The sequence below is a fragment of the Bradyrhizobium sp. genome (assembly GCF_049519115.1).
In the GTDB taxonomy this organism is placed as follows: Bacteria; Pseudomonadota; Alphaproteobacteria; order Rhizobiales; family Xanthobacteraceae; genus Bradyrhizobium.
Genome location: NZ_JBEKRB010000041.1, coordinates 57,672 through 108,828, shown reverse-complemented (window position 1 = coordinate 108,828; position 51,157 = coordinate 57,672). Strand labels below are relative to the sequence as shown.

The following is a 51,157-nucleotide window of genomic DNA, read 5'->3' as shown; positions in this document are numbered from 1 at the left end:
ACGCTGGTGCCGTTGTAGAACAGCTGCACGTTGCCGACCGCCGACACCCGCGAGTTGTTGTAGTCGTAGTCGACCTCGTTGGCCTGCACCAGCATCTGCCCGTCATTCGCCGGACGCTGCGTGACCGGCTTGGGCGGTCGTGGATTGTAGGTGAAGCTTTGCGCGAACGCGTCCGTGGCGAGCCCGAAGGCGCCAGACAGCAGCAAGCCAAGAGCTACGGCCACCGCGCGCGCGCGACGACGCACGACAGCACCCTGGCGCAACGCGAGCAATCTTCCGCGGAGGGCGGCAATCACAGCCACTACCCGTCCTCCAAGTACAACAAGGCCAAAAAGCCGGTGAGGCCGCCAACGCATACCGGCAGCCACGCCGAAGCGATCGGATGCATCAACTCAGCCTTGCTCAAATCTTCAGTTACTTTGGACAAAACGTAGAGCAGAAAGCCGGCGCCCACGCCACTCAAAACCATCTTCTGAACACCGCCGAAACGGAAGAAACGCAGGCTTACACTGGCAGCCAACATGACCATCGCCGCCAGCAAAAAAGGCAGTGCAATCAGCTTGTGGTATTGCAACCGGTAGCCGGCCGTCGCGAAGCCGGAGCTTTCAGACGAGCGGATGTAGCCCGGTAGTTGCCAGAAAGACACAGTTTCGGGCGTGGAAAAGCTGTTCCGCACTTGGGCAGGCGTGAGGCTGGTGGCCAACGTGAAGTTGTCCTGGTCGACAGGCGGGTTATTCAGAGTGTATCGGCGCACCGATTTGAACAGCCAGTGCCCTTCCTCAAGGGTTGCCTGTTGCGCTTCGATTCGCTCCTGGAACTGATCGTTGTTGTCGAAGCGGAACACTGTGAGGCCGGTCAGCCGCACTCCCTGCTGTTCGCTGCGAGCGGCGTTGATGATGGCCTGTCCATCGCTATTGACCTGATTGATCCAGAAACCCGCCGCATCCTGCACGCCGCCGCCGCCGGGCGCGTTGCCGAACAGCTCCGCTTCCATCCGCTTGGAGAGTTCGCGCAGGTTGGCCGACATCGGATTGTAGGCCGTGGTGGCGAGGACCCCGAGCACCATCGCGCTGGCCAGTGCCGGCGCAATAAACTGCCACGCTGAAACGCCTGCCGCCCGCGCCACCACGAGTTCCAGCCGCCGGGAAAGCGCGAGGTAGCAGGTCATGGCTCCGATCAGGATGCAGAACGGCATCATCTTTTCGAGCAATTGGGGAACGCGGAACAGCGAGGTTTCCGCGACCGCAATCGCCGAGGCATCGACCAGCCCTGACGTCTTCCGCACCATTTCGATGTAGTCAACGAGCACCAGCAGTACGAAGATGGCGGCAAAGACGCCGATCGCCGCGACCACGAAGCGGCCGGCGAAGTAGCGTCCCAGCGTGTTGGTGACCATGCTCATGCGGCGGCCGGCCGTCCGAAGAGCCGCAGGATTCGTTCGTTCGACCGGTTGATGGCCTCGATCAGCCCTGCCGGCGGTTCGACGACGACGCCGTCGATGATGATCCAGAAGCTGACGCCGATGGCCGTCGCCAGCATCAGGTATTGGACGAGCGCTGCAAGCGGTGACTTCACCGTCAAGACCGAGCAGGCGAATCCGGCCATCCGCAATCCGAACACCGCGAGGATTGCGCCGCCCATCGAAAAGTTTCGGCTCTGTCGCGTCGTGCGCGGTGCGCCAAGAAAGGCAAAGGTAAGCGCGGCAAAGGCAAACGGATAGATCGGCGACATGAAGCGATCGTGCAGCTCGGCGCGAAATTGTCCGGACAGTTGCTGATAGATCGGGTCCGAATCTTCAGGAGTGAGCAATTCCCAGAGGTAGCGCTCGCGAATCCCCAGCGCGACATCATGGCCCTGGTTGGAGAACTTGGACATGTCGAAGCCATAGCGGCCGAACGCAACCAGTGCCGGATCGCGTTTGCCGACTTCGAAGCGTTCGAGATTTCCGTCCTCGAGAATCAGGAACGAACCACCCTCGTTCTTCACGACCGTGCCGTGATCGGCGACGATGCTGACGCGCTCCTTGGGATCGCGGCGGTCATCGATGAAAATGCCCTTGAGCAGGCCGCCCGGTTGCCGTTCGCGGATCCGGATCGTCAAATTCTGATCCAACTGGGCGAAGCGGCCCGGCTGCAAGACGTTGGTAAGAACGTCGGCCGTGATCTCCGCATCCCATTGCTTGATTCGGCGCAGGCCGTCGGGTGCCAGATAAGCGGCGATAAAGGCGACCAGCAACGCAACCACGCAGGTGGCAAAGATAAAGGGACGGAACAGGCGGATCGGGGAGAAACCGGCCGCGTTCATCACGATGATTTCCGAATCGGTCGCCAGCTTGTTCAGCGTGTGCGAGATCGAGATCATCAGTGCGATCGGGGAGATGATCAGAACCAGCGCCGGAATCACGAGGCTGGTGATGCCGAGGAAGGTCAGGATGGTCTGACCCTGGCTCGTCATGAGATCGATGCCGCGCAACGCCTGCGTAATCCAGATCACGCCCGTGAGGCTGATCAAGACCACCGCAAACGACGCTAGCGTCGTGCGGAAAATATACCTGTCGATCGACCCCATCGTTATCGCACGATCCCACCTTGGCGCGCCTTTAGAGCGGTTTCCGTCCAATCCCGGATGGGATCCCCTTTGGCCGGTCCGCTCTCGTTCAGGCTCGCATATAGTCTCACTACCATCCCTTTGATCCATCAACAAAATGGCTTGGCCGTGGCGGGCTTGGGATATGGTTAATAATTCTCGCAATGTGGCGCTGCCGCCACGCTTATGGTTGGCAGTTTGGCCGAAGGCGGGCCATATTGCGCCAAAGCACGCTCTTGACGGATGTTGGCTACAGCCGGGGAGAGAATTTCACGATCATCCGGCCGTTTTCGCCCCCCGGCAGCGGCCCTGATTCACAGCCCCTGATTCTTTGGAGGACTTACGTATGACCGACGCCGTCAAGGTCGGCTTTGTCTCGTTTTCTGGCGCCCCGAGCGAAGTTCTGGTGGTTTTTTGCGACGATGGGCTCGAGTTCGGTCCTGCGACCCGGAAGACGCTGGGAGCCGCGGCCGATTTGATCAAGCAGGCGGCCCAAACCAATCAATTTAAGGGAAAAAACGGCGCGACCCTCGATATTTTGGCGCCGCAGGGTCTTAAAGCGAAGCGCCTCATCGTGGTGGGCGCGGGCAAGCCTGCCGAACTCAAGGAGAAAGATTTTCTGAAGCTCGGCGGCACGGTGGCCGGCAAGCTCCGAGCCGGGACCAAGACGGTGACGATCGTCGCCGAGTTGCCCAAGGCCGCTATGTCTGCCGATCAGGCCGCCGCGATCGCCGCCGGCATCCGCCTGCGGGCCTATACGTTCGATCGCTACAAGACCAAGAAAAAGGACGGCGAGGAAACGGCGCTGCGGGCCAGCGTATCGATCGCGGTGGACGACGTCGCGGCCGCCCGCAAGGCCTTCGCGCCCAACGCCCACCTGGTAGAAGGCGTCATCACCGCGCGCGACCTCGTCAACGAACCGCCCAACGTGCTGTTTCCGGTCGAATTCGCGCGCCGTGCCGCTCAACTGCGCAAGCTTGGCGTGGTGGTCGATGTCCTCGACGTCAACGCCATGAAGAAGCTCGGCATGGGCGCGCTGCTCGGCGTGGCGCAAGGCTCAACCCAGCCCGGACGCACGGTCATCATGCGCTGGAACGGTGGCAAGAAGGGCGATCAGCCGGTGGCTTTTATCGGCAAAGGCGTCTGCTTCGATACTGGCGGCATTTCGATCAAACCCGCCGGCAGTATGGAAGACATGAAGGGCGACATGGGTGGCGCTGCCTGTGTCGTCGGACTGATGCAGGCATTGGCGGCGCGCAAAGCCAAAGCCAACGTGGTCGGCGCGATCGGCCTGGTCGAAAACATGCCCGACGGCAACGCCCAGCGTCCGGGCGACATTGTGACCTCGATGTCCGGCCAGACCATCGAGATCATCAACACTGACGCCGAGGGGCGGCTCGTGCTGGCGGACGTGCTCTGGTACGTGGCCAAAAAGTTCAAGCCGAAATTCATGGTCGATCTCGCCACGCTGACCGGCGCCATCATGGTTGCACTTGGCACCGAATATGCGGGCCTGTTCTCCAACAATGATGAATTGGCCGAACGTCTGATGAAGGTTGGACTTGCGACCGGCGAGCGCGTCTGGCGCATGCCGCTCGGCCCGGAATACGACAAGCAGATCGATTCGCAATTTGCCGACATGAAGAACACGGGCACCCGTAACGGCGGTTCGATCACCGCCGCGCAGTTCCTGCAACGCTTCGTTGACGGTACGCCCTGGGCTCATCTTGACATTGCCGGCACGGCGATGGGCGCGCCAAAAACCGAGATCAACCAGAGCTGGGGTTCGGGATTCGGCGTTCGCCTGCTCGACCGGCTGGTGGCGGAGCATTACGAAGCCAAGCGATGACGGAAGTCCTGTTCTATCATCTGCAAGACGTGACGCTGGAGAACGTGCTGCCGCCGTTGCTCGAAAAATCCCTCGAGCGCGGTTGGCGGGTTGTCGTGCAGTCGACCTCGGAAGAACGCACCGAGGCGCTGGATGCCCATCTGTGGACCTATCGGGAAGATTCCTTTCTGCCCCACGCGACCTCGCGCGTCGCCGATGTCGGGGATCATCCGATTGTCCTGGCAGTCGAGGACAGCAATCCTAATCGGGCCAATGTGAGATTTCTGGTCGACAACGCAGCTCTGCCGGCGGACTCGGACCTCTACGACCGCGTCGTTCTGCTTTTCAATGGCGACGACGCAGATGCACTTGCCGCAGCGCGTCAAGCCTGGACCGACTGCAAGGCACGGGGATTCGATGTAACCTATTGGCAAGCCGACGAACGCGGCCGGTGGCAGAAACGGGATTAACCGGTTCCGCTACTAATGATAAACTATGGTTTTGGCCCGTGAGCCTGTATAAGGCCACGGTCGTGCCGCAAAGTGATGCTCGGACAATCGCTTAGGGCGAAGGGTGAGTCTAGTTCATCGTGCGAAACAAATACCTTCACTGGAAATCAGTACCGGCATTGCTTCTGCTCGCCCCTGTATTGGCGGGTTGCGGAGCGACGGCCTCCGATATTTTTGCCCCCGATATGATATCGAAGGATGCCGAATGGTTTTCCCGCAGCGGCCGCCTCTTCATCAAGAACGTCTCGATTGATACGCCGCCGCTCACGCCCGACAAGCCGGTCACGGCCGAAGATCTTGTCAGCACCGACGGCGCCTGCCCGGGAATGGCGTCTGCAAATATCCCGACGAATGCCAATGCGTTGTCGGATGGCCCAGCCGCTCCTGCGCCCTTGGCCACCGGTACGGTGGCGCTGGGTCACACCGAGTGTGATGTCGTCCGCGGCATAGGCGCGCCCACCGCCGTCAACATCTCCAACAGCCCACGCGGCGAACGCGTCGCGGTGGTCAATTTTTCGCAAGGCACACGCGCCGGCATTTACACCTTCACCGCCGGGCGGCTCACCTCGATCGAGCGCGGCGCCGAGCCGGTAGCTGAGCCGAAAGCCGTCAAGCCGAAAAAGAAAAAGCCGGCGCCGGCACCGACCTGATCGCATCTCGCATTCAATCCCCTTTCGACCAGCGGGCCGCCTAGTGCCGCCCATTTGAAGTCCCTGCACAACAAGCCGCGACTTCGATCCAGGAACTTCAAACAGAAAAGCGGCACTAGAATCATAGATTTGCTAGTGCCCTAACTTTCCGAAGTTCGTGAAAGGTGCTCGCTGAGGTGGTGCACGAACTTCGGAAAGTGGGCACTAGTCGAATTCCGAACTTGCTGCTAGCCAGGCTTCCTCAGCGCGGGTGAGGGCGTCGGCCGCGCCAGCGCGTGCCTTGCTGAGCTGAGCCGCCTGCTTTGGATCGCGGGTGAACAGATCGGGCAAAGCGAGTGCCGCATCGATCTTTTCGATGATGCCGCTGATCCGCGCCATTTCGGCTTCGGCCTCCGAAATCCGCTGTTTGAGCGGGACGCGTTTTTCCTTTGCTCGCGTACTCGCATCGTTTCGCTCGTTGCGATTCGGCGGGCGCTCGCGCGTCGGGACCTTTGCGCCGCGCGTGGACAACACGGCACGACGGTAGTCATCAAGGTCGCCGTCATAGCTCGTTACCATGCCGTCCGCGACGACCCACAGCTGATCGGCACAGGCTTCGATCAGATACCGGTCATGGGAGACCATGATGACGGCGCCGGGAAATTCGTTGATGGCCTCGGCAAGCGCCGCGCGGCTGTCGATGTCTAGATGGTTGGTGGGCTCGTCCAGAATGATCATGTTGGGGCCGAAGAAGGTCGCAAGTCCGAGCAGCAGCCGGGCCTTTTCACCGCCCGACAGATTCTTCACCAGCGTGTCGCCGGCCTTGCCGGAGAAGCCGATGGCGCCGGCGCGCCCGCGCACTTTGCTTTCGGGGGCATCGGGCAGCAACCTGCGAATGTGATCGTAGGGCGAAGCGTCGAGATTGAGTTCATCGACCTGATGCTGGGCAAAGTAGCCGACTGAGAGCTTTTCGGCCCGGATGACTTTCCCCGAAAATGGCGGAAGCCGGCCCGCAAGCAGCTTGACCAGCGTCGACTTGCCGTTGCCGTTGGCCCCTAGCAGCGCAATGCGATCGTCTGTGTCGATCCGCAGCGTTACGCGGTTGAGGATGGGCTTGTTCGGGGCGTACCCTACCGATACGTCGTCGACGGCGATGATCGGCGGAGACAGCATTTTTTCGGGCCGCGGAAACGCGATCTCGCGCACGTCCTGCGTGACGAGCGCCGTCACCGGTTTCATTCGTTCCAGCATCTTGACGCGGGACTGGGCCTGACGGGCTTTCGAGGCCTTGGCCTTGAAGCGGTCGACGAAGGCCTGCAGGCGCTTGCGTTCGTCGGCCTGGCGTTTGGCATGCTTGGCATCCAGGAGTTCGCGCGTGGCACGCTGCTCCTCGAAAGATGAATAGCTGCCTTTGTAGAGGGTGAGCTTGCCGCGATCGAGATGCAGAATCTGGTCGACCGAGGTCTCAAGCAGATCGCGGTCGTGGCTGATGACGATGACGGTGCGCGAGTAGTTGGCGAGATGATCTTCCAGCCAAAGCGTGCCTTCGAGGTCGAGATAATTCGTGGGCTCGTCCAGTAGCAACAGGTCGGGCGCCGCAAACAGCGTTGCCGCAAGTGCCACACGCATCCGCCAGCCACCGGAGAATTCCGAGCAGGGTCTGTTCTGATCCTCGGCGGAAAATCCGAGGCCGCTCAGGATCGCGGCCGCGCGGGCCGGCGCCGAATGTGCCTCGATATCCACAAGCCTGGTCTGGATTTCGGCAATGCGGGTGGGATCGCTGGCAACTTCCGCTTCGCGCATCAGCGTCTCGCGCTCGCGGTCGGCCTTCAATACGACCTCGATCAGCTTTTCCGGGCCGTTTGGCGCCTCCTGCGCAAGGCTGCCAATCTGCCAGCGGGGCGGTATGGCAATGGTGCCGGATTCGGTCGGCAGGTCACCACGAATCGCGTGAAACAGCGTCGACTTGCCGACGCCATTGCGGCCGACGAAGCCCACGCGTGCGCCGGGTACGATTTGCACCGAACTCTGGTCGATTAGAAGCCGCCCGGCGATCCGGACCGAGATATCGTTGATGGCGAGCATGCGGGCTTTTCACCGCAGCCGCTGCAAAACGCAACCCCGTATATTGATCAGGCAGCCCGGAAAAAATACCAACCGATGCCGCACATCATCCTAATGAGACTTCTGATCGTCAGCCTCGTCGCGCTTTCGCAATTCATCCACGAGATGCTGTAGATAGGGCGTGATTCCTGAATCCGGGCGCAGCGCCTGCTGCAGGCGTTCGCCCACAGCGTCGCAGATCGATCGGCTGGACCGGTGATCGAGCGGTTCACTATTGTCTGCGTTTAGGCTTTTCATGACCGGTTCCGTGCCCTGACGATCTCAATCAGGTGACAGCGTACCAAGTCTTCGGATCGGAATTTGTTTCCGTTTATCGATGGGTTCTTGGCTGTTTTGGCTAATTCTATATAAATTATCTATGTCATTGGAAGGGAACACCGCAGGCCCCGACCGCGTGAAGTCGGGGCCCCTGATGCTGCTCTCACGCAGACTCAGTAGCAGCGGTTGATCAGACGCCAGCGGGGTCCGAAGGGAGTAGGCACCAGCCGCCGCACGTAGCAGCCGCCATATCCGTCATTGTAGCCGTAGCCGTAATAGACAGGGCCGCCGGCAAAGAAGCGCGGTCCGCCCCAGCCATGATGCCATCCGCCATGCCACCCACCGTGCCAGCCGCCCCAGGCCGAGGCGGAGGTGGGCGCCAGCGCAGCCGCACCGAGTGAAACGGTGGCAATTAAAGCGAGCGAAAGTTTGCGTAACATCGTCGTCTCCTCAAGCTTGGGCGCCTGAAAGCGCCGTCGGTGAAAAGGACTTTTCCCTGAACGCCTTTTCGAAGTGGAGCGGCGTCCAGATGATGCAAACCTACGCCCGGGCAGGTGAATGAGAGCCGGACGATCGTTTCAGAAAGGGTTCATTTAGGTGAAATCGTCGTAATCCTGACTCCCGTCACAGGCCGGCGCGGGCCATTCCAGTCCATTGCGTCGCTTGCCGTGTACCGGCCGCACCGATATAAGCCCGCAACTTCCATCGGCGCTTTTCAAGGATGAAATCATGGCGATCGAACGCACCTTTTCCATCATCAAGCCGGACGCGACGGCTCGCAACCTGACCGGCGCCGTCAATGCGCTGATCGAGAAAGCAGGACTTCGCATCGTCGCCCAGAAGCGAATCCGGATGACACGCGAACAGGCGGAAACCTTCTATGCCGTCCACAAGGCGCGTCCGTTCTTCGGCGAACTGGTGGATTTCATGACTTCGGGTCCTGTGGTCGTTCAGGTGCTCGAGGGCGAAAACGCCGTTCTCAAACACCGTGACGTCATGGGCGCGACCGACCCGTCGAAGGCCGCCGAAGGCACGATCCGCAAAGTTCATGCGAAATCGATCGGTGAGAACTCGGTGCACGGTTCGGATGCCGCGGAAACGGCGGCAATCGAAATCGCCCAGTTCTTTTCCGGCAACGAGATTGTCGGCTGAGTACCGCCAATATCGGCGCGTTCCTCGCGCAAGTTCAGGCCGACATGCAGACGCCCGCATTCTGGCTGGCGGTCGGCAAGATCATCTGGATCAACGTTCTGTTGTCCGGCGACAACGCGCTGGTGATCGCGATGGCCTGCCGCGGCCTGCATGGCCGGCACCGGCTGTGGGGCATGATCATCGGCGCCGGCATTGCGGTGGTGCTCCTGATTGCCTTCACCGGCGTCGTCGCCACGCTGATGGCGCTGCCCTATCTGAAGCTCGCCGGTGGTCTCGCACTGCTCGTGATCGCGGCCAAACTGCTGGTGCCGGAAGACGAAAACAATGAGATCGCCGCCGGCGCCACGCTCTGGCAAGCGATCCGCATTGTCGTCGTTGCCGACATCATCATGAGCCTCGACAATGTGATTGCGGTTGCCGCCGCCGCAAACGGTGAACTCCCGCTTCTCATCCTCGGCCTTGCCATCAGCATTCCCATGATCATCGCGGGCGCTGCTCTCATCATGATGGTGCTCGACCGTGTTCCGATCCTGGTATGGCTCGGTGCAATGCTGCTCGGTTGGATTGCGGGCGACGTCATCAAAACCGATCCTGCCGTGCAACCTTGGCTACACCGGCTGCTCGACGGCACGAGCGCACTTCGTCTTGATGCGAACTCGACTATCTTAGGTGTGTCGCCGAATGAATTCGTCGGATATCTGGCGTCGGTTCTCGGAGCCATCACGGTTTTGGCGGCTGGAACGATTTGGCGGCGACGCCGGCTGAAACAGCTTGAAAAGCCGGCTTAACGCCTCACGATGGATCCGGAACGGCCGGCGAGCCGCGCGAGCTGCTTGAACCGGCTGCCGACGCGGTCGGCGACGAGGTCGACGAGCTTGTGCTCGAACACCAGCGTCAGCTTGCGGCCATGGCTGCGAAAATGCGTTGCCGACAACACACCGGGGCGTGCTGCCGAAATCAGATGGGCGACACGGAACGCCGCCCCCAGCATGCGTGCACGTTCCAGCATCGCGGGCGGCACCAGCGCCCGCATGGTCTCCGGCGGTTCGTTCTGTTCGCTCAAGCCCGCATAGCGATAGAAAACCGACAGTGCGACAAAGACTCGGCCTTGATGGCTGATCGAACCGAAGTTTCCATTGGTGATGAGGTTGAGGGTCTCCTCGCCGCGATGATCGGGATGCACCCGCCATCCGATATCCGACAACAGGCAGGCGGCGTGGCGCAAGCGGCGATCCTCTTCCGTCTCGCGCAGCTTGACGATCCGCACGAAGCGGTCGGTCCACTCGATCAGCTCCTGGGCATGCCTGGCGGATCGCGACAGCAGTTCGTTGAGCGTCTGGGCGGCGCAGATGAAACCGTCTTTGGTGCGCTCAGTGTCGGGAAGCATTTCGTAGAGCAGGCCTTCGCGCACACCGAAGGTCGAGAACACGATGGTTTTCGGCCGGACGACGCGGATGATGTATTCGAGCACCAGCGCCGCATAGGCGAGCAATGGCCGCCGTGCGTCGGCGATGACCTCGATATTGGCCAGCATGTCGGCTGCGACCAGACGGCGCAGCCGCCGAGCGAAGTCGAGCGCTTCCTGGGCGGGAATGGAGTAACCGTGCATCACGCCGAGCGGGTATTCGCTCTGAATGATGTGGATGCGCGCCAAGGCACGCCACGTTCCGCCGACCGCATAAAACGTGCGGCCGCGGCCCCTTTTGATCTGCTCGACATCGGAAAGCTCGGTCTTGACGATGCGTTCGGCGCGCTTCAACGATTTGTGCGACAAATCCTGCAACGCGAGGCTTCCGAGCGGAAGCGTCAGCCCGCCGCGAACGCGGTTGCCATGCACGTCGATCAGCTCCAGCGAACCGCCGCCGAGATCTCCAACGATGCCGTCCGGCCGATGCACGCCCGACACGACGCCGAGTGCCGACAATTTCGCCTCGCGCGGACCAGACAGGATTTCGATTTTCGTCCCGCAAATGCGCTCGGCCTTGGCGATGAAGTCCGGGCCGTTGCTGGCGTCACGGCAGGCGGCAGTGGCAACCGCATGAACGCGGCCGACTTTCATGACCCTGCACAGCGCCCGGAAGCGCCGCAGCGAGGTGAGGGCCTTCGTGACAGCGTCAGGTGCAAGCAGCCCGGTCGATTGCACCTCGCGGCCGAGACCGCACAGGGCCTTTTCGTTGAAGATCGTGATCAGGCTGCGGGCCATGGTCTCGTAGACGACGAGACGTACCGAATTCGAGCCGATATCGATGACTGCAACGCTTGACGCGCGCTTGCGCGCCCGCGTCATAGGGAAATTCCCTTATGACGGTTGCTGACGCTCGGTGCGCCGTGTGAGGCGACGGGGTGATGATTCCTGAAGTGACTTTCCACGGCCAGACAAACTCGGATTCGTCATGAAATAGTTGTGCAGATTGAAAGGTTCCTCGCCCTTCGCGGCCTTCATACGCGTTGAAGAACCGTCCGGCAACAATTGCCAGCTTTGCTCGGTATCCTTGAGATTGGCGAGCATGATTTGCTCGAGAACCTGCTGATGCACCGTCGGATTCTGCAACGGACAGAGCACCTCGACGCGGCGATCGAGGTTGCGCGGCATCATGTCGGCAGAGGAGATATACACAGCCGCTTTCGCGCTCGGCAGGCCTTGTCCCATGCCGAAACAGTAGATTCGGCCGTGTTCGAGAAAGCGGCCGATGATCGATTTGACGCGAATGTTTTCGGAAAGCCCGGGAATGCCCGGCCGCAGGCAGCAGATGCCGCGTACGACAAGTTCGATCGAAACACCGGCTTGGGAAGCTTCATAAAGCGAATCGATGATGTCGGGATCGACCAGCGAATTCATTTTCAGCCAGATCGCGGCAGGCTTGCCGTGCCGGGCAAAATTGGTCTCGCCCTGAATGTGCTCGATCATCCGCTTGCGCAAGGTGAGGGGCGACACCGCCATCTTCTCGATGTCGCTCGGCTCGGCGTAGCCGGTGATGTAGTTGAACACCCGCGCCGCGTCGCGTCCGATGATCGGATCGGAGGTGAAGTAGGACAGGTCGGTGTAGATGCGCGCGGTGACGGGATGGTAGTTCCCGGTGCCGGTGTGGACATAGGTGGCGAGATTGCCGCCCTCGCGCCGGACGACCATCGAGAGCTTGGCGTGGGTCTTCAATTCGATGAATCCGTACACGACCTGCACGCCGGCACGTTCCAGGTCGCGTGCCCAGCGGATATTGGCTTCTTCGTCGAAGCGCGCTTTCAACTCGATCAGAGCAGTCACCGATTTTCCGGCTTCGGCGGCTTCTGCAAGCGCCCGCACGATCGGTGAATTGTTCGACGTGCGGTAGAGGGTTTGCTTGATGGCGACAACGTCGGGATCTCGCGCGGCCTGTTGCAGGAACTGGACGACCACGTCGAAGGATTCGTAAGGGTGGTGAACGATGAGGTCTTTCTGCCGGATCGCGGCGAAGATATCGCCGCCGTGATCGCGGACCCGTTCGGGGTGGCGCGGCACATAGGGCGTGAATTCGAGATCGGGCCGGTCAAGCCGCGTCAGTTGCGACAGCTCGTTCATGGCGAGCACGCCATCGACCAGAAGCACTTCATCGTCGGCGGTGGAAAGCGCGCGCTGAACAAAGGCGCGCAACTCTTCGGGCATCTTGGCTTCCATTTCGAGGCGGATCACCGACCCGCGGCGTCGCCGCTTCAACGCCGTCTCGAACAGGCGAACGAGATCTTCGGCTTCTTCCTCGATTTCGAGTTCGGAGTCGCGGATGATGCGGAACGCGCCCTGGCCCTTGACGGTGTAACCGGGAAACAGTCGGCCGATGAACAGGCCCGTGGCCTGCTCGAGCGTGATCAACCGCACCGCGCTATCCTTGCCGGAGGGCATGCGAATGAATCGATCGATCTTGCCGGGCATGCGAATGAGCGCATTCATCGGCCTGCCATCGGCAACCCTCGCCAGTTGCAGCGCGATCGTGAAGCCGAGGCTCGGAATGAACGGGAAAGGGTGGGCGGGATCGATCGCGAGCGGCGTCAGCAACGGAAAGATGTTGTGAAGGAAATGATCCTCGATCCAGGCCCGCTCTGATTTGGTAACTTCGCGGCCTTCGACGAGCACGATGCCGACGTCCGCGAGAATTTTGTGCAGGTCGCGCCAGATCGCCTGCTGGTCGCTGGCGAGCTGGGAGACCGCCTCGTTGATCAGCACGAGTTGCTCGGCCGGCGTCAGCCCGTCGGGGCTGCGTTCGGCGATGCCTTCTCGGACCTGGGCCTTGATACCGGCGACCCGGACCATGAAGAACTCATCAAGGTTATTGGCGGAAATCGACAGAAACCTGACCCGCTCCAGGGCCGGATGCCCCGGATTGACCGATTCCTCGAGCACCCGGCGGTTGAAATGCAGCCAGGAAAGTTCCCGGTTGATGAAGCGTTCCGGGCTGCTGCTGATCGCGGGCGGGCTGCTGGTGCCGGTATCTTTTTCTGTTTTTACAATGGCTTGGGTGGATTCCATGAAGTTTCAATCCATTTCATATCAAGCCGCGAAGGGATGGCACGGACCATGGGATTTGGCGGCGACGTTTCAATGACATTGATGTTCGCCCCAAGAGTCCCGTCAAGGTGCGACTAGCCTGATGAGGCATGGCTTCGAAGCAGCTCGGCCGCCAGGGCCCGGGTGACCGGCCGCCCCTGCCGCAGGGCTTCGGTGTCCAGAAGCTCGACCGCCCGCCGCACGGCGGCGTAGGAACGCTCCAGACGGGTAGCCAGATAGCTCACCACACTCTCGTCGACGGTGAGTTGGCGATCGGCGCAGAATTTGACGATCAGGGCGCGAAACAGATGATCGTCGGGCGGCAGTAACTGCACACTCGGCACCGCACGCAGTCTGGAGCGCAAGTCGCGTAGTTCGGCCTCGATCGGCGCCATGCGCGCGGTCATCAGAACAAAGGCCCCGTCTTCACGCGCCAGGTTCAACAAATGGAACAGCGCGCGTTCGTCGATGTCGGCAGATTTCAAATCCTCGATCACGAGCGCACCTGTCGCCAGCGCGCCCGGGACTTCGGGAGCCGTCAAGGCATGCGCCGAAGTCGAGCGGGCGCCGGATTGCTCGGCCCAGATCGCGGCGAGATGGCTCTTGCCGGAGCCTTCCGGGCCAACCAGAAACATCACGCGGTTCGGCCAGTCGGGCCAGCTATCGATCAGCGCGAGGCCGGCGGTGTTGGCCGGTCCTTCCAGGAAGTTATCGCGCGTCAAGCTCTCGGCATGCGGAAGTGCAAATGCCAATTGACGAGGTTGAACGCGGCCTGCCACGCTAGAGCTCCGAATTCCCGGCCTAAGCCGGTACAAGAGATCCTCGAGGGATCTAACGGGCTTCGATCGTGCCCATATGCCGTACCCACTCGACGAGATAGAGGGATACGGAAACCAAAGTAAAGACGGTTACCAGCGCCATCAGCACGGCATCATACGGCATCGGTTTGAAACCGAAACCAAGCGCGGCCAAGATCAATGCCGCAAGCGCCACCTGCGCTGCCGTGTTGAGCTTGGAAACCATCAACGGTTTCATCTCGACAGGTTTGCCGAATAGCCATGACACGATCACGGCCGACACGATCATGATGTCGCGCGAGACGACGAGGATGACGATCCAGCGCGGCATCGCGCCCCAGATACCCAGCGCCACATAGATCGAAACCAGAAGCGCCTTGTCGGCGAGCGGATCGAGCAACGCGCCGAGCTCGCTCGTCATGTTGAAGCGCTTGGCCAAAAATCCGTCGACGGCGTCGCTGACGCCGGCGATAACGAACACGGTAAACGCGATCTCCATCTGGTTGGAAGCGATCGCCCAGACGATGACGGGCACTAAAATGATGCGCCCCAACGTAATGATATTTGGAATACTCAACTCGGTCGTTTCCCGGCTACCGGCCTCATTTTCCATAATTTTCCCCCTTTGCGGGGCGAAGTGGCCGTTGTCTACATAGTACGCGCGAGCGACCATTGCACATAAGCTAAATCCGACGTAACCAGCCGGAATCAACTGGAAAAAGCCATGGCCGAGCGCAAAAACGGGCTCACTTACGCGGATTCGGGCGTCGATATTGATGCGGGCAACCGCCTGGTCGATCTGATCAAGCCGATGGTTCGCGCCACAGCGCGTGCCGGCACCGAGGCGGAAATCGGCGGTTTTGGCGGATTGTTCGATTTGAAGGCCGCGGGCTTCAAGGACCCGGTTCTGGTCGCCGCGACCGACGGGGTCGGGACCAAGGTCAAGATCGCGATCGACACCGGATTGCATGGCGGTATCGGGATCGATCTCGTGGCGATGTCGGTCAACGACCTCGTGGTGCAGGGCGCAGAACCGTTATTCTTTCTCGACTATTTCGCCTGCGGCAAACTGGACCCAGACGCGACCGCCTCGATCGTCGCCGGCATCGCCGAAGGCTGCCGCGAGTCCGGCTGCGCCTTGATCGGTGGCGAGACGGCCGAGATGCCTGGCCTCTACAAGGATGGCGATTACGATCTTGCGGGGTTTGCGGTCGGCGCCGCCGAGCGGGGTACTTTGTTGCCGCGTGCCGATATTCGTGCCGGCGACGCCGTGATCGGCCTGGCTTCGTCGGGTGTCCACTCCAACGGCTTTTCCCTGGTACGAAGAATCGTCGAGGCCTCCGGCCTCGGTTTTGATGCGCCGGCACCGTTTTCGCCGGTCATGACGCTGGGCGGTGCGTTGCTGGCCCCGACCAAACTCTATGTTCGGTCTTGCCTGCGCGCGATCCGTGAAACCGGCGCCGTCAAGGCGCTCGCCCACATCACCGGCGGCGGATTCACCGACAACATCCCCCGTGTGCTGCCGAAGCATCTGGGCGTCGGAATTGATCTCGCGCGTTTGCCGGTATTGCCGGTCTTCAAATGGCTGGCAGAGCAGGGCAACGTCGCCGAGCTTGAGCTGTTGCGCACCTTCAATTGCGGGATCGGGATGATCGCGGTCGTCGAAGCCGATGCAGTCGAAGCCGTCAGCAGCATCCTCGCCGAAGCCGGCGAGGGCGTGACGTTGCTGGGCGAAGTAATTCCGGCGCAGGGCGAGCATCGCGTGGTCTATAACGGGCATCTCAACCTTTCATGGTGAAGTCCGATCCACATCACGGGGCTCCAAGGCCGCGCGTGGCAATCCTGATTTCGGGACGCGGCTCGAACATGGCCGCGTTGATCAAGGCGGCGAGGCTTAAGGATTTCCCGGCGGAAATCGCGGTTGTGATTTCCAACCGGGCCGACGCGATGGGCCTTGCATCGGCGGGCGTGGAAGGCATCCCTACGGTCACGATCGAAAGCAAGCCGTTTGGCAAAGATCGCTCAGCCTTTGAGGAGGCATTGCAATCGGCGCTTGAAGCTCACCGGATCGAGCTGATTTGCCTCGGCGGATTCATGCGGCTTTTCACGGCCGAATTCGTGCAAGCCTGGTATGGCAGGATGCTCAACATCCATCCCTCGCTGCTGCCGTCTTTTCCGGGCCTTGATCCCCACGGGCAGGCGCTGAATGCGGGCGTGAAAGTATCGGGGGCGACGGTCCATTTCGTCACGCCGGAAACCGACGCGGGACCGATCGTGATGCAGGGAGTGGTGCCGGTTCGCGATGACGACACGCCCGAGGCGCTATCGGCGCGAATTCTCGAAATCGAGCACCGGATTTACCCGGCAGCCTTGCGTCTTTTGGCGAGTGGAAGGCTTCGCCTTGAAGGTACGGTCTGCAAATTGAACGGCAATGCGAGCAGCACCGATACCCTGATATCGCCGCAGCCGGCCAGCAAAGAGTGATCAAACAAAATCCCCCGGCAGGGCCGGGGGTGCATCAGGATTGCTTGCGCGGATCGTGACGAGGCTTAGGAGACCTTGAGATTTTCGGCGGAAGTTTTTCCGCGATTTTCGACAAGGTCGTATTCGATAACCTGATTCTCGTTGAGGGTGGTGAGCCCAGCGCGCTCGACGGCAGAGATATGGACGAAGACGTCCTTATCGCCGACCATCGGCTTGATGAACCCATAACCCTTTGTCGGGTTGAACCACTTGACGGTGCCTTTTTGCATCGCCTGTCTCCTGGTCTAGACGTAAAGAAGACGCAGCACGCGATCTGCATGCCGCGCCACAAGCGGGCTTTCCGGATGTCTGCTAAATTTCCCAGTCGCGAAACGCACAGTCGATCGGCCTAATTCCGATTGTGACAGGGATTGCAACACGAAATTTGCACGTTAGCAAGCTTCTGGAACGGCTTGGGAAAATCGTTAGGTGGGCTCAGACTGCCGTCAAGGGCTTGTGGCCGGGCTACAACATGGCGCGCCAATTGCCTGCAATGTCAGGCTTGGGACGATTGACGCTGTTGCCGAACTGCGACCAAATCCTTCAATTGAATGTAATTTGATATTTCGGGCGGGAGTGCCCGCTTTTGGGAATGGCGTGGATGGGCTGGTCACTGCGGTCTTCGCGAGCGATGGAGACCGGAGTCGGCCGGTGGGCCGGCAGGGCCTTTTTCACGGCCGTTGTGCTCGTCCTGAGCTTTTCGGCGCAGCAGGCCCACGCGCAAGCCTTCGGGCCACCGCCTCCGCCGCCACCTCCGCCGCCGAGCCCATCGATCCCGGCGTCCGACCTTTCCTCTGGTGCTGCGATCACGAATCTCGGCAGCAACTTTCTCGAGCGGCTCGGCGACCAGGCGAGCGGTGGATTCGGCCGCGCGTCGCGGACTAACCCCGGGGGCGGGGGCGCCTCAGAAGCCTTCGATGGTCCGGCTTTCCGGACGTGGGGCGAAGCCTATGGAATTTCCAGCAAGACCGGCCCGCAAGCCAATTTCGTCGGCGATGATCGTACGACGACCGGCGGAGTGGCTGGCTTCGGCGCCCGGATCGCTCCGGGCGTCAATGTCGGCTTCTCGATCGACCAGAGCCGGACCGGCATCGACGTGCCGCTGGCGATGCAGTCGGCGACCCTCGATCTGACCCAGCTCGGCTTCAACGCCTCGATCGACAAGGGACCGTGGACCTGGGCGGTTGCGCTCGTTCACGGTTTTGGAAAGATCAATTCCAGTCGCGATACCGGGCTGGGTATCGCCAGCGCGGGTTACAACGGACAGATCGATGGTGCGCTGACTGAACTCAGCTACTACTGGACCGTGAACCAGAGCCGGTTCGTGCCGAAAGCTGCGTTTGAATATGTTCACGCGTCGACGGGCTCTTTCCAGGAGATGGGCGGCTCGGATCCGGTTTCGGCCAGCGGCGCCACGCTCGACCGCTCGCGAATACTGGTTGGCGCCGAGATCGGCCACTACTGGATTGTAGATCAAAAAATTCTCGACCTCTCGGCCTACGGCAAGTTCGTCGATAATTTCGAACAAAATCTCAGTTCGGTCACCGTCAGCCTTGGCCCCCAAAGCATCAGCGTTCAGGGTATCGGCGAAAGCAGGTATGGCGCCGATGCCGGCGCGGCACTCTCGCTGAGCCTGACCAATGCCGTGCGTGTATATCTCAACTACGACGGCAAGTTCCGCTCCGCGCTGCAATCGCATCAAGCCACCGCGGGCATCGAGGTGAAGTGGTAAGTCTTCCTGTGTTGCCTTTTTCGCACAGCAACCATGCTTGGCCGTGCAACGGAAACCGGTTGAAAATAAAACCGAACGCCCGGTAAAGTAGTTACCACGATTTGGGGTAGCTTTCGATGCGGGGTTGGGGTGACGAGCAGCGCCTGTTGGGCGACTGGCCGTTGCAGCATGTGCGACTCAACACGGCTCTGCACGGCCTTTCGTGCTTGCCGCGGTCAAAACGCGGCGATCTCCAGAAAACGAAATTAGCGCCGGTCAGGGCCTATTTGGCGAGACGCTCGGCGAGTTCGATCAGGATGCGCCGATCGGCCGGGTCCTTGATTTTTCTAAAGGCGACGACGAGCCGCAAACCTTCGACGACATTCAGGTCGATTTCATTGTCGCGAAGCAATTGCAGCAGTTTGTCCCCGGGGTGATCGGGATCTTCGATGTTCACCGTAGGTGCTCCGGAAGACGGTAAAAATGGCGAGTCCTGAAAATGATCTCGACGAACTGGCCGACATGATTTCAGCTGCAATCGAGAAGGCACGCCAGCTAAACATGCACACCAGCGCTTATATTCTATCGATGGCGCTCGCGGAAGTATCGAAGGCCGCAAAAGCGGCTGCCAACAAGCCTGACGGCGGCAAAACGTCGTAGTTCATCTACGCGTTCTAGTCAGCTTCGCTCCACTTTCACAACTTTGCCTTTTTCGATTGCCAGGGCCATCCGGCCCTGCTTCAGCGCCAGCGCGGCTTCGCCGAACAATTCGCGGCGCCAACCATGCAACGCGCCGACATCGGCATTGTCGTCGGCTGCGATCTGTTCCAGGTCGTCGACGGTTGCGATCACCTTGCTTGCGACCGCGTGACGTTCCGACGTCATGCGCAGCAGGACCTTGAGTAGTTCGACGATGGCCGCACCGTTGGAGTTGCCGCGCGGCTTCTCGATTTTCGGAAGCGTCGCAACGTCGCGCGCGAGGCCGCGCTGCACGGCGGCCACAATGTCGGAGCCCCATTTCGATCGATCGAAACCTTTCGGCAGCGAGCGCAAATTGGCGAGCTTCTCCAGACTCGTCGGCGCGTGAGTAGCGACATCGCCGACGACATCATCTTTCAGGATTCGGCCGCGCGGCACGTCGCGGCTTTGGGCTTCCTGCTCGCGCCACGCGGCGACTTCGATCAGCACCGCCAGTTCCTTCGGCTTGCGCACCCGCGTTTTCAGCCGCTCCCACGCCCGCTCGGGGTGGAAGTCGTACGTCCTCGGGCTTGTAAGGACTTCCATCTCCTCGCTGACCCAGTCGCTGCGGCCGCGCTTCTTGAGGTCGGCATCGAGCGCTGCGAAGACGTCGCGCAGGTGGGTGACGTCGGCAAGCGCGTAATGCATCTGCTCGTCCGTCAATGGCCGGCGCGACCAGTCGGTGAATCGGTGGGTCTTGTCCGGCCGGTGACCGGCGACACGCTCGACCAGTTGGTCGTAGGCGATCGAGTCGCCGTAACCGAGCACCATGGCGGCGACCTGCGTATCGAAGATCGGGTGCGGCACGATGCCGGCGCGGTGCCAGACGATCTCGATGTCCTGGCGCGCGGCATGAAAGACCTTGAGCACCTTTTCGTCAGCCATCAACGCGAAGAGGGGCTTGAGGTCGATGCCTTCCGCGAGCGCATCGATCACTGCCGCTTCGTCAGCGCTGGCCATCTGCACCACGCACAGCAGCGGGTAATAGGTGGTCTCGCGAAGGAATTCAGTGTCGACGGTGATGACCCGGTGTTTGGCGAGGCGATCACAAAAGGCGGAGAGTTCCGCAGTAGTGGTAATCAGATCCATGAACGGTCCATGACGCTTTCCCGAAGGGCGTTCGGCCGAAAGCGCTGATATGTCAAGGGCGTTGCGGCAAAATCGAGACCCGAATCTACGCTTAGAGCGCTATTTAACGCAAACAGTCGGGTCCAACGCAAACGGCCGCCGGTTGGCGGAGCCATCCTCACCAAATTCTGACGGTCAGTTCGATCAGAAATCGCGCAGCTGCCGGCCGGGTTGCCGCCGGGTGGACGGAACCACCAGCACGATGACGCACAGCCCAACGATTGCCAGGCCCATGAATTCGAAAACCAAAGCGTCCACGAGGAAAATCTCCCAAACAAACCGATAGATTTGCCGGGAAGCGATTGAGCGCTTGTTAATTTATGGCGGCTCGCCACGCGCGCGGCACCCAATGTCTCGCGGAAGGTTAACGCTTTACGTGCCGCAAAACGTCTGGAGCACGCGCTGATGCGGCTCGGGCGGATTGGCGTAATCGGCGAATGCCGGCTGTTCTTCGTAGGGCTTCGCCAACACGGCAATGAGTTCTTCAAACGGCGCATAGTCGTCGCGGGCAACCGCGGCCTGGATCACCGCCTCGATCCGATGGTTGCGGGGAATGAAAGCGGGGTTGACGGTTCGCATCACGCCAGCGCGCTCGGCCGGTGTTTGCGGCTCCTCGCTGGTGCGTTGCCGCCAGCGCACCGCCCATTCGTCGTAAGCGACAGGATCGGCGAAGTGGGCGCGAACGTCCTGATCACGGGCAGCATCCTCGGCGGCGGCGCTCAGGCCGCGGAAGGTCAGTGTGAAGTCGGCGTTATTTTTGGCCATGGCATCCAGGAGGTCCTGCACCAGGGCCTCGTCGCCATCGCGCGCGGTGAACAGGCCGATCTTCTGGCGCAGGCCGGATTGATAGGCGGCGGTAAACCTTCCCGGAAATTCCGCGAGAACAGATTGTGCCTCCTCGATCGCCTTGTCTTTGTCGTCGGAAAACAGCGGCAGCAGACATTCGGCGAACCGCGTCAGATTCCAGAGCGCGATCCGCGGCTGGTTGGCGTAAGCGTACCGGCCTTGCTCATCGATCGAGGAGAACACGGCTGCCGGATCATAATGGTCCATGAAGGCGCAAGGGCCGTAGTCGATCGTCTCGCCCGAGATCGAGGTATTGTCGGTGTTCATGACGCCATGGATGAACCCGATCTGGAGCCAGCGAGCAACCAGTTCGGCCTGGCGCGCGATGACGCCCTCGAGCAAGGCATGACAGGGGCGCTCGGCCTGCGCTGCCTGCGGGTAGTGTCTGGCGATCGCATGGTCGGCGAGGCGGCGGACGCCTTCGGTATCGCCGCGGGCTGCAAAATACTGAAACGTGCCGACGCGAATGTGGCTCGAGGCCACCCGGGTCAGCACCGCGCCCGGCAACACCGTCTCGCGCATGACGCTTTCGCCGGTGATGGTAGCGGCAAGCGATCGCGTGGTCGGAATTCCGAGCGCCGCCATCGCTTCGCTGACGATATATTCGCGCAACACCGGTCCCAACGCGGCGCGGCCATCGCCGCGGCGGGAAAATGGCGTCGGCCCCGAGCCCTTGAGCTGGATGTCGCGGCGGATGCCGTCGATATCGATGACCTCGCCGAGCAGGATGGCGCGTCCGTCGCCGAGCTGCGGCACGAAATGGCCGAACTGGTGGCCGGCATAGGCCATGGCGATCGGTTGGGCGCCCTCGGGAAGGCGCTTTCCGGAGAGGATTTCGGCGCCCTCGGGGCTCTCCAAAAGGTCAGGATCGAGCCCGAGCCGGACCGCAAGCGGTCGATTTAATTTGATCAGCCGGGGTGCGGCCACCGGCGTTGGTGCCACCCGCGCGAAAAAGCCATCCGGGAGCGCGGCATAGGTGTTTTGGAAGGCGAAATGCACCGTCATGCCATCAAGATAGGCATACGCGGTCATTAGACAATCCGCTTGCCAACAAAGGGCGAAATTTCCCGGTTTTCGTGGCTCTCGGGAGGGCGTTGGTCGGTTGCCGCCCCTCGCGGCCTCGGGTAAACCCTCAACCTCTTCGGGGAGGCCCTTTGGGGCGCTCGATTCGATCCTCCGACATTTGACTCATGGAAATTCGATGCATCGTTACCGGTCCCATACCTGCGGCGCGCTCCGGGAGAGCGATATCGGCCAGAGCGTTCGTTTGTCCGGCTGGTGTCATCGCATTCGAGACCATGGCGGTGTTCTGTTCATCGATCTGCGCGACCATTACGGGTTGACGCAATGCGTCGTCGACCCGGATTCGCCGGCCTTCAAGGTCGCCGAAAGCCTGCGCTCGGAATGGGTGGTGCGGATAGACGGCAAGGTACGGCGGCGCCCCGAGGGCACCGACAACCTCGATTTGGCGACAGGCCTGATCGAGCTCTACGCTACCGAAATCGAGGTGCTGGGGCCGGCTGCCGAACTGCCGATGCCGGTGTTCGGCGAACAGGAATATCCCGAAGACATCAGGCTCAAGTATCGTTTCCTCGACCTTCGCCGCGAGAAGCTGCACCAAAACATCATCAAGCGCGGCCAGATCATCGATTCGATCCGCAAGCGCATGAAAGAGCAGGGGTTCTTCGAATTCCAGACCCCGATCCTGACGGCCTCCTCGCCGGAAGGCGCGCGCGACTTCCTGGTGCCGTCGCGCTTGCATCCGGGCAAGTTCTATGCGCTGCCGCAAGCCCCGCAACAGTTCAAGCAGCTGACGATGGTTGCCGGCTTCGACCGCTATTTCCAGATCGCGCCGTGCTTCCGTGACGAGGATGCGCGCGCCGACCGCTCGCCCGGCGAATTCTACCAGCTCGACGTCGAAATGAGCTTTGTCACTCAGGACGACGTGTTCAGCGCCATCGAGCCTGTCATGCGCGGCGTTTTTGAGGAGTTTGCGGAAGGCAAGCACGTCACCGCCAAATTCCCGCTGATCCCCTATGCGACCGCCGTGAGCAAATACGGCACCGACAAGCCGGACCTGCGCAATCCGATCGAGATGCAGGTGGTCTCGGAGCATTTCCGCGGCTCCGGCTTCAAAGTGTTCGCGCGCATACTCGAAGATCCCAAGAACCGGGTGTGGGCAATCCCTGCGAAGGGAGGCGGATCTCGTGCGTTCTGCGATCGGATGAATTCCTGGGCGCAAGGCGAAGGCCAGCCCGGGCTCGGCTACATCATGTGGCGCGAAGGCGGCGAGGGAGCAGGTCCGCTCGCCAACAATATCGGGCCGGAGCGGACGGCGGCGATCCGCGTGCAACTCGGCTTGAAGGAGGGCGATGCGGCGTTCTTCGTCGCGGGCGATCCCGACAAGTTCTGGAAATTCGCCGGCCTTGCCCGCACCAGGCTCGGCGAGGAATTGAACCTGATCGAAAAGGACAGGTTCGAGTTCTGCTGGATCGTCGACTTCCCGATGTTCGAATGGAATGAGGAAGAAAAGAAGATCGACTTCTCGCACAACCCGTTCTCGATGCCGAACATCGAGCCGAAGGAATTTTTGGCGCTCGATCCCGCCAACCATGAAAAGCTGCTGAGCCTCAAGGCCATTCAGTACGACATTGTCTGCAACGGCACCGAACTGTCGTCGGGCGCGATCCGTAATCACCGTCCCGACGTGATGAAGAAGGCGTTTGCGATCGCGGGTTATCCCGAAGATGTCCTTGAGGCAAAGTTCGGCGGCATGTTGCGGGCACTATCGCTGGGCGCCCCGCCGCATGGTGGCATCGCACCCGGCATCGACCGGATCGTAATGCTGCTATGTGGCGAGGAAAACTTGCGCGAAGTCGTGCTATTCCCGATGAACCAGCGGGCGGAAGACCTGATGATGGGCGCTCCCTCAGAGGTGACCGCGAAACAGTTGCGCGAGCTTCACATCCGGCTCAATCTGCCGCAAAACTGATAGCAAATACCACCGAGATCGATTGTTTCGGGGCGACAACGAAGCCCCCGGGGGAAGCGAATGTCCTATTCCGAAGACCTTCACGCTGCAGCGCTCGCCTATCATCGGCTGCCGCGGCCCGGCAAGCTCGAGATCCAGGCGACCAAGCCGCTCGCCAACCAGCGCGACCTTGCGTTGGCCTATACGCCCGGCGTCGCGGCTGCCTGTACCGAAATTGCCAACAACCCGGCGGAAGCGGCTACGCTGACCGCCCGCGCCAATCTGGTCGCGGTGGTCACGAACGGGACGGCGGTGCTCGGCCTCGGCAACATCGGCCCCCTGGCCTCCAAACCCGTGATGGAGGGCAAGGCGGTCCTGTTCAAGAAATTCGCCGGCATTGACGTTTTCGATATCGAGATCGCTGCCGACACCATCGAGCGCGTGGTCGAAACCGTGGCGGCACTGGAGCCGACCTTCGGCGGCATCAATCTTGAAGACATCAAGGGTCCGGAATGCTTTGAGATCGAGGCCCAGCTCAAGGCGCGGATGAAAATTCCGGTGTTTCACGACGACCAGCATGGCACGGCCATCATCGTCGGCGCGGCCATCACGAACGCGCTGTTCTTGAGTGGAAAGAAGCTCTCCGACGTCAAGATCGTGTGTTCGGGGGCAGGTGCTGCGGCGCTCGCCTGTCTCAATCTTCTGGTGTCGATGGGCGCCAAGCGGGAAAACATCTGGGTTTGCGACATCGAGGGCGTGGTCTACGAGGGCCGCACGAAATTGATGGACCGTTGGAAGTCGGTCTACGCCCAGAAGACCGACAAGCGCGTGCTCGCTGACGCGATTCCGGGCGCCGACATTTTCCTCGGCCTTTCTGCCCCCAACGTGCTGAAGCCGGAAATGGTCAAGCAGATGGGCGATCAGCCGCTGGTGATGGCGCTGGCCAACCCGAACCCGGAGATCATGCCGGACGAGGCGCGCAAAGCCCGTCCCGATGCCATGATCTGCACCGGGCGGTCCGACTTCCCCAATCAGGTCAACAACGTTCTTTGTTTTCCGTTCATCTTCCGTGGCGCCCTCGATGTCGGTGCGACCGCGATCAATGAGGAAATGAAAAAGGCGGCGGTAGACGCGATCGCGCAACTGGCCCGCGATCCGCCGGTGGATGCGCTGGCGCCTGGTTTCGACAGCGGGCAGGCGCAAGGTTTCGGCCCGGGTTCGTTGATCCCAAGTCCGTTCGATCCGCGCCTGATCCTGCGCATCGCGCCTGCGGTTGCCAAGGCGGCGATGGACTCCGGCGTGGCGAGCCGGCCCCTTCCGAATTTCGAGGAATACTGCATCCAGCTTGAGCGCTTTGCGTTCCGCTCCGGGCTCGTCATGAAGCCGGTCTTTGCCAAGGCCAAGACCCAGCCGGTCCGTGTCATCTACGCGGAAGGCGAAGACGAGCGCGTGCTGCATGCGACCCAAGTGGTGCTCGAAGAAAACGTGGCGCGGCCGATACTGGTCGGTCGTCCGTCGGTGGTCGAAGCGCGGATCAAGCGGTTTGGTCTCGCCATCAAGGCCGGCAAGGATTTCGACCTCATCAATCCCGAGGATGATCCCCGTTATCGCTCCTACGTCCAATCCTACATCACGACGGCCGGCCGGCACGGCGTGACGCCGGATGCCGCACGCACCGTGGTGCGAACCAACGCCACCGTGATTGCCGCGCTGGCGGTCAGCCGCGGCGAGGCCGACGCCATGATCTGCGGCGTCGAAGGCGGCTATATGAGCCATCTGCGCCACGTTCGGGAAATCATTGGCTTCCGGCCGGGCTTAAGTGATTTTGCGGCGCTGTCGCTGATGATCACGAGCAAGGGCGCCTACTTCATCGCCGATACCCAAGTGCGGCCAAATCCGAGTGCGGAAGAACTTGCCGAAATGGCGGCGCTGGCCGCCGTCCACGTTCAGCGGTTCAACATCAAACCCAAAGTCGCCTTCGTGTCACATTCCGATTTCGGCAGCTATGACACGGAATCGTCACGGAAAATGCGTCGCGCCACCGCACTGTTGCGCGAGAAGCATCCGGAAATCGAGGCGGACGGCGAAATGCAGGGTGACACCGCACTTATGGAAGCGGCACGCAAGCTGGTCTTGCCGCATTCGCACCTTGAAGGCGTGGCCAATATCCTGATCATGCCCAACCTCGACACCGCCAATGTGGCCTATCAGATGATCAAGGCATTGGCCGACGCGTTGCCGGTGGGACCGATCCTCATGGGGCCGTCACGACCTGCCCATATCCTGACGCCGTCGGTGACGGCGCGTGGCATTCTCAACATGACGGCGATTGCCGCCGTCGAGGCGCAGGAGCGCGCGGGCCGCCAACAGCCCTCGCTATTCGCTTGAGCCGGAGACGACACACCAGCCGGAAATCGATTGAATATTTGAAAAGCCGGTGCGAAACGACCATAATCGCTCCGCTATTCCTCAGCTTTGCGACCTAGAGGGGCCGAAAATGCCAGCGCTTGTTACATTTGGACGAATTTTGTTCGCCGTGCTTTTCGTTTTCTCCGGAGCCTCCAAGCTCCTGGACCTGTCGGCAACGGCCCAAATGACCGAGAAGATCGTGCTTCCCGCGATCGTGGCTCCCTATACCGCGCAGCTCGAGACCATCACGGGAATGCCGATGGGGCAGCTGCTGGCGATTGCAGCCGGCGGAATTGAGGTGGTCTGCGGTCTTATGATTGCGCTGAACCTTGGCGCGCGTTTCTTTGCGATCGTGCTGATCCTGTTTGTGGCGGCCGCGACGTTCTACTACCACGACTTCTGGAATCAGACTGGTGCCGACGCCAGAAACAATCTGGTCCATGCTTTGAAAAATCTGTCGATCATCGGCGCCTTGTTCATGATCGTTGGGACCAGCCGCTTCGCCAAATCCCAAGAGCCTGCTTACGACGTTTGAGGCGTCCGTTGCCAAGGCGTGACGGTGACGCCGTTCGCTGCGTCAAGAACCAGGCCTTGGCCGGGCTTGAGGCCGTGACTTGAGAGAACTTCCTGCGGCGTTTTTTCCGGTACGCCGGAGAAGACCGGTTCGCCGCCGGGCAAATTGACGTTCGGGGCCTGCGAAAGCCAGAACGTGTCGTAGCGATCCATGAACATGTCGAATACGTCGGGTCCGCCAATGATGGCGATGGTCCCTTCGTGAACGCCGGCGTGGTCGCACGCGGCCTCGAAGGGGGCGTTTGCGGGATTCCACAACGTCGCTTTGGGGATGGAAGGGTCGTCAGCAAGGTCAGCGACTTTGCGCGTCACCACGATCCGCTTTCGCTGCGGCGAGTTTGGCTGACCTTCGTGCGAGCGGCGGCCGTGGACGATCAAGTCGGCGCGATCAAGCGCCGCCGTGAAGAACTCCTTGTCACCCTCGAATTTCAGCGCTTCCGGCATCACATGCCGCTCATCCGCCAACCTGCCGTCCGCGGATACGATCACATAGGCTTCGATGCGGAATACCGGCACGACCGTTCTACACGACAATTATTCCGAAATCGTCTGCACCACGCTCGATACCGGCCGGGAACTGACGGTGGGCAGCTTGGCGTCTTTCAAGACTTCCTCGTCATATTGCGGAAGGGTTTGAACGGGCGCCTTCGCCTTCATCTGCACCACCTTGTATCCACCGGCCTTCAACTTGCGCAGCAACTCGGGCAGGGCCTCCGCGGTGTGCTTGTGAAAGTCGTGCATCAGGATGATGCCTTTGCCCTGCTTGTCGAGCTTCTTCATCGTGACGTCGATCACTTGCTGGGCGTTGCGTGCCTTGAAATCGAAGGAATCGAGATCGCAGGAGAACATCGCGATGTTCCGCGTGCCGAGATAGGTCACCATCTCAGGCGGGTGCTGCAAGGCGGGGAAGCGAAAGAACGGCGACGGCGACACACCGCCCAGTGCCCACTTTACGGCGGAAAATCCCTTCTCGATTTCTTCTTTGCGCTGATCTTCGGTCAGTTTCTTGTTGGTGAGCGTAGCGTGCGACCAGGTGTGAGTACCGATGGTATGGCCGGCGGCGGCAACCTGCTTGAGGATTTCGGGATAATAGGTGGCGTGCTTGCCGATCGAAAAGAAAATCCCGGTCGTGCATTCGTTGGCCAGTGTCTTGAGGACGGAGGGCGTGTTCTCCGGCCACGGACCGTCGTCAAAGGTCAGCACGACTTCCTTCTCGCGGAGGAAATCGAGTTGCTTGAAATGCTCGAAGCCAAATCCCGGTCCGCCCGTCGTGTCGATCTCGACGACGCGGGCAATCCCGAGCGCGTCGGGATTGGCGCAAGGTAATTTGGCCGGTGCAGGTGCCGCGGCGGGAGCGGGGGCTGTGGCAGCGGCAGGTGCGGCGCCGGGCTTGGCGGGCGGGGTTTGCGACCATGCCGCCCCGGTCGCGCAGAGTGAAATCACGCCTGCAAAGGTCAGTGCTGCCGCAATACGCATCGTGGTTTTCCCTGTTCTCTGACCGCGCCGGGCCTTCTCGTGGCCGGGCGCGATTTCCCCCGCGTCATCATAGCCGAGTTGCAGCGTTACGCCATATCGGCTTTGGCAGGGTGCCGGGTTGGGGATATCTTCGGTTCCGGGCGTGACAAATCTTCAGGACCGCGCTGGCGGGCACCAGGGCAGCGGCATCAGCGGCATGTAATACTGGTTCCAGTCGCACATCGATTCCGGCCCGCGGCGCTGAAGCGCATATTTGATCGGTTCAGACTGGCTGACCACGATCTGCAATGCAAAAAGAACCAAGGCTACCGGAAAGGCCCATGTGTGAAAGCGCAGATCGCTGAAGGAAGCGAGCAAAAGCGCGCCCGAAAGGATGATCAGCGGGTCGGTGAAGATAAAATATTCCGATTTCAATCCCCGCCGCACACCCAACGCGTCGATGCCAACCGCCGCCATCAGCAGGAGCGAGGCCTGGATCGCGACCTGCCTTTCGCCTTTCATCCAGGCATAGACGATCCCGGGCACGATCAGCCAGGTCAGGAACACGGTCGGACGCGGCGAGGAATGCAGTACGAAGGAATACCGCGCGGCCACCGAGGCGATGCCGTCGAGCAGCAGCCAGAAGATGTCCGAAAGGCCTGATTGGTTGGCGGCGGCTGCCGTTCCGCCGTCGACAAACTTCAGCATCTTTTCCAGCGGATTGAACACCGCAATCACATTGCTGGCGTTGTAGTCGAGGTTGAGCGCGAGGAGCGCCACCAAGGCGCCCGCTACGACCGCGGCCATCGATGCCAAAGCTTCCGCGGCGCTGACGCGCCAGATCGCGGCATAGGCCAACATGCAACCGCCAATCAGAAGCAATAGTACGGCCTGATAAACTCCAAAGCGGCCGAACAACAGCGGACGAAATCCCGCGGTGTCGAGCAGTGTGCGATCGAGGCCTGTCGTGATCAGTGGCCACGCGAGGCTCACCGCGACTGCGGCTGCGACCACGGAGACAATGGCGAGCGCGAGGGCTGGTCGGCCGTTGCGCCAAAACGGAACGCTGGCGCTTGTCGTGGATCCAAATGGCAATAGGAGCACGGGCAATGCTGCGATCAGCAGGATCGCTTGCACTTTGTTCTCCAGGCCCAGCACGCAAAGCGCGGCCGCAAGCGCTATCCAAAGCGGACGTACGAGGCTCGCGCGGCGCCCGGTCACGATCAGGATCATCAGTGCGAAAATCACCAGACAGGCGGCGACAAGTTCGGTGCGCAGGATACGCTCGTGCACGGCGAGCCCGCCGGAAAAGGCAAATGCAAAGGTTGCGATCAAAGCGAGGCGCCAGTCGCGCACGACCGCACGGATGAGGCCTGCGAAAACCAGAACGCTGGCCGTTGCGATCAGCCAGGCGACCAGTCGGCCAGCGCGGACAACATTGGTCATGGCAGCATCAAATCCGTGAGGATCGGACGCCGGAGGCATGCTCGACAGCGAATAGGAATTGAGCAGGCCGAGCCCGTGCAGAATCTGAAACCAGACTTTGACGATGAGGATGGTGAGATAACCGGTGTGGTCGAAGAACTGCTGCGGCTTGCCGTCATTGAGGACAAGCGCGTTGTAGATCACCATGAAGTCCATATCGGCGTTGCGCCAATAGGCCACCGCGTAACCGTAGAGGAAGAAGGATACCGCGACGCTCAAGACGATCGCGGCAAGTCCCGGCCACCAGCCGAGAAAGGTCAGCGGCATGAGCGCGTCGAAGCCGGTGCGGGATGCGGGCCGGGGCGCTGAGGTCGGGGATGGGTCCATGCCGCCGGTCTTTTAATGCATGACCCGGAAAAATGAACGCGCTTTTCGGCCGCCGCGCGCTGAACAAACGCCCAAACCGTCCTTAACGGGCTAACGCAGCGAAACGATGAAATCCGTTCCTTCGCCGGTCTCTCCGGCCGCAATGCCCTGATCGGAGATGATGATCGACCCACCGGTCGAAATCGCCTCATAGATCTTCGCCATGACTTCCGCAGGGAGGCTGAGACGGTCCAACGCTTCGGCCGGGCTATCGGGGGTTGGCAGCGCCTTCGCCTCGATCGGGCCTTCGCTTGCAACCTTGCGGCTGCGCGTCATGCGCTCTTCGGCGCGCCGGTTGGCGGCTTTGGCGGGCACGGGCAGCGAGACCACTGACCAGTGCAGGACGTTGGCGTCGCTCTTGTCGACCTGCGCGGTGAAAATATGCGTGCCAAGCGGCCGCTCGTCGGCGGCGATTTTCACGGGCACGTCGAACAGCGGCGCGAGGTTCTGCCTGACGTAAAGTTTGGAATCCTTGCGACTGACGAACACCGCGATCTGTTCCGTCTTCTTCAAGGGAAGCCCCATTTTGGCGAAATCGCTCTTCGGGTCTGCCTTGAGCGGCATGCTGGTCGGACCGACAGGCGCAACCGCCGGCGCGGTTGCCACCGTTTTATCGTCGGGCTTGGCCGCTGCGTCAGGCATTGCGGGCTGATTGGCGGCAGCTTCAGCCGGTTTGGCTTCACTGTCCGCGATCTTCGCCGGCTGCGCTTCGGCGGGACTGTTGCCGGCCGGCTTCGCTTCCGCCGAAGCTGCCTCGTCATGTTTCATGGCAGCCGGATCGATTTCCGATTTTGGAGCGTCCGTCTGGGTTGCGGTCGCGGATGAGTTCGGCTTGTCGGAAGCTGAAGCTTCCGCCGGCTGCGACCCGTGTTCGCTGAGCGGTGCGGCGTCCGACATCCCGTTTGCAGACAGCGTCGTCGGCAGCGCGCCGCTGGCGTCAGCGGTTTTCACATTTGGCGAGGTCGAGGCATGGTTCTCGTCGGCTGCCGGCTTCATGTCGGCGTGACCGACGGTCGAACGCAGCTCGAGCCTGGTATCGGCGTCGACCGTTTTTTGCGCCGTGCCGGCGTCGACCTGCGCAGGCCGCTCGGGCATCTGAACCGCCGCGGCATCCGCTTTCGTCTCTTCCACCGCGACCGCTTGAGGTCCGACCTTTATCGCCGCCAGCAGAGGATGCGAGAAGCTCGCCGGAGTAACATCGCCCGGCGTGATGATGACGCGCGCGCTCATCCTGGTCCAGTTGTACATTTTGACGGCGAAAGCCGCCGGCATGCGGATGCATCCGTGCGAGGCCGGATATCCCGGAAGCACGCCGGCATGCATCGCGACGCCGGACCATGTGATCCGCTGCATGAACGGCATCGGGGCGCCGCTATAGATGTTGGAGCGGTGGAATTTCTGTTTTTGAATGACGCTGAACACGCCCATGGGTGTGGGGTGGCCTGGCATGCCGGTCGAAACCGGCGACTCCGCGAACAGGCCGTTGGCGTCGTAAAGGCGAAGCTTTTGCTGGGCGATCGAAATCGAGATGATCAGCGGTCCCTGCGGCTTGGAGTCCTTCTCGACGGCAGCCGATTTCTTTTCACCAAGGCGATGAGTTTTGGGGTGTCGCGCCGGAGCCTTCGGTGCCGGTTCTGCGACAGCAGCGGGCGCAGAATCTTGCCAGTAGTAGATGGCGGCTTCCGCCTGCGATGTAACTCCGAGCGTTCCGGTTGCTGCAAAAACGGCGAGTTGCCAAAATCGTTTGCCCCCAATCCCTTGTCCACTCACGCGTGTGCCTTCCATCTTTCAGCTTCCGATCGAATGTTGCAGACGAGATACGCGTTCACCAGCGTAACGCTTTCAGGCCCGCGATTTTGGCCCCAAGAGTAACAAAAAAGCCTCACCCAATATTAACAACCGGGCTGCTTTAGCCTTCCCGTGACCGTGGCCGGCCCCTACATCGGGGAAACCCGTCAGGGCAGTTGAGTTCCTTATCGAATATCCTCATTTGGTGGCTCACGGCGGGTTTTTGAATTAATCCGCGGTGGATCAATAGCTTGCTGATGCGCTTTGGTTCCGGAGTTCAACAGACGAGGGATGCCGCTGTCGTGTCGTAATCGGGTATCAGGAGACCTTCATGACATGCCTTACAAGCCGACCCCGTGACGGGGGTTGGCGAATCACGCTGCTGCTGGCGATCGCGTTGCTGGCGCATGCCGGATCGCCGGCGCTGGCGGCGGACGACCCGGATCTGATCTTTCGCCGTTCCACGGTGTTCAAGTGGCTCAGCCCTAACGACAAGCTTGCGACCTACGGCATCGACGATCCGGAGGTTGAGGGAGTAGCCTGCCATTTCACCGTGCCTGAGCGGGGCGGCGTCAAAGGCTGGCTCGGATTAGCCGAGCAGGTGTCGGACATTTCGCTCTCATGCAGCCAGATCGGCCCCATCCATTTCAAGAGCAAGATGGGGCAGGGCGACGACATATTCCGGCAGCGGCGATCGCTTTTCTTCAAGAAGATGCAGATCGTGCGCGGCTGCGACACCAAGCGCAACGTGCTGGTCTATATGGTCTACTCGGACAGGCTGATCGAAGGCTCGCCGAAAAACTCGACCTCATCGGTGCCGATCATGCCTTGGGGAACTGGCGACACGACGATCCAGAAGTGCGGCGAGTTCATCGAATAGGAACAAGATTCTCTCAGTGCTCAGGATTTTGGAGCGATCGGGCCGGGGCGCACCCCCCGGTGCTTTCCCAGCATGAGGGTCGCGAATCCAACCAAGTGAACGAATTTTGCGGTGCCTTTTCCCTGGCGAGATTATCGGCATCGGCGGTCCAATGACTGACGGCGATGGTTGAAATCGTTGTTTTTTAAGAGGGTCTGGCTTCGCCGAGGCCGATGCGAACCGCTTGCTATTTTGTCTTCGGCCCGACACGGGAGACACACTTTCGGGCGGGAACCACACCGGTGGATGTCATCTTGGTGCCTGATACTTCTTTGATCTGGCCGGCAGGACACGTCCCATCGTCCACCTTGACGCGCTGACCGAGCCTCAACTGGCCGGCAGCTGGTTCACTGGACAGAGGCTGCGCCGCCATCGCCGGCAACTGCGCAAATATTACAAAGGCGGCCAGAACACGGGAGGCCTTCAACAAAACGCGCGTGCCGAACGCTTCGATTGCGGATGGGAGATTGCGATCGATCGTCATCGGAGCTTTTCCATCGTCGGTAACGTCTCGCCAAATCTATTTCTCGCCAAGTCTTGTTTCTAGCGAAGTCTATTTCTAACCAAGTCTATTTCTAACCAAGTCTATTGAGACGGCGGCGATTCTCAAAGCGATCAACGTATCGTCGACGCAACGCTGCTCATCTCAAGGCCACAGCGCCGCGAGGATGGCGTCCAATCCGTCCGTGAGCGCGGCGGGGCCAGGCTGCAGGATCAGCGGCGACTTGATCTCGACCACCCGATCGTGACGAACGGCTGGAATGTCATCCCATCCTGTCCGCCGCTTGATCTTGTCCGGAACGACTTTCTTGCCGCACCACGACGCCAGGATGATGTCGGGCGCAGCAGTTCGAACCAGATCCGGCGATATGATCCGGTCCTTCGCCGACTGCTGAAATCGCAGGTCGGGTAATATGTCCTCGCCGCCCGCGATCTCGATCAACTCGGACACCCAGCCGATGCCGCTGATCAAGGGATCGTCCCACTCCTCGAAAAAGACCTTCGGTTTGGGAGAAGGGCGCGCGATCGACGCAATGCTCGCCAATCGCTTCTCATAGCCGGCAGCGAGATCGTCCGCGCGGCTGTTGGCGCCAACCAGCGCGCCCAGCGTGCGGATCATCGCCAGAATGCCGGCAATATCGCGCTGGTTGAAGACATGGATCGCGACGCCGGCGCGGACCAGTTCGGCGACGATGTCGGCTTGCAGATCGGAGAAGGCGAGAACGAGGTCGGGCTTGAGATCCAAAATCTTCGGAATATCGGCGGAGATGAAGGCGGAAACCCGTGGCTTCTCGCGCCGGACCTGCGGCGGTCGCACGGCATAACCGGAAACGCCAACGATCCGGTCCTGCTCGCCGAGCAGATAAAGGGTCTCGACCGTTTCCTCGGTGAGGCAGACGATGCGGCGGGGAGGGAACTGGCCCATGGAAGTGTTATGCAGAACACAAGATGGCTTGTCACGGGCCGCACCGGTTGAAGATCTTATTTCCGGTTTTTAGGCACCGGTGAAGTGACTGCGCAAGGAGCATCGAAGGATGACGCCGCTTGAAAAAATACGCTCGATGAAAATTCCGTTTGCGGAATTGAAGGGAGTGACTTTCATTGAAGCCGACAAGGACCGCGTCATGGCCAAGATGCTGGTTCGTCCCGATCTCTGCACCGTCAGTCACAGCATTCACGGGGGCGCGGTGATGGCATTCGCGGATTCCGTCGGTGCCGCGGCGACCGTGATCAATCTGCCAGAAGATGCCAAGGGCACGACCACCATCGAAAGCAAGACCAATTTCATTGGCGGAGCGAAGGAGGGAACTACCGTCATTGCCACGGCGACGCCGATTCATCGGGGGCGGCGTACCCAGGTCTGGCAAACGCGCCTGGAAACCGAGGAGGGAAAGCTCGTCGCGATCGTAACGCAGACCCAGATGGTTCTCTGAGTGTGACCTCAATTGCGCGTCGTGGGTCAACCACAGGCCGCTTTTGCGGCCGAAAACGGCCTTGAATTTCATGTTGCGATGCACAATATGAATGGTCTAGGGATTCGGCGCCTCCTCGAGGGCTACCAAGAGGAGATTGGACGTGAACTATCAGGACGTTTCGGGTTCGACGGTTTCCAGGGGCATCGTTCGGACGTTGAGCCGGCAGGAAGAACTGTCGCTGCTCCGGGATCATCTGTTGAGGCTTGACCGCCAAAGCCGGCATGATCGCTTTCACGGCTTCATGGACGATAGCTTCGTCGAACGTTACGCGGAAAAATGCGCGAGCGACGGAACCGTTATCATCGCCTATCTCGAAGATGGCGTGGTGCGGGGTGCAGCGGAGCTTCATCCGCCGGAGACGTCGCCCGATGTACTACCTGAAATCGCGTTTAGCGTGGAAGCCGGTCTGCGCCGCCAGGGGGTTGGAAGTCTGTTGTTCCGCAAGCTGATCGAAGAAGCGCGCGCCAAGGGTTATCGCTTCCTGCGGATCACGACCGGCGCTCAAAACGACCCCATGCGCGCGCTTGCCAACAAGTTTGGCGCCCATCTGACGTTCCGTTATGGCGAATCCACCGGAACGATCGACGTGAAGGAACAGCCGCGGCCAGAGCTTGAGCGGCCCGCAATCATCACGCCGGTCGATGCCGCGCGCGCGGTCATCCACTTTAATCGAGCTTACTGGAAGTTTTTATTGCGGCTGTACGGCTGGAAGCAGATCGCGTGAACAAGCTGACGGGCAGACGCAATTAATCGTCAGCGCCGCCGACGGCTCTCTAGGTGCCGGTCCGCTTGTCGTTGCCGAATTTCCTCACCACGCGGCGCTCGACCACGATCGAGCGTTGAGCGCCCTGTTCACCCGCGATCACACGCGTTGCAGTCCGCGCCTGCACGCGTCCAGCCTTTCTGACCTCGGCAATGACGGCTTCGATCGGCATGCCCATCAGCGATGAGGCAATTTCAGCCTGTTCGCTTTGGTCTTCGGTGATGCCAGCGGCCGCGAAGATCGCCTCTTCGAGGGTGGGCGGATCACGCCGAACGCGCCGCGGTCCGTATTTGGTGTTCCAATCCTGGCTCATCGCCGACCCCTTAGTCTCGCGGGAGATATTTAGGGATGCGTATGTTGCATTGCAATATGAAATTGATGTGGCAATACAGCTATGCATTCGTTTGACGTCAAAGGTCCTCGACCCGTGCAGCGTCAAAAATCTCGATCGTTGAAGCGCCGGCCGCGAGAGATTTCAGCGCCCGAACAAAGTCCCGCGAGGCCGGCACCACGAAATGAACACTCAGCGCGGCGCGATCAGCCCATTGCTCGACGAACACCAGGCGAAGCGGATTCTCGCAATCGATATGCACCGCGTGAGCGAGACAACCCGGCTCAAGCCGCGAGCGATGCACGTGCTCCAGGCTCAATCGTCGGACTTCATCGAAGGAATCCTCCCGCGCCGTCACGCTCCCCGTCACAAGGATCATCGCATTTCTCCCGGTATGTGACTCATAGCGCTTACTCGGCAGCGCCAGTCATCTCGAGCGGCTGCTGTGGCCAGCGCTTGAGCGCAGCACGACCCGAATCGGTCAGGACGTAGATGCCGCGCTCGACGCGGTCGAACCAGCCGTAGACATTGTGCAGCAGAATCTTCGGCGCGTCCGGAATGGCGGGTTTGAGTTCGCCCACCTTGCGGGGACCTTCGCAGAGCGCCGCGGCGCAGGCCAGGGCCTGTTGACGGTAGGCGGTCATGATCGGGGCACGGGTGCTGCCGCCGAGCGCCGGGTCGCCTTGACGCTTTCGATGTTCGGCGATCAGGCGCGAGCGCCGCTTCGGATCCCGGCGAGGAACGGTGGTCGGGGCGACGATCACCTCGACCGCGCCCGTTGTGGTGACCGCGAGCATGCCGAAGCCGAGCCGGCGGCAGAGATTGCGAAACCGCGCATCGCTCTCCCGTCCTTTGCCCCGTTCGGAGAATTTGGCGGCAAGCCACACTTCGTCGCTGGCACTCGCGCGGTCAACCGCTTGCAGGATCAGTTCGAGGTTGAAGGCGAGCTTCAATTCGCCAATGACCACGATTGGAGGTTCGTCACCGGAAAGAGCTACGAGATCGCAGCCGCCGATCTCGCCCTTGACCGTTAAGCCGAGCTTCTCGAGAAATTTCTTGACGGGCAAATAAAGCGCGGTTTCCAAGGGCCAGGCATCCCTGCACAGTGACCTAACGACTCACTGCCCAGTTTACCCCATATCGCGCGCGGGCTTGGGCACCTTAAACCCGTCCACTGACCGGGAGCAGTGCACCGGTGACGGCGCTTGCCGCGTCACTTGCCAAAAACAGGATGACGTCAGCCAGTTCTTCCGGCCTGACCCATTTTGCAAAGTCCGCATTCGGCATGCTGGCGCGGTTGGCCGCGGTATCGATGGTCGACGGCAGCACCGCGTTCACGGCGATCTTGCCTTTCCATTCGGCGGCCAGCGCCTCGGTGAGGCGGTGCACGCCCGCCTTGGATGCCGCATAGGCGCCCATGCCGGCGCCGGCTTGTAGCGCGCCCATCGCGCCGACATTGATGATCCGACCTGCACCCGAGGCCGAGAGGTGAGGGATCGCCGACCGTGAGGCGTTGAGCGCGGTCAAAACGTTGAGCGCATACATGCGTTGCCAGGTTTTCGGATCGCCTTCGGCGGTCGTCTCAAAGGCAAACCCGCCGGCGATGTTGACCAGGGCGTCAAGTTTGCCGAAATGCGAAGCCGCCGCATCGATCGCTTTCTTGGCCTCGCTTGCGTCAGTGAGGTCGACGCCGCCAAGTTCGATCCGGTCGGGCGTTGCCTTCATCGTCGATGCGGCGTGGTCAATGGCGGTGACCCGAGCGCCTTTGGCGAGAGCTGTCGCCACGACGACCTTGCCGAGCGCGCCGGAGGCGCCGGTCACGACAATGATCTTTCCTTCCATGACGGAATCTCCGAAGCGAGGCAATGCAACTGCGACCTTACTATGAGTGCGTAAAATCAGTTGGCAATGCGGCCAAAGCACTCCGGCGCATACACGTTTTCGCGAAAGAACCGCCCATATTCCGACACTTGTTGGCGATCGTTAAAATTTGCCGGAGTTTTGTAAGTGAAACGCAGACTAGTTGAGCTATGGCTAGGTCTCGCTCAATGAAGGGTCGAAGCATCATGTTGAAACATCTGCCCGACCACGGGTTGCCGCTGGTCCAGCTCAAAGAACAGCGGCGCGATTTGGTGGTCGCTCTGCAAAACCGTAACGGCCCGGTCAACGCCTGGGAATTGATGCAGATCGCAGCCGTTCAGCAGGCGATTTCCGCGTTCGAGGATGTCATTACCGATCTCGACGCTGAAATGGAAATGGAAGCGGCCGCCTGATCGCTTCGCCAGCCCAGCCCAAGCGCTTCCGCGGCCGTGGACTATACACCTGCGTTCTCCGGCGCTATTGCAGGCCTGCATCCGAGGATGCAGGGCTTCGAGGGCGACGATGAGATGGCAAAAGGCTGCCTTGGTCTGGGCAGGAATTTTGGGCGGGGCGGCAATTTTCGTCGCGGGCTTTGTTATCCAGGTATCGCCAGCATCGGCCCAGACGTTTGATTCCTATCGTTGCGCCGACGGCACGCATTTCATCCTGGCGTTTTACCCCAGTGACAAGCGCGCCTATTTGCAGATTGACGGACGTGCCGTGACGCTGAGCAAGAGCCTGACCATGCCTGGCGGCCGCTATTCCGGCAGCGGGGTAAGTCTCGTTATGACCGCTACCGGCGTATTGATCCGGCATCTGCGGCGCCCGGTGACGGCGTGCGAGCTCTCTTGAAAACCTCGCAAGCCGTGCTCAACCGGCGCTCCGCATCATCTTAAGCTAAACCAGCTTTAGTTATCGCGACCGCGTTCGGCAGCTTCCCGAATGGCGGCTTCGTGGTACCAGCTTTCTCCGACAGCCGCTTCATGCACGCGGGCTGTGGCGGGCGTAAATTCTTCGCGACGCTTGACGCCGAGAGCTGCGCGGCCCCCGGCGGGAAATTGATAGATGCGCGCGGACTCCTGACTGCGATTGGTATTCATCGATATCTCCATTGGTCGAGACAGACTCAACTCATGCTGCGCCCGACTCGTTCGTGTGCGGTTACTGGAAAGCCGATATCGGTCCTGCACGCCCACGGCGCAACCTGATTAAAACGAATTCATCAACTGACTAAAATAGATGCAGATTTGCCTTTGCACCTTGCAGAGCAGTTTCTGGCCGAGGGGCGCGATCGCCGCGGGTGGGGTTGCCGGCGACCCCGGTTTTCTTGCGTAATGTTGCGTGAGCTTGCCGCATCGTTGACCGTTATGGATGTGCCTTGCAGCGAATGCCGAGGAAACAGGCGTCGATGCGAGGTAAGGGCGGCTCTCACCACCATCATGGACCGATTCGGCCGCGCGCCTTTGCCGCACCCCTTCCGGTACTAAAACCAGTGAAGCCATTCCAGGGAGCCCGGGTTACCGCGCTGCAATAATTGGCACTTTTATTGCTTATTCATGACTGGCCCACGCGGCCGGGTACGTGTGTGGGGGCCGGAGCCGATTTGGCGGCTTCGTTCTCACGCCTTTCGCATCATCAACTCATGAGAGGCTCAATGACCAAATACAAGCTCGAGTATATTTGGCTCGACGGCTATACGCCGACGCCGAATCTGCGCGGCAAGACGCAGATCAAGGAATTCGCATCGTTCCCGACGCTGGAGCAGCTGCCGCTATGGGGCTTCGACGGTAGCTCGACCATGCAGGCGGAAGGCAGAAGCTCGGACTGTGTGCTCAAGCCTGTTGCGGTGTATCCCGACAGCGCGCGCACCAACGGTGTGCTGGTAATGTGCGAAGTCATGATGCCGGATGGCGTCACCCCGCACGCGACGAACAAGCGCGCCACCATTCTCGATGACCCCGGCGCGTGGTTCGGCTTCGAGCAGGAATATTTCTTCTACAAGGACGGCCGTCCGCTCGGCTTCCCGACCACCGGTTATCCGGCGCCGCAGGGCCCATACTACACCGGCGTCGGCTACTCGAACGTCGGCGCCGTTGCCCGCGAGATCGTTGAGAAGCACCTCGATCTCTGCCTCGCGGCCGGCATCAACCACGAAGGCATCAACGCCGAAGTCGCCAAGGGCCAGTGGGAATTCCAGATCTTCGGCAAGGGCTCCAAGAAAGCCGCCGACGAGATGTGGATGGCCCGCTACCTGTTGCAGCGGCTGACCGAAACCTACGGCATCGATGTCGAGTATCACTGCAAGCCGCTTGGCGACACCGATTGGAACGGCTCGGGCATGCACGCCAACTTCTCGACGACCTATCTGCGAGAGACCGGTGGCAAGGCCTATTTCGAGGCGCTGATGGCAGCCTTTGAGAAGAATCTCATGGACCACATCGCCGTTTATGGGCCGGACAACGACAAGCGCCTGACCGGCAAGCACGAGACCGCTCCCTGGAACAAGTTCAGCTATGGCGTGGCCGATCGCGGCGCCTCGGTCCGCGTGCCGCACTCGTTCATCAAGAACGACTACAAGGGCTACCTCGAAGACCGTCGTCCGAATTCGCAAGGCGACCCCTACCAGATCGCTTCGCAGATCCTGAAGACGGTGGCCTCCGTTCCGACCGGCGCAAAGGCGGCTGCGGCGTAATAAGTTCACGTAGGGCGGGCTGTTAGGCTCGACCTTCAACATGATCCGCCAGAGTGCCTGCTCTGGCGGATCATTGCGTTTTGAGCGCGCGATCTCCGTGCTAAAAGCAGCCGCTGCTTCTGCGGGGTTCCTGGCATGGAAAATTCGGTGCGGGTGTTGTCGACGCTCGCTTTGGCTGGCGCGGTTCGGGCGCTGGCCGAAAAATATCAGGCGGTGAGCGGCGCGCGCATCGACGCCGATTTCGCGCCGACCGTGCGGCTGCTCGAGCGGTTGAAAGAGGGCGAGACCGCCGACGTCCTCATCCTGACCGAGGAGGGGCTTGCGGGTCTCGCCTCGGCGGGAAGCGTGGCCGCGGAAAGCTGCGTCGATCTTGCGCGCTCCTATATCGGGCTGGCAGTCAAGGCAGGCAGCCCTCATCCCGATATCTCGACCGAGCCCGCACTGCGCTCAACGCTGCTGGCGGCGCGTTCGGTCGCCTATTCGCGGCTGGGCGCCAGCGGCATTTTCTTCGCGCAGTTGATTGTAAAAATGGGCATCGCCACCGAGGTCAACGCCTGCGCCACCGTCGTTCCCATGGGCTTCACCGCCGAGCGCCTCGTCACCGGCGAGGCGGATGTCGCGATCCAGCAGCTCAGCGAGTTGAAGCAAGTCAACGGCATCGAGGTCGTGGGGCCACTGCCGCTCCATTTGCAGATACCGGCGGTGTTTTCCGCCGGCCGGATGGCGACATCGAAGAACGTTGCCGCAGCCGACCTCTTGTTGAAGTTTCTCAGTTCTCTTGACGCGACGCCCGCGCTGATCGAGTCCGGACTGGAGCGGCTGGCTTAGGCGCCCGCGGAACAACCCGTCGTGAGTGTGATTGACAAACCAGGCTCTATCAAACGGGGATCGCTGCATGATCCGCAAACTCAAGTCGGGCGAGTACTGGCTCTATTCGCGCAAACTCAATCCGAAGACCGGCAGACGGCGCAATCTCGGCACCTTCAAGTCGCGTGCGGCGGCGCGTTTCGCTATTTCGTGCCGTACATCCGGTCGCCGGCGTCGCCGAGACCTGGCAGGATATAGCCGTGATCGTTCAGTTTCTCGTCGATCGCCGCGGTCCAGATCGGAACGTCCGGATGTTCGGCCTGAAAATGGTTGATGCCTTCGGGCGCGGCCAAAAGGCAAACGAAGCGCATGTCGTGCGCGCCGCGCGTCCTCAGCAGGGACGCGGCAGCCGAGGCCGAATTGCCCGTCGCCAGCATCGGATCCATCAGGATCACGGTGCGGTCCGACAGATCGGTCGGTGCCTTGAAGTAATATTCGACCGCCTGAAGGCTCTCGGGATCGCGGTAAAGGCCGATATGGGCGACGCGGGCAGACGGCACCAGCGCTAGCATGCCGTCGAGGAAACCGACACCGGCGCGCAGGATCGGCGCAAACGTCAGCTTCTTGCCGGCGATTTTGGGGGCCTTCATCGCCATCAGCGGCGTTTCGATATCGACCATCTCCAGCGGCAGGTCGCGGGTCACCTCATAGCAGAGCAGCATGCCGATCTCGTTCAGAAGCTCGCGAAAACCCTTGGTGGACCGGTCGGTCTCGCGCATCAGCGACAGCTTGTGCTGGACAAGGGGATGGCTGACGAGATGAACGTCAATCATGGAAGGCATGCGGTCTCCTGGTGCAGACAGTCCTTCCGATAATCCCGGTTTTTGCCGCCTTGTCGAGGCCGATGCCGCCCGTCGATCAGGGGTTAGCGCAAGGTCTGACCGCTCGCGTGGCTGGCGGGCTTGCGCACCGGCGCCGGCGCAGCGTAGCTCCCGCTGCCCTCGTGGCAGGCCATTTCAACCCAGGAGCCGTCGGAGCCCTTCTGATAAGCGTGACAACCCGAAGTAGCCGGCGCTTCCTCGACGGCTTGCGCATTGGCGTTGGCGTGGGAATTCGGGCTCGAGCCGTTGGCGAGTGCAGGTAAGGCGAGGGCAGCCAAAACGGCGATCGATCTGACGAAGACCGATAGCGCGATCCGCATGGGAAATTCTCCGCAAAATGGTTGGGATCAGTTCCCTTAAATAAAAAAACAATTTGGCGATTTTTGGCCGGAGGTGCGCTCTTAAGGCTTTTGGCGAAGTGACTTGTTTAATGAAAAGAAAACGGCACCGCCGCATTGTCGCCGACGGTGCCTTCGAGGTGGGCTTTACCAGCCTGGGAGGAACGTTCAGAGCCCTTGGTCGCGGTGTTTGGCGTGCCATTTGGGGCCGGGGCCGCGCATGTAGTGACGTTCGGGCCGATAGGGATTGCCCGCCATCCGAAGCAGGCGCTGCCAGCCCCCGACGAGCGCACTGAGGTGCTGGCTAAACGGAAGCGAGGCGAACAGCGTGACCAGCATGGTACCTCTCAATGGGACTTGCCGAGGACGGAGGCGAACGGCATCGCGAAGATCTCATCGCCGAAATCGTCGCTGGCATGCAAAGTCCAGCTTCGCCAGTCTTCGCCTGACGGCGCCATCACCAGCGAGCGCACGACCTTCGTGGCCTGTTCCATCGCTTCGGTCAGGCTGCCTTCCGGCGCCAACCGTCGATCGATCCAGATGCCGGCGTCGTTGGAACAATGAAAAAAGAGCTGGGCCATGGTCCGTCTCCTCACCGGAAAACGTGATGCATGGATTCACATAGCAGCACCGCGTGAGTCGGAAAATCCGGAAGATTGCGGAGTGAAACTGCGGGGAATTCAGCCAATTTTCTTCAACACTGCTTGCATGTGACTTCACGGTTTGCGGTAACCGATTCGATTGACTCATGGATTTCGGAAAAAGCGTCGTTGCGCGCGCAAGCGAAGCAATCCAGTCGCTGAGGATTTGAGACGCAACGCACGCACCGTAGTGCTACGGTCTTTCGCGTATGGCGGAATTTGCGTAATCGAAGACCACAGACCCTGTCGGCTTTGGCCATGTGGGTGTGGGGGATGTTCGCGAGGCCCCGGTCTCCTAGGCTCACCGGGCCTCGCGTTCCCTCAAACTGACTTTTCCCTCGACATCGATGGTGAGATCGTAACGGCGTTAGAGCGCCGGGCGCGCGACGTGCCAGAGATCGGCGCCGTCGAATCCGTTGACGTCGCCGGGCGCCTTGTCGGATTGCGAGGTGTAGAGCGGGCGATAGCGATAGGCCCACATCTTGCTGCCGTCGCTGCGGATAATCACGGTGAAATCGCCCTTGGCCTCGGCTTCGTTGTCCGCGGCCAATGGTTTCCAGCGCTCGGTGCACTTTCCGTCGCAGGTCGATGCGTTGCCGGAGGTGTCGCGGTCAAACGTGTAGAGCGTCATGCCATTATTATCGACGAAGATTTGCCCCTTGCGGGTCTGCGCTACCTTCACCGGAAACAGCGGGGCTACTTTTTTCGGCGGCGGCGCCGGCTCTTCGCCATGCGCAAAAACGTCGCCGGCCGACAGCAAAAGCGCTGCGGCAATCACTGCAATTCTGAGCATCCTGGCCCCGCAATAACGTAAATCGCGCGTTAACGCGCTTAATGGGTTGCAATCATAAGGGCAGAAAGTTAGCGCCGCGTTGCGGTGGGAGCGGACTGACGTCGGGAAAATAATACCGGATGAAGCGGCCCGTGCGGATCGCTTCTAGCCGCGGCGCTCCTGCTCCTTCAAAAGCTCGTCGAGCTCCTTGCTCTGGGTCTCGATCCGGTCGGCCAGCCGCTCTTCGTTCGCAGCGCCCGATTGCGCCGCCGCCTGTTCGGTGAGCTGGCGAAGATTGTCGCGCAGGATCGCGATGCGGTTGGCAAGCTCGGCTGCGGAAAACAAAGTGAAGTCGGTCATGCGGCATACCCTCGTGAGGTCAAAGGAATCTAGCGGAACAACGAAGTCTCATCCATAGCCGCGGACGAGGTTTTGATCTGAATCAGGCCGCGCAGGGTGCGGCGCAGCAGCGGTTGGTTCTGTGCACGATGGAACACAACTCGGTCTCGCAAGTTCCTGTCTCTGCATCATGTGATTGATCCAGGAGATTTCCATGCGCTCCAAGCTTGCTTTCCCGGTCCTCGTGATCACCTCGTTATTCGCCGCCACGACAATCGCATCCGCGCAGACGGAGCCGGCCGCGCGTGCGCCCGCCACATCCAACGCGATGGCTTCCATGCACCACGACACAATGAGGCGCCACCATCACCATATGGGGTATTCCCACCATGTGGGGTATTCGCGCCGCGAGATGGCCAAGTCGCGGCCAGGTGGCCTGCCGGTCTCGCGCAAGGCGGCGGACTAGCGATTTGTTGTCTTGTCATCGTTCTGTCACGGCCCCGCTGCGGCGGGTCCGTTTTTTTTGAAGATTAAAGGTAAGCCCGATCATTTCGGCGCCGCCGTGACGAGGTGCAGCCGCGTCCAGTCCGACGGCGGCACTTCGCTCGCGCGCGCGTTCGCGTTGTTGCGATCGACGATGTCGAGCAATTCGGTGTCGACCCCCATCTCGCGCAAATAGACGCGGAATTGCTCGCCATAGATCGTGGTGAGGCTTTCGCGGTGCTCGTCGGAGACGTTGGGCGCGAGGCGATTGTGAATCGTCATGCCGGTCAGGATCACGCGGCTTCCTGCGGGCAGGGTGCGATGAACGCCGCCGGCCAAAATCAAAACGCAGGCGATATCGCACAGCGATTTCGACGTGGTGAGCGTGGCCTCCAGCGGCCCGCCCGGCCGCTTCAGCGCGAAACAATCCGCATCAGACTTGTCCTTGCAGGCCGCGACGTCGGTGGTGCCTTCCGTGGTGTCGATGCCGCGATCGTGCAGGATGCGTCCGAGGCCGACCGCGACATTGAGACTGGATTCGCCCCACGAATGAATCACCAGCGGCAGCTTGCGTCCATTCTGCCGGTCGAGGATCGCGATCAGCCGCTTGAAGGTGTCCCACTGCACCGTGCCCTCGGCCGCGATCCAGTCGGCGCAGCCCGGACCGCAAGCACCCTCAGTGCCATGTGCGACATAGAAGATCATCGCGTCCGTCGGCGAACCGAAGCCGCCGACCGGCGGCCGCGCGGTGGTCTGGCCCTGCGCCGCACCGGCGCTTGCGATGACGGCAACGAGCAAACCCAGAAAAATTGTGCGAAATGGGTTTGCGCCCATGACCCGCGAGCCCCTTTTTAAAGTCCCCTGGAAATCCGCTTGGAATTTTCCTTGGCAAAAAGCTCAGCTATTTTCAGTCGTAAATCGCTTTCGCGCAAGCCGCCTCGTCAGTACACCGGCTCGCCGGCTGCGACCTCGCTGCGGGGTGAGAGAACGATCACTTTTCCTTCCGCGTTCTTCGCCCCGAGAATGAGCAGTTCTGACGTGAAGCCGGCGATGTTCTTCGGTGCGAAGTTACAAACACATACGACGAGCGAGCCGAGGAGTTCGGCGGGGTCGTAATTAGTGATCTGCGCGCTCGACCACATAATCCCGTCAGCGCCGACATCGACGCCGACTTTGTAAGAGGGATTGCGCGCGCGGGGAAACGGCTGGACCTCGACGACCTTTCCGATCCGGATGTCGAGGCGGGTGAAGTCGTCATAGGTGATTGACGGTTTGAGGTCAGGCATGTCGTGGGCTCAGTTGTCGTCATTCCGGGGCGCATCGAAGATGCGAGCTACGATGTGCAATGGCACATCGGAGAATCCATAGCGCCATTAGAGCGCTTGGAGAAATGGATTCCGGGCCCGCGCCAAGAGGCGCGTCCCGGAATGACGGCCGAAGTTGAGACGCAGTTTCAACTTCCCGCGACGGAATTCCGCCGGAGTTATGAAAAAATCACCCGCCCAAAAAACAGAGGGCGCAGGGAAAGCCGGGTGCCGAGCCGACACCCATAGCCTCGTGTGCAACAAAAAAGCACACGAGTTAGTCGCCACAGGTGCGCCGGAACATCCGGCTTTCCCTGCGCAGTGGTTTTAAAGGTTTCCTTCGGGCTCTCCCTTTGATCGGGCTTTGTTGTCACCATCCCCACGCAATGCGAAGCATTGTCGCGAGTTGACCTCAGGATCGAGAGGCCAGGACCACACGACTTCGCCGTCCGCTTTTTGCGTCGCTCGTCTTGCGCCGCCAAAGCGTCCACCGCATCCCGCCCAACGTTCGTGACGATGGCAAACGCCCTCTTATCGAGGCGGGACGGGCGAGGCTGTAGGCGTGATTTGCCCGACGGGTTAAGCGAAATATTTTTGCGAGCCGGACTGGACGGTAGACTCAGCGTTGAGTGCGCTGGCGAAATCGGATTTTTGGCGCAAAGCTGTATCCGCGATTCCGGGGCGCACCATGGTTCGCATCTTCGATGTGTCCCGGAATGACGGCGGCGAGACCCGAGACTCTATTCGTCTCAGGCCGTTCGAGCGCGGGAGTGTTGTCTTGTATCGCGGGTTCGTCCCAGCCGGCAGCGGGAGCTGACAATTCGACCACGATTTCACGGCGAAAGACCAGCACAACAAGGCTGCCGAACGTCACGAAGACGCCGGCCAGGCCCATCGCTCCGCCGCTGAACATCACGGCAAGGGCGACGACGCCAAGGGCAACGGACACGCTGCGGGCGCAAAGCAACATTCTCAGATCGCGCACGGGCGCTCCGATCAGGCGCGACGCCGGATTCGATCGACGGTTCGTTCCAGATCGCCGCGATGGTTTTCTCATGTTTGCTATGCCGCCGGACCGCCCGAGGGCTGATACCGGCCGACGAGCTTCAGGCCGCGCGCAAGTCCGTTGGTCAACAGGTCATGGGCCTTCCATCCGAAATATTTCAGGCGGCCGGAAAGCGACCGGTGGCGACGCAGGCTTTGCGATCCGAGCACATGGGCGACGCCGTCGGGAAACCTGCTCAGCTCTGCGTCGACCAGCGCCGCGATCCGGTTCATGACGCTGTCGAGCCGCGCGCCCCATTCCGACCGATCGAGATGGTCGATGCGAACCCGCAAGGCATATTCGGTATCGTACAGCTCGGCCAGCAGGTCCCTCGCAACGGTAACCCTGTCGGTCTTCAGCGCCGTGCGCAACGCCGTTATCTTGTCCTCCAGCCGGTCGAGTACCATCGAGACGGCGATCGCATAACGCGTCGCGGCGACATCGGCCGCATCCTTGCTTGCTGCGCCTTTGGTCGCCAGGCGGATCAATTGCCAGAATGCCTTGAGCCGGTTTCCCACCAAGGTGAGCGCAAAGGGAAGCGCCTCCGGATGACGCTCGCAGCATTCGGCGAGCAGCGCGGTTACCTTGGCGACCTGCGCCCGCTCGAGCTTGGCGATGCTCGCCGGCAACTGATCGCCGAACTTGGTGAGCGCGTCGCGCGAGCGAAGCACGTCCATCAGCTTGAGCAGATCTGTAAAGGCAGCGCTCGAGGTCGTATAGGTCGCAAGGCCTCCGCGCGCCCGCGTCGTGCCCTCAGGGGAGCCAAGCGCGTTATCGAGATAGCCAACGATCTTGGTCTGAAAGGCGGCCGCGACTTTGCGGACCTCCGCTTTTTTGTCGGCGGCGATCAATGATCGGGTCTGGACGACATATTCCGCTGCCATCGTCGGCAGCAGATCGTGGCTGATCCATTCCCAGATCGCGCTCAGCGAGCCGCGCAGGATGCGGCCCGAATTGTCATGCGCCGGCGCGCCGTCCGCCAGCAGCGGCTCTACCGGTAGAAAAAAATGGCGCGACGGATTGGCGATTCGATCATGCGATTTTCCGCTTTTGCGAAATTCAGCCCGCAGGACTTCCAGCATCGAGGCCGCGCCGGGCAGTTCCGCGCCGCACGCTTCCAGCCGTTCGAGTTCGATCAGAAGGCTGCTGCGCGCCTGCGCCGTCAGCTGCTTCAGATAATCGCCAATCGGATCGCCCTGACTCATGGCCTGCGCTTCCGTTCAATATGACCGGCAGACACGCCGGCAACCGCCATGGAAAGAAGCGAGTCGATCAGGTCGTCGTAAACGAAGGCGTAAATCCCGGCCGCGTGGAAATACCTAGGTCAAGCCCGTCATCGCCCCCGACAGACGCAACGCATTTGCGCAAGGAAAAGCCGTCGCGGGCAGGCGTCGCGACAAGGGCTCGCGAGACCGGAAACCTCTACTTGACCCTTCGGCCCTTGAAGAAGCCGGCGTTCGTGGTGTTCTGCTTGATATTGGCCGTCTCGCCCTGTTCGGCGGTGTTTTCCGTATGGTCCTTCTTGTGAGACGTGTCTCTCTCAGCGTCGGCATTCTGCGGAACGCCCTTGTTGCTGCGATTGGCGGGTGGGATCGGCGGCATGCGACCGGTCATTGGAGTTCCCTTTGCGACGTTGAAGGGCTCGACCTTAGACCCAAACGCCGCCTCCATCGCGAAATCTATTTCACCTCCGGCGGCTCGATTGTTGGAACGTTGTAGGGAATCGCGAGTTCGTTCGGGCTGGGAGCTGACAACCAACGAGGATTTCATGGCCAAAGACGAGCACAACAAGGCAGCCGAACACCACGAAACCGCTGCCAAGGCGCATCGTTCCGCCGCCGAACATCACGGCAAGGGCGACCACGCCAAAGGCAAGGAGCACGCAGCCAGTGCTAAGCAGCATTCCCAGTCGGCGCACCAGCAGTCCGACGCGGCGCATTCCAAGAGCCAACAGCAGAAGTAACTGAGTCAGAGGGCCGGTGAAAACCGGCCCTTTTTTTCCGGAGTGTAAAGCAGCGTCGGATCAATCCTGCTTCTTGCGCTCTCCGGCATCCAGGATCCACGTCCGGTCAGCAAACGCGACATAAATCCGCTCCTGCCCAAGCGCCGTGCCTAACTCTATCGATAGTTCGTTCAGCATCGCCTCGATGGCCTCATTGGACAGATGGCCGAGATAGGCGTGGACGGCCTCTCCAGTGAAGAGCGCGACCGGTTCGCGGTCGGACCCGACGGTCCCGTCCGGCCGAGGCCACGCATAGGTCACTTCGGCGCGGGTGAACATGCCGGACAAGGCAGGCTGGCCCGCTTCGACGCGGCGCTTCATCCAGGCGCGCGCGGTGCGGACGGCTTCCGAGACGTCGAAGACACGGCCCTCGGCGTCCCAGCCCTCGCGCAAGCCGACGCTGATCCGAAAATCGCGGCGCGGACCCAGCGAGCCGGCAACGATCGAATAGTTGTCAGTCTTTGGCGCGGCGGGTCTGGTCGGCATTCTCTATTTCGTCTCCATAGCGTTTTCGCGCGAAAGCCTGCCCCGGAAGCGATCCGGGGTGAGAACCGGTTCGCATAGCAATCAAATTTACGCAGATTGCGTAGACTTATCTGCGGTAGAAAACGCGTCAAAACGAAAGACTAATCGCCAACCTCGACGAGCCTCGAATCCTTCGGCTGACCGCGCAGTTTTTTACCGGGTCCGTCTTTCGCTTTTTTCTTCGCGCCGGCCTTGAGGCGATCGGGCTTGCTTTCCAGATCGGCCATCAGCTTCATCAAAATGGCATCGCGCGTCTTTTTGCTTTTCAGGGAATAGCGGTGAATCTTGATCGTCAGCCTGTCCTTGTGCGCGTGATATTCATGCTCGATCTTCGGCTCTTTGGACATTTGACCCTCCGGTTCCCGATCATTTCGGCTTTGTTTTTTGTCGGTTGAGCAAAGCACGCCGGATGGTCGCGGGATAGGGCGAATTAGTCCGTCATTGCGAGGACCAAAAGCGACGAAGCAATCCTGAGTCCTCACCGATTTGCTGAATTGCTTCGCTTCGCTCGCAATGACAGTGAGGTTGCCACACGACGCAATCTGCTCTCTCCCACCTTGTGGGGGAGAGGTGGAGAGGGGGGGTGTGACGAACGCAAGCGCCTGTAGTTACCCCCCTCCCTAAGCCTCCCCCGCAAGGGGGGAGGGAACGCATCCGTCACGTCACCTCGCCAACCGCAGCCATCGCTCGGTCGCATCGATCGCAGTCGCGTACAGGCCATCCGCCGGTTGCCCGCGGTGCAGCGCCTTTCCGACTTCGCAAATCGCCAGGAACGCGCCGGCGCGGGCGTCTTCGACTTCCAAAGGCTGTTCGCCACTTCCCTGAATAAGCCCGGCAAGTGCGTTCAGCATCGGCAAGGCGTCTTGCGGCGCCGCATGTTCCGCCTGCTTCAAGGCTTTGAATACTTTTTCGGCAGTTTCGGAATCGCTCATTTTCGAATCCTGGTTTGGCGCGGCAGGGGAGACTAGCATTTTGCAGGGCGTTTCCCACCGATTGAAGATGAACTAGTTTTCGTCATGCCCGGCCTTGTGCCGGGGATCCACGTCTTTGTTCAAGTCGAGCAAGAAAGACGTGGATGGCCGGGTCA

The 51,157-nt window shown here is 60.9% G+C and carries 59 protein-coding genes and 1 pseudogene; 21 read left to right on the top strand and 39 right to left on the bottom strand.

The window, feature by feature from the left end; all coding sequences use genetic code 11:
• The 3 genes and pseudogenes from ABSE61_RS26470 to lptF all read right to left on the bottom strand — a co-directional run.
• Positions 1-302 (bottom strand): annotated as a pseudogene (locus tag ABSE61_RS26470) (LPS-assembly protein LptD); the annotation flags it as partial.
• Complete coding sequence (gene lptG, locus ABSE61_RS26465; protein ID WP_423874098.1) at positions 302-1,402, bottom strand: LPS export ABC transporter permease LptG; 1,101 nt, start codon at positions 1,400-1,402, stop codon at positions 302-304. The pseudogene ABSE61_RS26470 and the gene lptG, both read right to left, overlap by 1 nt.
• A complete protein-coding gene (gene lptF, locus ABSE61_RS26460) occupies positions 1,399-2,568 on the bottom strand; it encodes an LPS export ABC transporter permease LptF (protein WP_423874097.1) in 1,170 nt (389 codons plus the stop codon). Before lptF ends, lptG begins: the two co-directional genes overlap by 4 nt.
• A gap of 364 nt (positions 2,569-2,932) precedes the next feature.
• On the opposite strand from lptF, the gene ABSE61_RS26455 reads away from it, so the two are divergent.
• From ABSE61_RS26455 to ABSE61_RS26445, 3 genes are all read left to right on the top strand, one after another.
• Positions 2,933-4,435, top strand: coding sequence for a leucyl aminopeptidase (locus tag ABSE61_RS26455; RefSeq protein WP_423874096.1), 1,503 nt, complete (start codon positions 2,933-2,935; stop codon positions 4,433-4,435).
• Complete coding sequence (locus ABSE61_RS26450) at positions 4,432-4,884, top strand: DNA polymerase III subunit chi (protein WP_423874095.1); 453 nt, start codon at positions 4,432-4,434, stop codon at positions 4,882-4,884. Before ABSE61_RS26455 ends, ABSE61_RS26450 begins: the two co-directional genes overlap by 4 nt.
• Before the next feature lie 164 nt (positions 4,885-5,048).
• Positions 5,049-5,573: a hypothetical protein gene (locus ABSE61_RS26445; RefSeq protein WP_423874104.1), complete on the top strand. Its 525-nt coding sequence runs from the start codon at positions 5,049-5,051 to the stop codon at positions 5,571-5,573.
• 204 nt (positions 5,574-5,777) lie between these two features.
• On the opposite strand, the gene ABSE61_RS26440 is transcribed toward ABSE61_RS26445, so the two are convergent.
• From ABSE61_RS26440 to ABSE61_RS26430, 3 genes are all read right to left on the bottom strand, one after another.
• The gene (locus tag ABSE61_RS26440) at positions 5,778-7,637 is read right to left on the bottom strand and encodes an ABC-F family ATP-binding cassette domain-containing protein (RefSeq protein WP_423874094.1); all 1,860 of its coding nucleotides are present in this window, start codon (positions 7,635-7,637) and stop codon (positions 5,778-5,780) included.
• Positions 7,638-7,727: 90 nt separating this feature from the next.
• The gene (locus ABSE61_RS26435; protein ID WP_423874093.1) at positions 7,728-7,913 is read right to left on the bottom strand and encodes a hypothetical protein; all 186 of its coding nucleotides are present in this window, start codon (positions 7,911-7,913) and stop codon (positions 7,728-7,730) included.
• Positions 7,914-8,107: 194 nt separating this feature from the next.
• On the bottom strand, positions 8,108-8,374 hold the full coding sequence (locus ABSE61_RS26430; protein ID WP_423874092.1) for a sulfur globule protein precursor: 267 nt from the start codon (positions 8,372-8,374) through the stop codon (positions 8,108-8,110).
• Positions 8,375-8,663: 289 nt separating this feature from the next.
• On the opposite strand from ABSE61_RS26430, the gene ndk reads away from it, so the two are divergent.
• Together ndk and ABSE61_RS26420 are read left to right on the top strand one after the other, a co-directional pair.
• Positions 8,664-9,086, top strand: coding sequence for a nucleoside-diphosphate kinase (ndk, locus tag ABSE61_RS26425; RefSeq protein WP_423874091.1), 423 nt, complete (start codon positions 8,664-8,666; stop codon positions 9,084-9,086).
• A 44-nt stretch (positions 9,087-9,130) separates the two neighbouring features.
• Positions 9,131-9,874 carry a YjbE family putative metal transport protein gene (locus ABSE61_RS26420; RefSeq protein ID WP_423874090.1) on the top strand — a complete coding sequence of 248 codons (744 nt, stop codon included), beginning with the start codon at positions 9,131-9,133 and terminating at the stop codon, positions 9,872-9,874.
• On the opposite strand, the gene ppx is transcribed toward ABSE61_RS26420, so the two are convergent.
• The 4 genes from ppx to ABSE61_RS26400 all read right to left on the bottom strand — a co-directional run bounded on the left by ppx (position 9,871) and on the right by ABSE61_RS26400 (position 14,976).
• Positions 9,871-11,373, bottom strand: a complete 1,503-nt coding sequence (gene ppx / locus ABSE61_RS26415; protein WP_423874089.1) for an exopolyphosphatase — start codon at positions 11,371-11,373, stop codon at positions 9,871-9,873. The genes ABSE61_RS26420 and ppx overlap by 4 nt on opposite strands.
• Before the next feature lie 12 nt (positions 11,374-11,385).
• The gene (locus tag ABSE61_RS26410) at positions 11,386-13,584 is read right to left on the bottom strand and encodes an RNA degradosome polyphosphate kinase (RefSeq protein ID WP_423874088.1); all 2,199 of its coding nucleotides are present in this window, start codon (positions 13,582-13,584) and stop codon (positions 11,386-11,388) included.
• 113 nt (positions 13,585-13,697) lie between these two features.
• Complete coding sequence (locus ABSE61_RS26405; RefSeq protein ID WP_423874087.1) at positions 13,698-14,381, bottom strand: P-loop NTPase family protein; 684 nt, start codon at positions 14,379-14,381, stop codon at positions 13,698-13,700.
• 52 nt (positions 14,382-14,433) lie between these two features.
• On the bottom strand, positions 14,434-14,976 hold the full coding sequence (locus ABSE61_RS26400) for a CDP-alcohol phosphatidyltransferase family protein (protein WP_423874103.1): 543 nt from the start codon (positions 14,974-14,976) through the stop codon (positions 14,434-14,436).
• Between the two features lie 147 nt (positions 14,977-15,123).
• On the opposite strand from ABSE61_RS26400, the gene purM reads away from it, so the two are divergent.
• Positions 15,124-16,197: a phosphoribosylformylglycinamidine cyclo-ligase gene (gene purM / locus ABSE61_RS26395; RefSeq protein WP_423874086.1), complete on the top strand. Its 1,074-nt coding sequence runs from the start codon at positions 15,124-15,126 to the stop codon at positions 16,195-16,197.
• On the top strand, positions 16,191-16,883 hold the full coding sequence (gene purN, locus ABSE61_RS26390; RefSeq protein WP_423874085.1) for a phosphoribosylglycinamide formyltransferase: 693 nt from the start codon (positions 16,191-16,193) through the stop codon (positions 16,881-16,883). The genes purM and purN overlap by 7 nt, the downstream gene beginning before the upstream one ends.
• Positions 16,884-16,948: 65 nt before the next feature.
• Here purN and ABSE61_RS26385 read toward each other — a convergent pair whose 3' ends face one another.
• Positions 16,949-17,152, bottom strand: coding sequence for a cold-shock protein (locus tag ABSE61_RS26385; protein WP_072825325.1), 204 nt, complete (start codon positions 17,150-17,152; stop codon positions 16,949-16,951).
• A gap of 371 nt (positions 17,153-17,523) precedes the next feature.
• On the opposite strand from ABSE61_RS26385, the gene ABSE61_RS26380 reads away from it, so the two are divergent.
• Entirely contained in the window at positions 17,524-18,654 is a 1,131-nt protein-coding gene (locus ABSE61_RS26380) for an autotransporter outer membrane beta-barrel domain-containing protein (RefSeq protein WP_423874084.1), read from the top strand.
• 262 nt (positions 18,655-18,916) lie between these two features.
• Here the strand turns inward: ABSE61_RS26380 and ABSE61_RS26375 are convergent, their stop codons facing one another.
• The gene (locus tag ABSE61_RS26375; protein ID WP_423874083.1) at positions 18,917-19,090 is read right to left on the bottom strand and encodes a hypothetical protein; all 174 of its coding nucleotides are present in this window, start codon (positions 19,088-19,090) and stop codon (positions 18,917-18,919) included.
• 26 nt (positions 19,091-19,116) lie between these two features.
• Between ABSE61_RS26375 and ABSE61_RS26370 the strand changes: the two genes are divergently transcribed.
• Positions 19,117-19,293, top strand: a complete 177-nt coding sequence (locus tag ABSE61_RS26370; protein ID WP_423874082.1) for a hypothetical protein — start codon at positions 19,117-19,119, stop codon at positions 19,291-19,293.
• An 18-nt stretch (positions 19,294-19,311) separates the two neighbouring features.
• On the opposite strand, the gene rnd is transcribed toward ABSE61_RS26370, so the two are convergent.
• Both rnd and ABSE61_RS26360 read right to left on the bottom strand, forming a co-directional pair.
• Entirely contained in the window at positions 19,312-20,460 is a 1,149-nt protein-coding gene (rnd, locus tag ABSE61_RS26365; protein ID WP_423874081.1) for a ribonuclease D, read from the bottom strand.
• 411 nt (positions 20,461-20,871) lie between these two features.
• Positions 20,872-22,350 carry a protein adenylyltransferase SelO gene (locus ABSE61_RS26360; protein WP_423874102.1) on the bottom strand — a complete coding sequence of 493 codons (1,479 nt, stop codon included), beginning with the start codon at positions 22,348-22,350 and terminating at the stop codon, positions 20,872-20,874.
• A gap of 196 nt (positions 22,351-22,546) precedes the next feature.
• Here ABSE61_RS26360 and aspS point away from each other — a divergent pair, with 196 nt between their 5' ends.
• From aspS to ABSE61_RS26345, 3 genes are all read left to right on the top strand, one after another.
• Positions 22,547-24,337 (top strand): aspartate--tRNA ligase, encoded by a 1,791-nt coding sequence (gene aspS / locus ABSE61_RS26355; protein WP_423874080.1) that lies wholly within the window; start codon positions 22,547-22,549, stop codon positions 24,335-24,337.
• A gap of 60 nt (positions 24,338-24,397) precedes the next feature.
• Positions 24,398-26,704 (top strand): NADP-dependent malic enzyme, encoded by a 2,307-nt coding sequence (locus tag ABSE61_RS26350; RefSeq protein ID WP_423874079.1) that lies wholly within the window; start codon positions 24,398-24,400, stop codon positions 26,702-26,704.
• Positions 26,705-26,813: 109 nt separating this feature from the next.
• Entirely contained in the window at positions 26,814-27,260 is a 447-nt protein-coding gene (locus ABSE61_RS26345) for a DoxX family protein (RefSeq protein WP_423874078.1), read from the top strand.
• On the opposite strand, the gene ABSE61_RS26340 is transcribed toward ABSE61_RS26345, so the two are convergent.
• The 4 genes from ABSE61_RS26340 to ABSE61_RS26325 form a co-directional block, all read right to left on the bottom strand.
• Positions 27,248-27,832, bottom strand: coding sequence for a dihydrofolate reductase family protein (locus ABSE61_RS26340; RefSeq protein WP_423874077.1), 585 nt, complete (start codon positions 27,830-27,832; stop codon positions 27,248-27,250). The two genes, ABSE61_RS26345 and ABSE61_RS26340, sit on opposite strands and share 13 nt — an antisense overlap.
• Positions 27,833-28,774: a polysaccharide deacetylase family protein gene (locus tag ABSE61_RS26335; protein WP_423874076.1), complete on the bottom strand. Its 942-nt coding sequence runs from the start codon at positions 28,772-28,774 to the stop codon at positions 27,833-27,835.
• Positions 28,775-28,927: 153 nt separating this feature from the next.
• Positions 28,928-30,565 (bottom strand): hypothetical protein, encoded by a 1,638-nt coding sequence (locus ABSE61_RS26330; RefSeq protein WP_423874075.1) that lies wholly within the window; start codon positions 30,563-30,565, stop codon positions 28,928-28,930.
• Positions 30,566-30,655: 90 nt separating this feature from the next.
• Entirely contained in the window at positions 30,656-32,389 is a 1,734-nt protein-coding gene (locus ABSE61_RS26325; RefSeq protein ID WP_423874074.1) for a L,D-transpeptidase, read from the bottom strand.
• A gap of 334 nt (positions 32,390-32,723) precedes the next feature.
• Here ABSE61_RS26325 and ABSE61_RS26320 point away from each other — a divergent pair, with 334 nt between their 5' ends.
• Complete coding sequence (locus ABSE61_RS26320; RefSeq protein WP_423874073.1) at positions 32,724-33,272, top strand: CreA family protein; 549 nt, start codon at positions 32,724-32,726, stop codon at positions 33,270-33,272.
• A gap of 226 nt (positions 33,273-33,498) precedes the next feature.
• On the opposite strand, the gene ABSE61_RS26315 is transcribed toward ABSE61_RS26320, so the two are convergent.
• Both ABSE61_RS26315 and ABSE61_RS26310 read right to left on the bottom strand, forming a co-directional pair.
• Complete coding sequence (locus tag ABSE61_RS26315; RefSeq protein ID WP_423874072.1) at positions 33,499-33,795, bottom strand: DUF6719 family protein; 297 nt, start codon at positions 33,793-33,795, stop codon at positions 33,499-33,501.
• A 162-nt stretch (positions 33,796-33,957) separates the two neighbouring features.
• Positions 33,958-34,737, bottom strand: a complete 780-nt coding sequence (locus ABSE61_RS26310) for a cobalamin-binding protein (protein ID WP_423874071.1) — start codon at positions 34,735-34,737, stop codon at positions 33,958-33,960.
• 109 nt (positions 34,738-34,846) lie between these two features.
• Here ABSE61_RS26310 and ABSE61_RS26305 point away from each other — a divergent pair, with 109 nt between their 5' ends.
• Entirely contained in the window at positions 34,847-35,245 is a 399-nt protein-coding gene (locus ABSE61_RS26305) for a PaaI family thioesterase (RefSeq protein ID WP_423874070.1), read from the top strand.
• A gap of 142 nt (positions 35,246-35,387) precedes the next feature.
• A complete protein-coding gene (locus ABSE61_RS26300) occupies positions 35,388-36,011 on the top strand; it encodes a GNAT family N-acetyltransferase (RefSeq protein ID WP_423874069.1) in 624 nt (207 codons plus the stop codon).
• Between the two features lie 49 nt (positions 36,012-36,060).
• Here the strand turns inward: ABSE61_RS26300 and ABSE61_RS26295 are convergent, their stop codons facing one another.
• The 4 genes from ABSE61_RS26295 to fabG all read right to left on the bottom strand — a co-directional run bounded on the left by ABSE61_RS26295 (position 36,061) and on the right by fabG (position 38,223).
• Complete coding sequence (locus ABSE61_RS26295; RefSeq protein ID WP_423874068.1) at positions 36,061-36,363, bottom strand: hypothetical protein; 303 nt, start codon at positions 36,361-36,363, stop codon at positions 36,061-36,063.
• Between the two features lie 97 nt (positions 36,364-36,460).
• Entirely contained in the window at positions 36,461-36,760 is a 300-nt protein-coding gene (locus ABSE61_RS26290) for a putative quinol monooxygenase (RefSeq protein ID WP_423874067.1), read from the bottom strand.
• 31 nt (positions 36,761-36,791) lie between these two features.
• Positions 36,792-37,466 carry a DUF2161 domain-containing phosphodiesterase gene (locus tag ABSE61_RS26285; RefSeq protein ID WP_423874066.1) on the bottom strand — a complete coding sequence of 225 codons (675 nt, stop codon included), beginning with the start codon at positions 37,464-37,466 and terminating at the stop codon, positions 36,792-36,794.
• 76 nt (positions 37,467-37,542) lie between these two features.
• Positions 37,543-38,223, bottom strand: coding sequence for a 3-oxoacyl-ACP reductase FabG (fabG, locus tag ABSE61_RS26280; RefSeq protein WP_423874065.1), 681 nt, complete (start codon positions 38,221-38,223; stop codon positions 37,543-37,545).
• Between the two features lie 224 nt (positions 38,224-38,447).
• Here fabG and ABSE61_RS26275 point away from each other — a divergent pair, with 224 nt between their 5' ends.
• Positions 38,448-38,654: a hypothetical protein gene (locus ABSE61_RS26275; protein WP_423874064.1), complete on the top strand. Its 207-nt coding sequence runs from the start codon at positions 38,448-38,450 to the stop codon at positions 38,652-38,654.
• A 109-nt stretch (positions 38,655-38,763) separates the two neighbouring features.
• Positions 38,764-39,093, top strand: a complete 330-nt coding sequence (locus tag ABSE61_RS26270) for an MliC family protein (protein WP_423874063.1) — start codon at positions 38,764-38,766, stop codon at positions 39,091-39,093.
• Positions 39,094-39,149: 56 nt separating this feature from the next.
• Here ABSE61_RS26270 and ABSE61_RS26265 read toward each other — a convergent pair whose 3' ends face one another.
• A complete protein-coding gene (locus ABSE61_RS26265; protein ID WP_423874062.1) occupies positions 39,150-39,341 on the bottom strand; it encodes a DUF2735 domain-containing protein in 192 nt (63 codons plus the stop codon).
• A gap of 554 nt (positions 39,342-39,895) precedes the next feature.
• Here ABSE61_RS26265 and ABSE61_RS26260 point away from each other — a divergent pair.
• Entirely contained in the window at positions 39,896-40,933 is a 1,038-nt protein-coding gene (locus ABSE61_RS26260; RefSeq protein ID WP_423874061.1) for a glutamine synthetase beta-grasp domain-containing protein, read from the top strand.
• A gap of 135 nt (positions 40,934-41,068) precedes the next feature.
• The gene (locus tag ABSE61_RS26255; protein ID WP_423874060.1) at positions 41,069-41,761 is read left to right on the top strand and encodes a substrate-binding domain-containing protein; all 693 of its coding nucleotides are present in this window, start codon (positions 41,069-41,071) and stop codon (positions 41,759-41,761) included.
• Positions 41,762-41,943: 182 nt separating this feature from the next.
• Here ABSE61_RS26255 and upp read toward each other — a convergent pair whose 3' ends face one another.
• The 6 genes from upp to ABSE61_RS26225 form a co-directional block, all read right to left on the bottom strand.
• Positions 41,944-42,573, bottom strand: coding sequence for a uracil phosphoribosyltransferase (gene upp, locus ABSE61_RS26250; RefSeq protein WP_423874101.1), 630 nt, complete (start codon positions 42,571-42,573; stop codon positions 41,944-41,946).
• A gap of 92 nt (positions 42,574-42,665) precedes the next feature.
• Positions 42,666-42,941, bottom strand: coding sequence for a hypothetical protein (locus tag ABSE61_RS26245; protein WP_423874059.1), 276 nt, complete (start codon positions 42,939-42,941; stop codon positions 42,666-42,668).
• A 186-nt stretch (positions 42,942-43,127) separates the two neighbouring features.
• Positions 43,128-43,298, bottom strand: a complete 171-nt coding sequence (locus tag ABSE61_RS26240) for a hypothetical protein (protein ID WP_423874058.1) — start codon at positions 43,296-43,298, stop codon at positions 43,128-43,130.
• Between the two features lie 8 nt (positions 43,299-43,306).
• The gene (locus tag ABSE61_RS26235) at positions 43,307-43,540 is read right to left on the bottom strand and encodes a DUF6894 family protein (RefSeq protein WP_423874057.1); all 234 of its coding nucleotides are present in this window, start codon (positions 43,538-43,540) and stop codon (positions 43,307-43,309) included.
• Positions 43,541-43,967: 427 nt separating this feature from the next.
• Entirely contained in the window at positions 43,968-44,393 is a 426-nt protein-coding gene (locus ABSE61_RS26230) for a COG4315 family predicted lipoprotein (protein ID WP_423874056.1), read from the bottom strand.
• 144 nt (positions 44,394-44,537) lie between these two features.
• The gene (locus ABSE61_RS26225) at positions 44,538-44,732 is read right to left on the bottom strand and encodes a hypothetical protein (protein WP_423874055.1); all 195 of its coding nucleotides are present in this window, start codon (positions 44,730-44,732) and stop codon (positions 44,538-44,540) included.
• 193 nt (positions 44,733-44,925) lie between these two features.
• Between ABSE61_RS26225 and ABSE61_RS26220 the strand changes: the two genes are divergently transcribed.
• Entirely contained in the window at positions 44,926-45,177 is a 252-nt protein-coding gene (locus ABSE61_RS26220) for a hypothetical protein (protein ID WP_423874054.1), read from the top strand.
• Between the two features lie 80 nt (positions 45,178-45,257).
• Here the strand turns inward: ABSE61_RS26220 and ABSE61_RS26215 are convergent, their stop codons facing one another.
• From ABSE61_RS26215 to ABSE61_RS26195, 5 genes are all read right to left on the bottom strand, one after another.
• The gene (locus ABSE61_RS26215; RefSeq protein WP_423874053.1) at positions 45,258-46,028 is read right to left on the bottom strand and encodes a hypothetical protein; all 771 of its coding nucleotides are present in this window, start codon (positions 46,026-46,028) and stop codon (positions 45,258-45,260) included.
• Between the two features lie 107 nt (positions 46,029-46,135).
• Positions 46,136-46,480 (bottom strand): tRNA-binding protein, encoded by a 345-nt coding sequence (locus ABSE61_RS26210; RefSeq protein WP_423874052.1) that lies wholly within the window; start codon positions 46,478-46,480, stop codon positions 46,136-46,138.
• Positions 46,481-47,117: 637 nt separating this feature from the next.
• Positions 47,118-47,483: a hypothetical protein gene (locus ABSE61_RS26205; protein ID WP_423874051.1), complete on the bottom strand. Its 366-nt coding sequence runs from the start codon at positions 47,481-47,483 to the stop codon at positions 47,118-47,120.
• A 77-nt stretch (positions 47,484-47,560) separates the two neighbouring features.
• Positions 47,561-48,748, bottom strand: a complete 1,188-nt coding sequence (locus ABSE61_RS26200; protein ID WP_423874050.1) for a hypothetical protein — start codon at positions 48,746-48,748, stop codon at positions 47,561-47,563.
• Positions 48,749-48,965: 217 nt separating this feature from the next.
• Positions 48,966-49,157, bottom strand: a complete 192-nt coding sequence (locus ABSE61_RS26195) for a hypothetical protein (protein WP_423874049.1) — start codon at positions 49,155-49,157, stop codon at positions 48,966-48,968.
• Positions 49,158-49,311: 154 nt separating this feature from the next.
• Here ABSE61_RS26195 and ABSE61_RS26190 point away from each other — a divergent pair, with 154 nt between their 5' ends.
• On the top strand, positions 49,312-49,506 hold the full coding sequence (locus tag ABSE61_RS26190; RefSeq protein WP_423874048.1) for a hypothetical protein: 195 nt from the start codon (positions 49,312-49,314) through the stop codon (positions 49,504-49,506).
• A 60-nt stretch (positions 49,507-49,566) separates the two neighbouring features.
• On the opposite strand, the gene ABSE61_RS26185 is transcribed toward ABSE61_RS26190, so the two are convergent.
• From ABSE61_RS26185 to ABSE61_RS26175, 3 genes are all read right to left on the bottom strand, one after another.
• Positions 49,567-50,031, bottom strand: a complete 465-nt coding sequence (locus tag ABSE61_RS26185) for a hypothetical protein (protein ID WP_423874047.1) — start codon at positions 50,029-50,031, stop codon at positions 49,567-49,569.
• Between the two features lie 140 nt (positions 50,032-50,171).
• Positions 50,172-50,417, bottom strand: a complete 246-nt coding sequence (locus tag ABSE61_RS26180) for a hypothetical protein (RefSeq protein WP_423874046.1) — start codon at positions 50,415-50,417, stop codon at positions 50,172-50,174.
• A 315-nt stretch (positions 50,418-50,732) separates the two neighbouring features.
• Positions 50,733-51,002: a hypothetical protein gene (locus tag ABSE61_RS26175; RefSeq protein ID WP_423874045.1), complete on the bottom strand. Its 270-nt coding sequence runs from the start codon at positions 51,000-51,002 to the stop codon at positions 50,733-50,735.
• Between the last annotated feature and the right edge of the window lie 155 nt (positions 51,003-51,157).

Coding starts and splice junctions, on each gene's coding strand:
- ABSE61_RS26200 (WP_423874050.1), bottom strand. CDS start 48,748: ATGAGTCAGGGCGATCCGATTGGCGATTATCTGAAGCAGCTGACGGCG.
- ABSE61_RS26210 (WP_423874052.1), bottom strand. CDS start 46,480: ATGCCTGACCTCAAACCGTCAATCACCTATGACGACTTCACCCGCCTC.
- ABSE61_RS26265 (WP_423874062.1), bottom strand. CDS start 39,341: ATGAATACCAATCGCAGTCAGGAGTCCGCGCGCATCTATCAATTTCCC.
- ABSE61_RS26370 (WP_423874082.1), top strand. CDS start 19,117: ATGGCGAGTCCTGAAAATGATCTCGACGAACTGGCCGACATGATTTCA.
- ABSE61_RS26350 (WP_423874079.1), top strand. CDS start 24,398: ATGTCCTATTCCGAAGACCTTCACGCTGCAGCGCTCGCCTATCATCGG.
- ABSE61_RS26180 (WP_423874046.1), bottom strand. CDS start 50,417: ATGTCCAAAGAGCCGAAGATCGAGCATGAATATCACGCGCACAAGGAC.
- ppx (WP_423874089.1), bottom strand. CDS start 11,373: ATGACGCGGGCGCGCAAGCGCGCGTCAAGCGTTGCAGTCATCGATATC.
- purM (WP_423874086.1), top strand. CDS start 15,124: ATGGCCGAGCGCAAAAACGGGCTCACTTACGCGGATTCGGGCGTCGAT.
- ABSE61_RS26295 (WP_423874068.1), bottom strand. CDS start 36,363: ATGAGCCAGGATTGGAACACCAAATACGGACCGCGGCGCGTTCGGCGT.
- ABSE61_RS26220 (WP_423874054.1), top strand. CDS start 44,926: ATGCGCTCCAAGCTTGCTTTCCCGGTCCTCGTGATCACCTCGTTATTC.
- rnd (WP_423874081.1), bottom strand. CDS start 20,460: ATGGATCTGATTACCACTACTGCGGAACTCTCCGCCTTTTGTGATCGC.
- ABSE61_RS26245 (WP_423874059.1), bottom strand. CDS start 42,941: ATGCGGATCGCGCTATCGGTCTTCGTCAGATCGATCGCCGTTTTGGCT.
- ABSE61_RS26380 (WP_423874084.1), top strand. CDS start 17,524: ATGGGCTGGTCACTGCGGTCTTCGCGAGCGATGGAGACCGGAGTCGGC.
- ABSE61_RS26360 (WP_423874102.1), bottom strand. CDS start 22,350: ATGACGGTGCATTTCGCCTTCCAAAACACCTATGCCGCGCTCCCGGAT.
- purN (WP_423874085.1), top strand. CDS start 16,191: ATGGTGAAGTCCGATCCACATCACGGGGCTCCAAGGCCGCGCGTGGCA.
- aspS (WP_423874080.1), top strand. CDS start 22,547: ATGCATCGTTACCGGTCCCATACCTGCGGCGCGCTCCGGGAGAGCGAT.
- ABSE61_RS26195 (WP_423874049.1), bottom strand. CDS start 49,157: ATGACCGGTCGCATGCCGCCGATCCCACCCGCCAATCGCAGCAACAAG.
- ABSE61_RS26335 (WP_423874076.1), bottom strand. CDS start 28,774: ATGCGTATTGCGGCAGCACTGACCTTTGCAGGCGTGATTTCACTCTGC.
- ABSE61_RS26420 (WP_423874090.1), top strand. CDS start 9,131: ATGCAGACGCCCGCATTCTGGCTGGCGGTCGGCAAGATCATCTGGATC.
- ABSE61_RS26275 (WP_423874064.1), top strand. CDS start 38,448: ATGTTGAAACATCTGCCCGACCACGGGTTGCCGCTGGTCCAGCTCAAA.
- ABSE61_RS26255 (WP_423874060.1), top strand. CDS start 41,069: ATGGAAAATTCGGTGCGGGTGTTGTCGACGCTCGCTTTGGCTGGCGCG.
- ABSE61_RS26190 (WP_423874048.1), top strand. CDS start 49,312: ATGGCCAAAGACGAGCACAACAAGGCAGCCGAACACCACGAAACCGCT.
- ABSE61_RS26330 (WP_423874075.1), bottom strand. CDS start 30,565: ATGGACCCATCCCCGACCTCAGCGCCCCGGCCCGCATCCCGCACCGGC.
- ABSE61_RS26440 (WP_423874094.1), bottom strand. CDS start 7,637: ATGCTCGCCATCAACGATATCTCGGTCCGGATCGCCGGGCGGCTTCTA.
- ABSE61_RS26225 (WP_423874055.1), bottom strand. CDS start 44,732: ATGACCGACTTCACTTTGTTTTCCGCAGCCGAGCTTGCCAACCGCATC.
- ABSE61_RS26215 (WP_423874053.1), bottom strand. CDS start 46,028: ATGGGCGCAAACCCATTTCGCACAATTTTTCTGGGTTTGCTCGTTGCC.
- ABSE61_RS26435 (WP_423874093.1), bottom strand. CDS start 7,913: ATGAAAAGCCTAAACGCAGACAATAGTGAACCGCTCGATCACCGGTCC.
- ABSE61_RS26345 (WP_423874078.1), top strand. CDS start 26,814: ATGCCAGCGCTTGTTACATTTGGACGAATTTTGTTCGCCGTGCTTTTC.
- ABSE61_RS26235 (WP_423874057.1), bottom strand. CDS start 43,540: ATGGCCCAGCTCTTTTTTCATTGTTCCAACGACGCCGGCATCTGGATC.
- lptF (WP_423874097.1), bottom strand. CDS start 2,568: ATGGGGTCGATCGACAGGTATATTTTCCGCACGACGCTAGCGTCGTTT.
- ABSE61_RS26240 (WP_423874058.1), bottom strand. CDS start 43,298: ATGCTGGTCACGCTGTTCGCCTCGCTTCCGTTTAGCCAGCACCTCAGT.
- ABSE61_RS26290 (WP_423874067.1), bottom strand. CDS start 36,760: ATGATCCTTGTGACGGGGAGCGTGACGGCGCGGGAGGATTCCTTCGAT.
- ABSE61_RS26305 (WP_423874070.1), top strand. CDS start 34,847: ATGACGCCGCTTGAAAAAATACGCTCGATGAAAATTCCGTTTGCGGAA.
- ABSE61_RS26320 (WP_423874073.1), top strand. CDS start 32,724: ATGACATGCCTTACAAGCCGACCCCGTGACGGGGGTTGGCGAATCACG.
- ABSE61_RS26410 (WP_423874088.1), bottom strand. CDS start 13,584: ATGGAATCCACCCAAGCCATTGTAAAAACAGAAAAAGATACCGGCACC.
- ABSE61_RS26270 (WP_423874063.1), top strand. CDS start 38,764: ATGAGATGGCAAAAGGCTGCCTTGGTCTGGGCAGGAATTTTGGGCGGG.
- ndk (WP_423874091.1), top strand. CDS start 8,664: ATGGCGATCGAACGCACCTTTTCCATCATCAAGCCGGACGCGACGGCT.
- ABSE61_RS26260 (WP_423874061.1), top strand. CDS start 39,896: ATGACCAAATACAAGCTCGAGTATATTTGGCTCGACGGCTATACGCCG.
- ABSE61_RS26450 (WP_423874095.1), top strand. CDS start 4,432: ATGACGGAAGTCCTGTTCTATCATCTGCAAGACGTGACGCTGGAGAAC.
- ABSE61_RS26310 (WP_423874071.1), bottom strand. CDS start 34,737: ATGGGCCAGTTCCCTCCCCGCCGCATCGTCTGCCTCACCGAGGAAACG.
- ABSE61_RS26315 (WP_423874072.1), bottom strand. CDS start 33,795: ATGACGATCGATCGCAATCTCCCATCCGCAATCGAAGCGTTCGGCACG.
- lptG (WP_423874098.1), bottom strand. CDS start 1,402: ATGAGCATGGTCACCAACACGCTGGGACGCTACTTCGCCGGCCGCTTC.
- ABSE61_RS26430 (WP_423874092.1), bottom strand. CDS start 8,374: ATGTTACGCAAACTTTCGCTCGCTTTAATTGCCACCGTTTCACTCGGT.
- fabG (WP_423874065.1), bottom strand. CDS start 38,223: ATGGAAGGAAAGATCATTGTCGTGACCGGCGCCTCCGGCGCGCTCGGC.
- ABSE61_RS26325 (WP_423874074.1), bottom strand. CDS start 32,389: ATGGAAGGCACACGCGTGAGTGGACAAGGGATTGGGGGCAAACGATTT.
- ABSE61_RS26385 (WP_072825325.1), bottom strand. CDS start 17,152: ATGCAAAAAGGCACCGTCAAGTGGTTCAACCCGACAAAGGGTTATGGG.
- ABSE61_RS26175 (WP_423874045.1), bottom strand. CDS start 51,002: ATGAGCGATTCCGAAACTGCCGAAAAAGTATTCAAAGCCTTGAAGCAG.
- ABSE61_RS26455 (WP_423874096.1), top strand. CDS start 2,933: ATGACCGACGCCGTCAAGGTCGGCTTTGTCTCGTTTTCTGGCGCCCCG.
- upp (WP_423874101.1), bottom strand. CDS start 42,573: ATGATTGACGTTCATCTCGTCAGCCATCCCCTTGTCCAGCACAAGCTG.
- ABSE61_RS26185 (WP_423874047.1), bottom strand. CDS start 50,031: ATGCCGACCAGACCCGCCGCGCCAAAGACTGACAACTATTCGATCGTT.
- ABSE61_RS26230 (WP_423874056.1), bottom strand. CDS start 44,393: ATGCTCAGAATTGCAGTGATTGCCGCAGCGCTTTTGCTGTCGGCCGGC.